This window comes from Alteraurantiacibacter buctensis (assembly GCF_009827655.1).
Taxonomy (GTDB): Bacteria; Pseudomonadota; Alphaproteobacteria; order Sphingomonadales; family Sphingomonadaceae; genus Alteraurantiacibacter; species Alteraurantiacibacter buctensis.
Genome location: NZ_WTYV01000004.1, coordinates 114,227 through 169,809, shown reverse-complemented (window position 1 = coordinate 169,809; position 55,583 = coordinate 114,227). Strand labels below are relative to the sequence as shown.

General features: G+C 66.0%; 53 protein-coding genes (2 of these 53 running past the window's edge). 30 read left to right on the top strand and 23 right to left on the bottom strand.

The window, feature by feature from the left end:
• Positions 1-697, bottom strand: partial view of a TraB/GumN family protein gene (locus GRI99_RS11310; RefSeq protein ID WP_160772145.1) — the 5' portion only. The gene continues 227 nt to the left of window position 1, outside the view; only the first 697 of its 924 coding nucleotides appear in the window; it begins with the start codon at positions 695-697; the stop codon falls past the left edge of the window.
• 128 nt (positions 698-825) lie between these two features.
• On the opposite strand from GRI99_RS11310, the gene GRI99_RS11305 reads away from it, so the two are divergent.
• From GRI99_RS11305 to ppdK, 3 genes are all read left to right on the top strand, one after another.
• Positions 826-1,725: a glycine--tRNA ligase subunit alpha gene (locus GRI99_RS11305; RefSeq protein WP_160772144.1), complete on the top strand. Its 900-nt coding sequence runs from the start codon at positions 826-828 to the stop codon at positions 1,723-1,725.
• Positions 1,722-3,818, top strand: a complete 2,097-nt coding sequence (glyS, locus tag GRI99_RS11300; RefSeq protein ID WP_160772143.1) for a glycine--tRNA ligase subunit beta — start codon at positions 1,722-1,724, stop codon at positions 3,816-3,818. The genes GRI99_RS11305 and glyS overlap by 4 nt, the downstream gene beginning before the upstream one ends.
• 142 nt (positions 3,819-3,960) lie before the next feature.
• On the top strand, positions 3,961-6,624 hold the full coding sequence (ppdK, locus tag GRI99_RS11295) for a pyruvate, phosphate dikinase (protein WP_160772142.1): 2,664 nt from the start codon (positions 3,961-3,963) through the stop codon (positions 6,622-6,624).
• A gap of 151 nt (positions 6,625-6,775) precedes the next feature.
• On the opposite strand, the gene GRI99_RS11290 is transcribed toward ppdK, so the two are convergent.
• Positions 6,776-7,519 carry a methyltransferase domain-containing protein gene (locus GRI99_RS11290; protein ID WP_202393057.1) on the bottom strand — a complete coding sequence of 248 codons (744 nt, stop codon included), beginning with the start codon at positions 7,517-7,519 and terminating at the stop codon, positions 6,776-6,778.
• 74 nt (positions 7,520-7,593) lie between these two features.
• Here GRI99_RS11290 and GRI99_RS11285 point away from each other — a divergent pair, with 74 nt between their 5' ends.
• From GRI99_RS11285 to GRI99_RS11275, 3 genes are all read left to right on the top strand, one after another.
• On the top strand, positions 7,594-8,328 hold the full coding sequence (locus tag GRI99_RS11285; RefSeq protein WP_160772302.1) for a ComF family protein: 735 nt from the start codon (positions 7,594-7,596) through the stop codon (positions 8,326-8,328).
• Between the two features lie 339 nt (positions 8,329-8,667).
• Entirely contained in the window at positions 8,668-9,039 is a 372-nt protein-coding gene (gene hisI, locus GRI99_RS11280) for a phosphoribosyl-AMP cyclohydrolase (protein ID WP_160772141.1), read from the top strand.
• 11 nt (positions 9,040-9,050) lie between these two features.
• Positions 9,051-10,835: an acyl-CoA dehydrogenase C-terminal domain-containing protein gene (locus tag GRI99_RS11275; protein WP_160772140.1), complete on the top strand. Its 1,785-nt coding sequence runs from the start codon at positions 9,051-9,053 to the stop codon at positions 10,833-10,835.
• Here GRI99_RS11275 and GRI99_RS11270 read toward each other — a convergent pair.
• From GRI99_RS11270 to tyrS, 5 genes are all read right to left on the bottom strand, one after another.
• Positions 10,832-11,527 (bottom strand): dienelactone hydrolase family protein, encoded by a 696-nt coding sequence (locus GRI99_RS11270; RefSeq protein WP_337192911.1) that lies wholly within the window; start codon positions 11,525-11,527, stop codon positions 10,832-10,834. The genes GRI99_RS11275 and GRI99_RS11270 overlap by 4 nt on opposite strands.
• 2 nt (positions 11,528-11,529) lie before the next feature.
• Positions 11,530-12,450: a cysteine synthase A gene (gene cysK, locus GRI99_RS11265; protein ID WP_160772138.1), complete on the bottom strand. Its 921-nt coding sequence runs from the start codon at positions 12,448-12,450 to the stop codon at positions 11,530-11,532.
• A complete protein-coding gene (locus GRI99_RS11260) occupies positions 12,447-13,730 on the bottom strand; it encodes an MFS transporter (RefSeq protein ID WP_160772137.1) in 1,284 nt (427 codons plus the stop codon). Before GRI99_RS11260 ends, cysK begins: the two co-directional genes overlap by 4 nt.
• 79 nt (positions 13,731-13,809) lie before the next feature.
• A complete protein-coding gene (locus GRI99_RS11255) occupies positions 13,810-14,148 on the bottom strand; it encodes a PilZ domain-containing protein (RefSeq protein ID WP_160772136.1) in 339 nt (112 codons plus the stop codon).
• Positions 14,149-14,257: 109 nt separating this feature from the next.
• Positions 14,258-15,490: a tyrosine--tRNA ligase gene (gene tyrS / locus GRI99_RS11250; RefSeq protein ID WP_160772135.1), complete on the bottom strand. Its 1,233-nt coding sequence runs from the start codon at positions 15,488-15,490 to the stop codon at positions 14,258-14,260.
• A gap of 46 nt (positions 15,491-15,536) precedes the next feature.
• Here tyrS and GRI99_RS11245 point away from each other — a divergent pair, with 46 nt between their 5' ends.
• On the top strand, positions 15,537-16,079 hold the full coding sequence (locus GRI99_RS11245; protein ID WP_160772134.1) for a DOMON domain-containing protein: 543 nt from the start codon (positions 15,537-15,539) through the stop codon (positions 16,077-16,079).
• A complete protein-coding gene (locus GRI99_RS11240) occupies positions 16,076-17,275 on the top strand; it encodes an exo-beta-N-acetylmuramidase NamZ family protein (protein ID WP_160772133.1) in 1,200 nt (399 codons plus the stop codon). Before GRI99_RS11245 ends, GRI99_RS11240 begins: the two co-directional genes overlap by 4 nt.
• Here GRI99_RS11240 and GRI99_RS11235 read toward each other — a convergent pair.
• On the bottom strand, positions 17,267-18,544 hold the full coding sequence (locus GRI99_RS11235; protein ID WP_160772132.1) for an MFS transporter: 1,278 nt from the start codon (positions 18,542-18,544) through the stop codon (positions 17,267-17,269). The genes GRI99_RS11240 and GRI99_RS11235 overlap by 9 nt on opposite strands.
• A 113-nt stretch (positions 18,545-18,657) precedes the next feature.
• Here GRI99_RS11235 and GRI99_RS11230 point away from each other — a divergent pair, with 113 nt between their 5' ends.
• A complete protein-coding gene (locus GRI99_RS11230; RefSeq protein WP_160772131.1) occupies positions 18,658-19,383 on the top strand; it encodes a glutathione S-transferase family protein in 726 nt (241 codons plus the stop codon).
• On the opposite strand, the gene GRI99_RS11225 is transcribed toward GRI99_RS11230, so the two are convergent.
• The 3 genes from GRI99_RS11225 to GRI99_RS11215 all read right to left on the bottom strand — a co-directional run bounded on the left by GRI99_RS11225 (position 19,380) and on the right by GRI99_RS11215 (position 23,874).
• Complete coding sequence (locus tag GRI99_RS11225) at positions 19,380-20,642, bottom strand: serine hydrolase (RefSeq protein WP_160772130.1); 1,263 nt, start codon at positions 20,640-20,642, stop codon at positions 19,380-19,382. The two genes, GRI99_RS11230 and GRI99_RS11225, sit on opposite strands and share 4 nt — an antisense overlap.
• Positions 20,639-22,642: a DNA topoisomerase IV subunit B gene (gene parE, locus GRI99_RS11220; RefSeq protein ID WP_160772129.1), complete on the bottom strand. Its 2,004-nt coding sequence runs from the start codon at positions 22,640-22,642 to the stop codon at positions 20,639-20,641. Before parE ends, GRI99_RS11225 begins: the two co-directional genes overlap by 4 nt.
• Positions 22,643-22,713: 71 nt before the next feature.
• Positions 22,714-23,874 (bottom strand): penicillin-binding protein activator, encoded by a 1,161-nt coding sequence (locus GRI99_RS11215; protein WP_160772128.1) that lies wholly within the window; start codon positions 23,872-23,874, stop codon positions 22,714-22,716.
• A 27-nt stretch (positions 23,875-23,901) separates the two neighbouring features.
• On the opposite strand from GRI99_RS11215, the gene rsmI reads away from it, so the two are divergent.
• Genes rsmI through gshB form a run of 3 tightly spaced genes read left to right on the top strand, consistent with a single transcriptional unit; the run spans position 23,902 to position 26,073 of the window.
• A complete protein-coding gene (gene rsmI / locus GRI99_RS11210) occupies positions 23,902-24,762 on the top strand; it encodes a 16S rRNA (cytidine(1402)-2'-O)-methyltransferase (protein ID WP_160772127.1) in 861 nt (286 codons plus the stop codon).
• The gene (locus GRI99_RS11205; RefSeq protein WP_160772126.1) at positions 24,759-25,109 is read left to right on the top strand and encodes a YraN family protein; all 351 of its coding nucleotides are present in this window, start codon (positions 24,759-24,761) and stop codon (positions 25,107-25,109) included. The genes rsmI and GRI99_RS11205 overlap by 4 nt, the downstream gene beginning before the upstream one ends.
• A 10-nt stretch (positions 25,110-25,119) precedes the next feature.
• A complete protein-coding gene (gshB, locus tag GRI99_RS11200; protein WP_160772125.1) occupies positions 25,120-26,073 on the top strand; it encodes a glutathione synthase in 954 nt (317 codons plus the stop codon).
• A gap of 54 nt (positions 26,074-26,127) precedes the next feature.
• Here gshB and GRI99_RS11195 read toward each other — a convergent pair whose 3' ends face one another.
• Positions 26,128-26,958, bottom strand: coding sequence for a hypothetical protein (locus GRI99_RS11195; RefSeq protein ID WP_160772124.1), 831 nt, complete (start codon positions 26,956-26,958; stop codon positions 26,128-26,130).
• On the bottom strand, positions 26,955-27,797 hold the full coding sequence (locus GRI99_RS11190) for a hypothetical protein (RefSeq protein ID WP_160772123.1): 843 nt from the start codon (positions 27,795-27,797) through the stop codon (positions 26,955-26,957). Before GRI99_RS11190 ends, GRI99_RS11195 begins: the two co-directional genes overlap by 4 nt.
• Before the next feature lie 134 nt (positions 27,798-27,931).
• Between GRI99_RS11190 and GRI99_RS11185 the strand changes: the two genes are divergently transcribed.
• Positions 27,932-28,555 (top strand): DedA family protein, encoded by a 624-nt coding sequence (locus GRI99_RS11185; protein ID WP_160772122.1) that lies wholly within the window; start codon positions 27,932-27,934, stop codon positions 28,553-28,555.
• On the opposite strand, the gene GRI99_RS11180 is transcribed toward GRI99_RS11185, so the two are convergent.
• Positions 28,552-29,448 carry a tyrosine recombinase XerC gene (locus tag GRI99_RS11180; RefSeq protein WP_160772121.1) on the bottom strand — a complete coding sequence of 299 codons (897 nt, stop codon included), beginning with the start codon at positions 29,446-29,448 and terminating at the stop codon, positions 28,552-28,554. The two genes, GRI99_RS11185 and GRI99_RS11180, sit on opposite strands and share 4 nt — an antisense overlap.
• Complete coding sequence (gene hemW / locus GRI99_RS11175) at positions 29,445-30,611, bottom strand: radical SAM family heme chaperone HemW (RefSeq protein ID WP_160772120.1); 1,167 nt, start codon at positions 30,609-30,611, stop codon at positions 29,445-29,447. The genes GRI99_RS11180 and hemW overlap by 4 nt, the downstream gene beginning before the upstream one ends.
• Before the next feature lie 44 nt (positions 30,612-30,655).
• Between hemW and GRI99_RS11170 the strand changes: the two genes are divergently transcribed.
• Positions 30,656-31,171: a CAP domain-containing protein gene (locus GRI99_RS11170; RefSeq protein ID WP_160772119.1), complete on the top strand. Its 516-nt coding sequence runs from the start codon at positions 30,656-30,658 to the stop codon at positions 31,169-31,171.
• A 2-nt stretch (positions 31,172-31,173) separates the two neighbouring features.
• On the opposite strand, the gene rdgB is transcribed toward GRI99_RS11170, so the two are convergent.
• Together rdgB and rph are read right to left on the bottom strand one after the other, a co-directional pair.
• Positions 31,174-31,800, bottom strand: coding sequence for an RdgB/HAM1 family non-canonical purine NTP pyrophosphatase (gene rdgB / locus GRI99_RS11165; RefSeq protein ID WP_160772118.1), 627 nt, complete (start codon positions 31,798-31,800; stop codon positions 31,174-31,176).
• Positions 31,797-32,510 (bottom strand): ribonuclease PH, encoded by a 714-nt coding sequence (gene rph / locus GRI99_RS11160; protein WP_160772117.1) that lies wholly within the window; start codon positions 32,508-32,510, stop codon positions 31,797-31,799. The genes rdgB and rph overlap by 4 nt, the downstream gene beginning before the upstream one ends.
• 64 nt (positions 32,511-32,574) lie before the next feature.
• On the opposite strand from rph, the gene hrcA reads away from it, so the two are divergent.
• Both hrcA and GRI99_RS11150 read left to right on the top strand, forming a co-directional pair.
• A complete protein-coding gene (hrcA, locus tag GRI99_RS11155; protein ID WP_160772116.1) occupies positions 32,575-33,630 on the top strand; it encodes a heat-inducible transcriptional repressor HrcA in 1,056 nt (351 codons plus the stop codon).
• Between the two features lie 3 nt (positions 33,631-33,633).
• Complete coding sequence (locus GRI99_RS11150; RefSeq protein WP_160772115.1) at positions 33,634-34,191, top strand: nucleotide exchange factor GrpE; 558 nt, start codon at positions 33,634-33,636, stop codon at positions 34,189-34,191.
• A gap of 46 nt (positions 34,192-34,237) precedes the next feature.
• Here the strand turns inward: GRI99_RS11150 and GRI99_RS11145 are convergent, their stop codons facing one another.
• From GRI99_RS11145 to GRI99_RS11130, 4 genes are all read right to left on the bottom strand, one after another.
• Positions 34,238-34,705 carry a peptidase S1 gene (locus GRI99_RS11145; protein WP_160772114.1) on the bottom strand — a complete coding sequence of 156 codons (468 nt, stop codon included), beginning with the start codon at positions 34,703-34,705 and terminating at the stop codon, positions 34,238-34,240.
• 99 nt (positions 34,706-34,804) lie between these two features.
• Positions 34,805-35,479 carry a cysteine hydrolase family protein gene (locus GRI99_RS11140; RefSeq protein WP_160772113.1) on the bottom strand — a complete coding sequence of 225 codons (675 nt, stop codon included), beginning with the start codon at positions 35,477-35,479 and terminating at the stop codon, positions 34,805-34,807.
• A gap of 5 nt (positions 35,480-35,484) precedes the next feature.
• A complete protein-coding gene (locus tag GRI99_RS11135; protein WP_237438303.1) occupies positions 35,485-35,907 on the bottom strand; it encodes a vgr related protein in 423 nt (140 codons plus the stop codon).
• Positions 35,908-35,993: 86 nt separating this feature from the next.
• Positions 35,994-36,479: a copper chaperone PCu(A)C gene (locus GRI99_RS11130; RefSeq protein ID WP_160772112.1), complete on the bottom strand. Its 486-nt coding sequence runs from the start codon at positions 36,477-36,479 to the stop codon at positions 35,994-35,996.
• A gap of 201 nt (positions 36,480-36,680) precedes the next feature.
• On the opposite strand from GRI99_RS11130, the gene dnaK reads away from it, so the two are divergent.
• Complete coding sequence (gene dnaK, locus GRI99_RS11125; protein WP_160772111.1) at positions 36,681-38,606, top strand: molecular chaperone DnaK; 1,926 nt, start codon at positions 36,681-36,683, stop codon at positions 38,604-38,606.
• Between the two features lie 72 nt (positions 38,607-38,678).
• A complete protein-coding gene (gene dnaJ, locus GRI99_RS11120) occupies positions 38,679-39,806 on the top strand; it encodes a molecular chaperone DnaJ (RefSeq protein WP_160772110.1) in 1,128 nt (375 codons plus the stop codon).
• On the opposite strand, the gene GRI99_RS11115 is transcribed toward dnaJ, so the two are convergent.
• On the bottom strand, positions 39,803-42,124 hold the full coding sequence (locus GRI99_RS11115) for a patatin-like protein (RefSeq protein ID WP_160772109.1): 2,322 nt from the start codon (positions 42,122-42,124) through the stop codon (positions 39,803-39,805). The genes dnaJ and GRI99_RS11115 overlap by 4 nt on opposite strands.
• An 87-nt stretch (positions 42,125-42,211) precedes the next feature.
• Here GRI99_RS11115 and radA point away from each other — a divergent pair, with 87 nt between their 5' ends.
• The 9 genes from radA to GRI99_RS11070 all read left to right on the top strand — a co-directional run bounded on the left by radA (position 42,212) and on the right by GRI99_RS11070 (position 53,292).
• Positions 42,212-43,591 (top strand): DNA repair protein RadA, encoded by a 1,380-nt coding sequence (gene radA, locus GRI99_RS11110; protein WP_160772108.1) that lies wholly within the window; start codon positions 42,212-42,214, stop codon positions 43,589-43,591.
• Between the two features lie 11 nt (positions 43,592-43,602).
• Complete coding sequence (locus tag GRI99_RS11105) at positions 43,603-44,136, top strand: CvpA family protein (RefSeq protein ID WP_160772107.1); 534 nt, start codon at positions 43,603-43,605, stop codon at positions 44,134-44,136.
• Between the two features lies 1 nt (position 44,137).
• A complete protein-coding gene (locus GRI99_RS11100; RefSeq protein WP_337192909.1) occupies positions 44,138-44,569 on the top strand; it encodes an iron-sulfur cluster assembly scaffold protein in 432 nt (143 codons plus the stop codon).
• Between the two features lie 38 nt (positions 44,570-44,607).
• Complete coding sequence (locus GRI99_RS11095; protein ID WP_237438302.1) at positions 44,608-46,227, top strand: MFS transporter; 1,620 nt, start codon at positions 44,608-44,610, stop codon at positions 46,225-46,227.
• Entirely contained in the window at positions 46,202-47,263 is a 1,062-nt protein-coding gene (alr, locus tag GRI99_RS11090) for an alanine racemase (RefSeq protein WP_337192908.1), read from the top strand. Before GRI99_RS11095 ends, alr begins: the two co-directional genes overlap by 26 nt.
• Before the next feature lie 111 nt (positions 47,264-47,374).
• On the top strand, positions 47,375-47,923 hold the full coding sequence (phaR, locus tag GRI99_RS11085) for a polyhydroxyalkanoate synthesis repressor PhaR (protein WP_160772105.1): 549 nt from the start codon (positions 47,375-47,377) through the stop codon (positions 47,921-47,923).
• A 105-nt stretch (positions 47,924-48,028) separates the two neighbouring features.
• Entirely contained in the window at positions 48,029-49,579 is a 1,551-nt protein-coding gene (proS, locus tag GRI99_RS11080) for a proline--tRNA ligase (RefSeq protein ID WP_160772104.1), read from the top strand.
• A gap of 31 nt (positions 49,580-49,610) precedes the next feature.
• On the top strand, positions 49,611-50,960 hold the full coding sequence (locus tag GRI99_RS11075; protein WP_160772103.1) for a M28 family peptidase: 1,350 nt from the start codon (positions 49,611-49,613) through the stop codon (positions 50,958-50,960).
• A 37-nt stretch (positions 50,961-50,997) separates the two neighbouring features.
• A complete protein-coding gene (locus GRI99_RS11070) occupies positions 50,998-53,292 on the top strand; it encodes a ribonuclease R family protein (protein ID WP_160772102.1) in 2,295 nt (764 codons plus the stop codon).
• A 4-nt stretch (positions 53,293-53,296) separates the two neighbouring features.
• On the opposite strand, the gene GRI99_RS11065 is transcribed toward GRI99_RS11070, so the two are convergent.
• Positions 53,297-53,749, bottom strand: coding sequence for a universal stress protein (locus tag GRI99_RS11065; protein ID WP_160772101.1), 453 nt, complete (start codon positions 53,747-53,749; stop codon positions 53,297-53,299).
• A 126-nt stretch (positions 53,750-53,875) separates the two neighbouring features.
• Between GRI99_RS11065 and GRI99_RS11060 the strand changes: the two genes are divergently transcribed.
• The 3 genes in view from GRI99_RS11060 to lpdA are tightly spaced (at most 44 nt apart) and all read left to right on the top strand, a layout consistent with a single transcriptional unit that may run on beyond the window.
• Positions 53,876-55,153: a pyruvate dehydrogenase complex dihydrolipoamide acetyltransferase gene (locus tag GRI99_RS11060; RefSeq protein ID WP_160772100.1), complete on the top strand. Its 1,278-nt coding sequence runs from the start codon at positions 53,876-53,878 to the stop codon at positions 55,151-55,153.
• A gap of 44 nt (positions 55,154-55,197) precedes the next feature.
• Positions 55,198-55,545, top strand: a complete 348-nt coding sequence (locus GRI99_RS11055; RefSeq protein ID WP_160772298.1) for an acyl-CoA thioesterase — start codon at positions 55,198-55,200, stop codon at positions 55,543-55,545.
• Positions 55,542-55,583, top strand: partial view of a dihydrolipoyl dehydrogenase gene (gene lpdA / locus GRI99_RS11050; protein WP_160772099.1) — the start only. It continues 1,371 nt past the right edge of the window; the window shows 42 of its 1,413 coding nt (coding positions 1-42); its start codon is at positions 55,542-55,544; the stop codon falls past the right edge of the window. The genes GRI99_RS11055 and lpdA overlap by 4 nt, the downstream gene beginning before the upstream one ends.

Here is a 55,583-nt window from a genome sequence, read left to right as displayed (position 1 = left end):
CGCCCGCGCGCCACTGGCTGACCATCGTTTCCACCGTGGTCAGCACGTCTGCCACGCCCTCGGCCGCCTCGTCCACGTAATTGAGCTGGTGCTCCAGCTCCATCCCGTCGAACATCTGCACCTGCTGCTCGATCGTTTCCAGTGCGTCATGGCGTTTGCCGGCGGCGCGCTCGGCCAGGGCGTTCTCCACGCCGGTGGCCGGATCGAACCCGGCGTTCTGCAACGGTCCCAGCGACAGGACGATGGCGGCATACCACGGCTCGTACCGGTCCAGCGCGTTCGGCGGCAAGCCGATGCTGGTCAGCGCGGTTTCGAACTCCACGCGGTTTTGCGGGGTCATCAACTCGCGCAGGTTCTGCCCTTCCGGCAGCGGCGCGGCAGCGATGATCGAGCCGGAGATCGCCTCCGGATTGTCCATGTTCAGCTCGGTCACCAGTTCGTCGGCCGACGACAGCGCACCGGCGATGCGGGTATCAAACCACTCCACGCCTTCGGGCAGCACGTGGACCGTGCCGAACAGGTAGATAGTGGTGTCCTCGTCCCGCACCACCCACAGTGCAGGGCCGGGCACGGCATCGGCGGGGCGCTGTTCGGTTGTTGCCCCGGCATCGGCCGGCGTGGCGCACGATCCCAGCAGCGGCAGCAGGCATGCGCCCGCCAGTGCCAAAGCGGCCTTGCGCACCATGGAAATCGGCATTGCCCCTGTTACTCCGAAGGACGGTTTTCGCCTGCGATCCATAGGGCAGCGCGCGGGCAAGTCCAGTCCTGCCCGTTGCGCCCTCGCCATTGACCCGCAAACCGCCTTCCGCCATTGCGCCTCCGCATATGACGAGACAGCCTGACAAGAGCTTTCAGGACATGATCCTTGCGCTCCACGATTTCTGGAGCGCGCAGGGCTGCCTGATCCTGCAACCCTATGACATGCGCATGGGCGCAGGCACCTTCCACACGGCCACCACGCTGCGCGCCCTGGGGCCGGAGCCGTGGAACGCCGCTTTCGTGCAGCCGTGCCGCCGGCCCACCGATGGCCGCTATGGCGAGAACCCCAACCGGCTGCAGCACTATTACCAGTACCAGGTGATCCTGAAGCCGAGCCCGCCGGACATCCAGGACCTCTACCTGAAAAGCCTTGAGGTGATCGGCGTCGATCCGTTGAAGCACGATATCCGCTTTGTGGAGGATGACTGGGAGAGCCCCACGTTGGGTGCCTGGGGCCTGGGCTGGGAAGTGTGGTGCGATGGCATGGAGGTGACGCAGTTCACTTATTTCCAGCAGATGGGCGGGTTCGATTGCAAGCCGGTGGCGGGCGAGCTGACCTATGGCCTGGAGCGCCTGGCGATGTACATCCAGGGCGTCGACAACGTGTACGACCTGGACTTCAACGGGCGCGGCGTTTGCTATGGTGACGTGTTCCTGGAGAACGAGCGGCAGATGTCGAAGTGGAACTTCGAGGTGGCCGATACCGATGCGCTGTTCGACCTGTTCGCCAAGGCCGAGGCCGAATGCCGCCGGTCGCTGGAAGCTGGCGTGCCGATCGCGGCCTACGAGCAGGCGGTTGAAGCCAGCCACGTGTTCAACCTGCTGCAGGCGCGCGGCGTGATCAGCGTGCAGGAACGCGCCAGTTACATGGCGCGCGTGCGTGACCTGGCCCGGTCGAGCTGCGAGAAATATGCCGAGAAGATGACGCCCGAATGGCAGGCCAGGTATCCGGAGTGGACGCTGTGACCGACTTCCTGCTCGAACTGCGCAGCGAGGAAATCCCCGCCCGCATGCAAAGGGGCGCGCGCGAGGAGCTGGACAAGCTGTTCCGCGCCCAGATGGCTGCCGCAGGCGTGTCGCCCGGTGCCATCACCGTATGGTCCACCCCGCGCCGCCTGGTACTGATCGCGCGTGACCTGCCGGACACCACGGCGGCGGTGAGCGAGGAGTTCAAGGGCCCGCGCACTTCCGCTCCGGAGCAGGCGCTAGAGGGCTTCCTGCGCAAGACGGGCCTGACCAGGGACCAGTTGCAGGACCGTGACGGCGTGTGGTTCGCCGTGATCGACAAGCCGGGTCGCGCGGTGAAGGACGTGCTGGCCGAGGCAATCCCCTCAATCATCCGCCAGTTCAGTTGGCCCAAGTCGCAGCGCTGGGGGGCGGCTTCGCTGTCTACCGAATGCTTGCGCTGGGTGCGCCCGCTGTCGGGCATAGTCGCCATCCTGGGCGAGGAACTGGTGGAATGCGCGGTGGACGGCATTGCCAGCGGCTATGCCACCCACGGCCATCGCTTCCATTGCCCGGGTGAGATCACCATCGGCTCGGCTGCCGATTACCAGGAGAAGCTGCGCGCCTGCCATGTGATCGTGGACCACGAGGAACGGCAGGACACGATCCGCCGCGAGGCTGCCGCCGTGGCCGCCGCCGCCGGGCTGACGCTGGTGGCGGACGAGGGGCTGGTGGTGGAGAACGCCGGCCTGACCGAATGGCCCGTGCCGCTGCTGGGCCGGTTCGACGAGGCCTTCCTGGACGTGCCGCCCGAGGTGATCCAGTTGACGGCGCGGGTGAACCAGAAGTACTTCGTGTGCACCGGGGCGGACGGGAAGCTGGCCAACGCCTTCGTCTGCACCGCCAACATCACCGCCGATGATCCCGCCGTTGTCGTGGACGGCAACCGCAAGGTCCTGGCCGCGCGCCTGTCCGATGCGCGGTTCTTCTGGGAGCAGGACCAGAAGGTCTCGCTTGAAGACCACGCCAGGAAGCTGGCGCGGATCACCTTCCACGAGAAGCTGGGTACCGTGGCCGACAAGGTGGAGCGGGTGGCGAAGCTCGCCCGCTGGCTGGCCGAGGAAGGCATTGTCCCCGGAGCCAACCCCGACCTGGCCGAACAGGCCGCGCGCCTGTGCAAGGCCGACCTCGTCACCGAAATGGTCGGCGAATTCCCTGAATTGCAAGGTCTGATGGGTGGCTACTACGCCCGCGCTGCTGGTTTACCCGATGCCGTGGCCGATGCCGTGCGCGATCACTACAAGCCGGTCGGGCAGGGTGACGAGGTGCCGACTGCGCCGGTGACGGTGGCGGTGAGCCTGGCGGACAAGCTGGATACCCTGCGCAGCTTCTTCGGAATCGAGGAGAAGCCCACCGGCTCGAAGGATCCCTTTGCCTTGCGCCGTGCGGCCCTTGGCATCATCCGCGTCATTCAGGACAATGGCTTGCGCTTCGGCGTAGCCGAGGGTGACCTGCTCGACTTCTTCGCCGACCGCCTCAAGGTCCAGCAGCGCGAGGCCGGCGTCAGGCACGATATCATCGATGCGGTGTTTGCTCTTGGCGGGGAGGACGATCTGGTCCGCCTGCTGGCAAGGGTGAACGCAGTGCAAAGCTATATCGAGACGGCTGAAGGGGCCAACCTGCTGGCGGGCTACAAGCGCGCCGCCAATATCCTGAAGAAGGAGGACTGGCAGGGCATCGAGGGCCAGATCGCCCAGACGGGCGAGGAAGACCCGCTGGCGATGGTGGACGATCCGCTGGTCGCCAGTGCCGTTGCCGCCAAGATGGCAATGCGCCACGCGCCCGGTCTGCCCTACGATCCGGAACCGGCGGAGGCCGCCCTGATCGCCGCGCTGGACGAGGCCGAGCCGAAGGCCACCGCTGCCATTGCCGCAGAGGACTTCGCGGGCGCCATGGCCGCGCTCGCCACCCTGCGCGGGCCGATCGATGCCTTCTTCGAAAGCGTCACGGTCAACGATGCGGACCCGGCCAAACGCGGCCAGCGCCTCGCGCTGCTTGCAAGGTTCCGTGCTGCAGTGCACAACGTGGCGGATTTCTCGCGTATCGAGGGCTGAAGCGAACCTTCGCGGGTGTAACAATTGCCTTATGGCACGGTCACGCCTGTAACATTCGACTTTGTGTCCGCCACGTTGCAGGGGGATCGCGGACCGGCGCGGGGGAGAAACGCGCCGGCCACGAATGTGCGGAGCTTAGGTAATGACACAATCGGTTTACACCTTCGGCGGGGGTGCCCTGCACGATGATGCGCGGGCGAAGGACAAGACAATCGTCGGCGGCAAGGGCGCCAACCTGGCCGAGATGGCGGGCATCGGCCTGCCGGTGCCGCCGGGTTTCACCATCACCACCGAGGAATGCGTTTCCTACCTCCAGCAGGGCAACGATTTCTCAGCCGCGCTGCGCGCCGAAGTGGCCGAGGCGCTGACCCATATCGAGCGCGCCGTGGGCAAGAGCTTTGGCGATGCCGCCGATCCGCTGCTGGTTTCGGTCCGCTCCGGCGCGCGGGTTTCCATGCCCGGCATGATGGATACCGTCCTCAACCTGGGCCTCAACGATGCCACCGTGCAGGGCCTGGCCAGCGTCAGCGGTGACGAACGCTTTGCCTGGGACAGCTACCGCCGCTTCATCCAGATGTATTCCGATGTGGTGCTGGGCCTCGATCACGGCCTGTTCGAGGAAGCACTGGAGATCGCCAAGGAAGATCGGGGCTACATGTCGGACACCGAAATGCTGGCTGAGGACTGGCAGGAGCTGGTGGCCGAATACAAGCGCCTGGCCGAGGCCGAACTGGGCCACCCGTTCCCGCAGGACGTGACCGAGCAGTTGTGGGGCGCGATCCGCGCCGTGTTCGATAGCTGGGATTCTGACCGCGCCAAGGTCTACCGTCGCCTCAACGACATTCCGGGTGACTGGGGCACGGCGGTCAACGTGCAGGCCATGGTGTTCGGCAACATGGGCGATACCAGCGCCACCGGCGTGGCCTTCACCCGCGATCCCGCCACGGGCGAGCGCGCCTATTACGGCGAATGGCTGGTCAATGCCCAGGGTGAGGACGTCGTGGCTGGCATCCGCACCCCGCAATACCTGACGAAGCAGGCTCGCGAGGCTGCGGGCGCCAGCGCCCCCAGCATGGAAGAGGCCATGCCCGAAGCCTATGGCGAACTGGCCCGCGTGTTCGACCTGCTGGAGCGGCATTACCGCGACATGCAGGACATCGAATTTACCGTGGAACGCGGCAAGCTGTGGATGCTGCAGACCCGCAGCGGCAAGCGCACCGCCAAGGCCGCGCTGCGCATGGCGGTGGAAATGGTGGGCGAGGGGCTGATCGACGAGGTGACCGCGATCAAGCGCGTCGATCCGATGGCGCTGGACCAGTTGCTGCACCCCATGCTCGATCCCGATGCCCCGCGCGATGTGCTGGCGACCGCGCTGCCCGCCAGCCCCGGCGCGGCCAGCGGCAGGATCGCGCTGGACAGCGACCTGGCGGAAAAGTGGGCCAACGATGGCGACAAGGTGATCCTGGTCCGGGTGGAAACTTCGCCGGAGGACATCCACGGCATGCACGCGGCGCAGGGCATCCTGACCGCGCGCGGCGGGATGACCAGCCACGCCGCCGTGGTGGCGCGCGGCATGGGCCGCCCCTGCGTGTCCGGTGCCTCCGCCGTTTCCATCGACATGGCCGCGCGCACCCTGAAGATCGGCAGCCGGGCGCTGGCCGAGGGCGACTTGCTGACGCTGGATGGCACCACCGGGCAGGTGATGGCGGGCCTTGTGCCCACGATCGAGCCAGAACTGGCGGGCGACTTCGGCACCCTGATGGAGTGGGCCGACAAGCACCGCCGCATGAAGGTGCGCACCAATGCGGAAACGCCGGAAGACTGCCGCATGGCGCTGGCCTTCGGCGCGGAAGGCATCGGCCTGTGCCGCACCGAGCACATGTTCTTCGATGCCGCGCGCATCCTGGCCGTGCGCGAGATGATCCTGGCCGATGAGGAGGCCGGTCGCCGTGCGGCGCTGGCCAAGCTGCTGCCCGAACAGCGGGGCGACTTCGTGGCGATCTTCAGCGCCATGGCCGGCCTGCCCTGCACCATCCGCCTGCTCGATCCGCCACTGCACGAGTTCCTGCCGCAGCGGGACGACGAGTTTGCCGAGCTGGCCGAAGCCGTGGGCGTGAGCGTGGAGCACCTGAAGCGGCGCGCGGGCGAACTGCACGAATTCAACCCCATGCTGGGCCATCGCGGCTGCCGCCTGGGCATCACCTTCCCGGAAATCTACGAGATGCAGGCGCGGGCCATCTTCGAGGCCGCCTGCCAGGTTTCCGCCACCGGGGGCGATCCCGTGGTGCCAGAGATCATGATCCCGCTGGTGGCCACCCGCAGGGAGCTGGAAATCCTGCGCGCGCTGGTGGACCGCGTTGCGGCAGAAGTGTTTGCCGAGCAGGGCCGCACGCTGGAATACATGGTGGGCACCATGATCGAACTGCCGCGCGCTGCGCTGATGGCGGGAGAGATTGCGCAGGAAGCGCGCTTCTTCAGCTTTGGCACCAACGACCTGACGCAGACCACGCTGGGCGTTTCGCGTGACGATGCGGGTCGCTTCCTGGCGCCTTACGTGGAGCAGGGCATCTTCCCGCGCGATCCTTTCGTCAGCATCGATGTGGACGGGGTGGGCCAGTTGGTGCGCCTGGCGGCAGAACGCGGGCGAGCCACGCGCGGGGACCTGAAGCTGGGCATCTGCGGCGAACACGGCGGCGATCCGGCCTCCATCCGCTTCTGCGAGGAGGTGGGACTCGATTACGTCAGCGCCTCACCATACCGCGTGCCGATTGCCCGGCTTGCCGCAGCGCAGGCGGCGTTGGGCTAGGGGGCTGTCCTACACGGCAGGGGGTGTGCCAGTGCTGCGGCACATGGCCCCCCTTCCGCCCAGCGTCTCCACCCGGCAATTGCCCGCCCTTGGCGGCATCGTGACGATTGGCCCCTGGACACTGTTCCAGGTGTTCCAGGTTAGTTGGATTTCAGGCCCAGGCGGTCAGCGTCAGCAGCTCGAACGTCTCGGTCACCCGACCCTGCGAATCGGCGCGATTGGCAAAGGCGGCGCGGGCGCGATCGAGGGCGCCGCGGGTCAGCGGCGGCGGGGCATCGGCCAGTACGCCGGTGAGGCCTTGCGTGCGCAGGTCGGTCAATAGCCGGTCAAGCGAACGGTAGCTGACCGGCAGGCTATGCGAATCCACCACCTGGCGCTGGAACCCGGCGCGGGCCAGCAGGCCGCTGGCGATCTGGTTGTCGATCTGCGGATGCACGCGGGCGGCGGGCCGGTCGCCATCGGCCTGTTGCAGCACTGCGCGCAAGGTGGCCAGTGTGCCCGCGCCGGTGATGCAGGCGATCAGCAGGCCACCGGGAGTGAGTGCGCGGCGCAGGTGGATCAGGGCACCGGGCAGGTCGTTCACCGTATCCAGCGCCAGCAGACTGACGATCAACGGCCACTGCGGCGGGGGAAGGGGGCGCTCCTCGTCGACCTCCAGCTTGGTGACCGGGTGGCCCCGCCGCTCAAGCTGCTCCGCCAACACGCCCGCCGCATCCCCCAGCAGCAGGGTGGGGCAAGGATCGAGCCGCATGAAGTCGAGCCTGTCGAGCACCTCGTCGGCCAGGTGGGCGCGCAGGAACTGGTCCTCCGGCGCGGCGCAGGCGGCCAGCGCGGCGTGGCGCCGGGCGCGGGCGGCACGGCGGGACTGGCTGAAGATGCGGGGAACGCTGGCCATCGCCCGCCCATGCCGCGAGAGCGGGCGGCGCGCAACAGCGCTTGCCTCGGTCGGTTGGAAGCGGCAGCGTGGCGCTGATGCTGAAACAGGCCCTCAGCCCGGTGATCGACCTGGTCTACCCGCCGCGCTGTCCGGCCTGCGGGACGGCGATCGCCGCTCACGGGGCACTGTGCCAGGACTGCTGGTCGGGCCTGGTGATCCCGGGCGAACCGGCCTGCGCCGCCTGCCAGCGGCCGTTCGGACATGACGAGATGCCCGACGGTTCGGTCTGCGCCCCGTGCCTCGCCAGCCCGCCGCTGCACGACGGGGTGAGTGCTGCCACGCTCTACACCGATGAGGCGAGGAAGCTGGTGCTGGCCTTCAAGCACGGCCACCGCATTGCCCTGTCCGGTCTGCTGGCCCGGCAGATGCTGGCCCGGTTGCCGCTGCTGGAGGGGCAATGGCTGGTGGTGCCGGTGCCATTGCATCGCTGGCGGCTGTGGCGGCGCGGCTTCAACCAGAGCGCGCTGCTGGCGGGCGAGATCGCTCGGGCAATGGGGCACGAATTGCTGGTGGATGGCCTGGTGCGGGTTAAGGCCACGCCGTCGCTGGGCGAACTGGGGCGCAAGCAGCGGGCCGAAGTGCTGAAAGGGGCCATCGCGGTGAACCCGAAGCGGGCCGCGAAGGTGAAGGGGGCGCAGGTGCTGCTGGTGGATGACGTGATGACCAGCGGGGCGACCACCACAGCCTGTCTCAAGGTGCTGCGCAAGGCTGGTGCCGCGAAAGTGCGGATCGCCTGTTTCAGCCGAGTGCTGGATGAAGCGCTGTGAAGGCGCGACCAAAGCAAAACGCCCGGGGCGTTTCCACCCCGGGCGTTCGCGTGACGATCTCGCTGGAGCAGCGGCGTTCTAACCCCCCGTTAAAAGCGCGCTCCAAACCCTCATGAATGGCCTGCTTGTGCAGGTCCCTTCCTCCCCATCCTTGGCCATTGGCTAGCCGCAAAAGGCAGACGGCCCGTCCAGCCGCAGGCCTTCATCCCCGATAAATGCCCCATCGCAAACAGCGCACGTTCCGCCGCGCCGATTTTGCTGAATCCCTGTGGTCATCCTGCAACAAGCCGCTATGGAACCGGCGCATTAACCGCGACGAAGCGAGGGAGCCGCACCGCCATGTCCGCCGCCAGCACCGAGGCCGAGGCCGGCTTCGCCTTTGCCCCCAAATACGACTCGGCCGGGCTGATCGGCGCCATCGTGCAGGATGCGGTCTCGGGCGAAGTGCTGATGTTCGCCTTCATGGATGCCGAAGCACTGGCCGCCACGCGTGAAACCCGGCTGGCCCACTTCCACTCACGCAGCCGCGGGCGGCTTTGGCAGAAGGGCGAGACCAGCGGCAACGCGCTGCACGTTCACCAGATCCTGGTCGATTGCGACCAGGACGCGCTGGTGCTGAAGGTGCGCCCGACGGGGCCCGCCTGCCACACCGGCGAATTCTCGTGTTTCTACCGCGAACTGGGGCCGGACGGCCTCTCGCGCCTCGACTGAAAGAGCAAGCCATGGCCGATTACGCCCCTCCCGCCGCTGACGTGATCTTCGTGCTGCGCGATGTCCTGCGCGTACATGAGATGGACGATCCCGCTGCCTACGCAATGGTCGATGAGAGCCTGATCGAAGCCGTTGCCCACGAAGCCGGCCGCTTCTGCCGCGAGGTGATTGCCCCGCTCAACACTGTATCCGACCGGCAGGGCTGCACCCGCCACGCCGATGGCAGCGTGACAACGCCCGATGGCTTCCGCGAGGCCTATGCCCAGTGGGTGGAAAGCGGCTGGGGCACGCTGGCCCAGCCCGAGGTCTTTGGCGGGCAGGGGATGCCCCACGCGCTGTTCAGCGTGATCGAGGAGTATCTCAACTCCTCCTGCCCCGGCTTCACCATGTATGCCGGCATCCTCAGTGGCGCGGTGGCCACGGTGGAAGCGGCCGGGTCGGACGAACTCAAGGCCACTTACCTGCCCAAGATGGTCAGCGGCGAATGGCTGGCGACCATGGCCCTGACCGAGGGCCACGCCGGCACCGACCTGGGCCTGATGAAGACCAGCGCCGTGCCTGCCGGCAACGGCACCTACGCCATCAGCGGCGAAAAGATCTTCATCTCCGGCGGTGACCATGACCTGACCGACAACATTGTCCACCTGGTGCTGGCCCGCCTTCCTGACGCGCCAGTGGGCACGCGGGGCATTTCGCTGTTCCTGGTCCCGAAGTTCATTCCCGAGACGGGCGAGCGCAACACGGTCAGCGTGGGTTCGATCGAGCACAAGATGGGCCTCAACGGCAGCGCCACCTGCGTGCTCAACTTCGACCGCGCCACCGGTTGGCTGCTGGGCGAGCCACACCAGGGCCTGGCCGCCATGTTCATCATGATGAATGCCGCCCGCCTTGGCGTGGGCGTGCAGGGGCTGGCCCATGCCGAGCATTCCTACCAGAAAGCCGCCGCCTATGCGCTGGACCGCAGGCAGGGGCGCGGCGCGGGCCAGCGGGCGGACAAGGCCACCGCCGCCGATCCGCTGATCGTCCACCCCGATGTGCGGCGCATGCTGATGGACGCGCGCGCCTTTGCAGAAGGGTTCCGCGCGCTGGTGCTGTGGACGGCGGTACAGATCGACAAGTCGCACCACGCCAGTGATCCGATGGTGCGCAAGCAGTCCGATGCGCTGATCTCGTTCCTTACTCCTGTCATCAAGGCCTTCGGCACGGACAGGGGCTTCGAGGTAGCTGTGAACATGCAGCAGGTGTTCGGCGGGCACGGCTACGTCAAGGAATGGGGCATGGAGCAGATCGTGCGCGATGCCCGCATCGCGATGATCTACGAAGGCGCGAACGGCGTGCAGGCGCTGGACCTTGCGGGCCGCAAGACCGCGCGTGATGGCGGGGCGGTGGCGAACGCGCTGCTGCACCAGATCGCGGCTGATTGCCAGGCAGCACCGGCAGAGCTCGCCTTTATCGCCGATCCGCTGGAAAAGGCCGTCCACCATGGCGAGGCGGCGGTGAAGATGCTGCTGGAACAGGCCGCTGTCGATCCGGAGGATATGCTGGGCGGGGCCTATGCCTGGATGCAGCTGGTCGGCACCCTGGCGCTTGGCTGGATGTGGCTGCGGCTGGCCAGCGTGGCCCACGCGCAACTGGCCGCAGGCGAAGGGGACAAGCCTTTCCTTGAGGCCAAGCTCAGCACTGCGCGCTTCTATGCGGAGCAGCAATTGCCGCTGTGCACCACGCTGCGCCAGCGCGTGAAGGTGGGGGCCGGGGCCATGATGGCGCTGAGCCCGGAGCAGTTCCTGCGGACCTAAGCGCCCAGCACCTCGTCAAACAGCGCGTACATTGCCGCCCAGCTCTGCCGGTCGGCACTGGCGTTATAGCCGGTGGCAGGGTTGGGGTTGGGCGCCGGGTTGGTGAAGCCGTGCTTCACACCAGCGTAGGAGTGGAAATGCCAGTCAGCTCCTGCGGCGTCCATCTCCTCCCAGAACGCCATCACCTGGCTGCGGGGCACCATCGGGTCGGCATCGCCGTGGCAGACCAGGATTCGCGCGCTGATCGCGTCTGAACCGGCGGGCGCATCGGTATCCAGCAGGCCGTGGAAGCTGACAACGGCGAACAACGGCGCACCATCGCGCGCCAGTTCCAGCACCGCCTGCCCGCCCATGCAGAACCCGATCGCGCCGATGGGGAGGCCGGCAGCTTCCGGACGGGTGGCCAGCGCCTTCAAACTGGCACGCAAACGGCGGCGGTAGGTTTCGGGCGTGGCGCGGATGCCCATCGCCATATCCCGCGCCTCGTCGAAACTCGCGGGCACTGCGCCGTAAAAATCCGCCACCAGCGCCAGGTAGCCGTTTGCCGCCAGGTCCGCCGCCTTGTCGCTGACCGACTGGGTAGGGTTCATGATCGTGGGGAAGACCACCACGGCCGCGCGCGGAGTGCTGTCGGGCACATGCAGCGTGCCCGTCAGCGCCACCTCGCCGTCGGCATAGGAAACCTCGATCATGCTCATTCGGTCGGCAGGAATTCGGGCACCGAGAGATAGCGTTCACCCGTATCGTAGTTGAAGCCCAGCACGCGGGTGCCGGCGGGCAGCTCGGCCAGCTTGGCGTCAATCGCCGCCAGGGTTGCGCCAGAGCTGATACCTACCAGCAGGCCTTCTTCGCGGGCACAACGGCGGGCCATTTCCTTGGCCTTTTCGGCATCGACCTGGATTGCCCCGTCGATCACGCGCGTGTGCAGGTTGCCCGGGATGAAGCCCGCGCCAATGCCCTGGATCGGGTGCGGGCCTGGCTGGCCGCCGGAGATGACGGGGGAGAGTGCGGGCTCCACCGCATAGGCCTTCAGGTTCGGCCAGTGCTGCTTGAGCACCTCGGCGCAACCGGTCAGGTGGCCACCGGTACCCACGCCGGTGATCAGCAGGGCTGGCGGCGCATCGGCGAAATCGGCCAGGATTTCCTGCGCCGTGGTGCGCGCGTGGATCGCTACGTTCGCGGCGTTCTCGAACTGCTGCGGCATCCACGCGCCGGGCGTGGCGGCGACGATCTCCGCCGCGCGTTCCAGCGCCCCCTTCATGCCCTTCTCGCGCGGGGTCAGGTCAAAGCTGGCACCATAGGCCAGCATCAGGCGGCGGCGCTCGATGCTCATGCTCTCGGGCATGACCAGCACCAGCTTGTAGCCCTTCACCGCCGCAACCATGGCCAGGCCAATGCCGGTGTTGCCACTGGTCGGCTCAACAATGGTGCCGCCCGGTTGCAGGTCGCCCGAAGCCTCGGCCGCCTCGACCATGGCAAGGGCGATACGATCCTTGATCGATCCACCCGGGTTGGCCCGCTCGCTCTTCACCCACACTTCGTGGTTCGGGAACAGCTTGCCCAGGCGGATATGCGGGGTGTTGCCGATGGACTGCAGGACGTTGTCATACTTCATGGCGCGGGTTCCTTTGCATCCTGGTATTGCACGGCGAAAGTCCTGGCCCGGCGCAGTTCCGGGAATATCAGGGCCCACAGGGCTGTCACGAATATCGCACCCACACCGCCGAATACAACCGCCCCCGTTGCGCCGATGACCGCGGCGACGAGGCCGGACTGAAGCTCGCCCAGTTCATTGCTGGCGGAAATGGCGAGGCCACTGATGGCCGACACGCGGCCGCGGGTGTTGTCCGGAGTATAGAGCTGCACCAGCGAGCTGCGGATGAAGACCGAGATCATGTCCGCCGCGCCCAGCACCGCCAAGCACAGCAGGCTGAGGGCAAAGCTGCGCGAGAGGCCGAAGGCGATCGTGGCCACGCCGAAAGCCACCACGGCCCACAGCATCTTCACGCCCACGTTGTTTTCCAGCGGTCGCCACGAGAGGAAGGCCGCAGTCAGCGCAGCGCCGATGGCAGGTGCGCCGCGCATCACGCCCAGGCCCGCCGCGCCCACGTGCAGCACGTCGCGCGCGAATACCGGCAGCATGGCCGTGGCCCCGCCCAGCAGCACGGCGAACAGGTCGAGCGTAATGCAGCCGAGCAGGAATCGGTTGCCTCTGACGAAGCGAAAGCCTTCCACCACCTGGCGGAAAGGGTGGGCCGGGCCACCATCGTGCCTGGCCTTGACCGGCCTGATGGTGATGATCAGCGTTGCGGCCGCCAGCAGCATTCCGGCAGCGATGAAATAGGGCATCGATTCGTGGATGCCAAAGATCAACCCACTGATGGCGGGTCCGGCCACGGTGCCAATCTGCCAGGCCATCGAAGACAGCGCGATGGCCCGCGGCAGAAGCGGGGCGGGCACGATATTAGGAGCAATGGCGGACAAGGCGGGCCCGTTGAATACCCGCGCCGCGCCGTGCATCGCGGCCAGGGTGAACAGCAGGGGCAGGGTCAGCGCGTCGGACCAGGTGGCAAAGCCGATCACCAGCGCGATCAGGCAGTCGACCAGGTTGGCGCAGACCACAACGTAGCGCCGGTCGAACCGGTCAGCCGCCACACCGGCCAGCGGGGTAAGGACGGCGAGCGGCACGAACTGGGCGGCACCCAGCAGTCCCAGCATGAAAGCCGCCCGACCCGGATCCATGCCATAGTCGCTACGTGCCAGGTCATAAGTCTGGTACCCGATCAGCACCACCATCGAGAGGGTGGAGAAGACCGACAGGAACCGCGCGACCCACAGCCGCCGGAACTCGGGCAGATGCAGCGGCGATGAGGGTAGCGAAGGTTCGGCAGTCACCGGCGCGGAATGACAGTGCGCCGTTCGCAGGGCAACAAAATCCCGCTATGGGCGGTGATAGCTGGCTTGGACCTGGCGCTCAGCCGCGGCGGCGCAGGGCCGGGTTGGGCTGCAGCTCGCGGATCACGGCCATGAAATCGTCCATGCGGATGATCCGCTCGAACTGGAAGCCGGCGCGATCCTCGGTCTTCCAGATGCAGTAGGCCTCGATCCGACCCACGGTAGGCAGGCGGATGATCAGCCGGTCACCGCGCGCCACCGCCGGCTCGTTATCGACCATGAATCCGTGGGCCGAAAGGTTGCAGATGTGCAGCTTCATGTCGCCGGACTGGCGATGTTCGGCGATCACATTGTGGCTCACCGGGTGACGCGTCGAACGACGCATGTCCGTGACGGAAAGCTGGGCGCCGTGGGCCATGTTCTGCGGTCCTTCTGCACGTGCGGAACGGTTGAAGGCCGGTATTGGCAGCAAAAGCTGGATAAAGGGTAAACCCTGAGGGCTTCCGCAACGCGAAGGTGTGAAGAAATCAGACTCCGCGCAGCACCGCGTGACGCTTCTTGCCAAGGCTCAGTTTGCGGTCCGCGCCCGGCTCCACGGTGATCACCTGGCTGGGATCGGAAACGGCCACGTCATCCAGCTTCACCGCGCCTTCGCCAACCTTGCGCCGCGCCTCGCCATTGGAGGCGGCAAAGCCCAGCGCGGCCAGGGCCGCAAACACGGCAATGCCATCGCGGCCCACTTCCAGCACCGGCAGGTCGGCCCCCAGGCCGCCCCCGGCGAAGGTGGCGGCAGCGGTCTGCTCGGCGGTGCGGGCGGCTTCCTCACCGCGCACCAGGCGGGTTACCTCGTTGGCGAGGACCACCTTGGCGGCGTTGATTTCGCTGCCTTCAAGCCCTTCCAGGCGGGTGATCTCGTCCAAGGGCAGGTCGGTGAACAGCTTGAGGAACTTGCCCACGTCCCGGTCATCGACATTGCGCCAGTACTGCCAGAAATCGTAGCTGGGGAGTTGCTCCTCGTTCAGCCACACGGCACCGGCCGCAGTCTTGCCCATCTTGGCCCCGTCCGCCGTGGTCAGCAGGGGGGTGGTGAGGCCGAACACCTCCACCCCGTCCATCCGCCGCGTCAGCTCCACGCCGTTGACGATGTTGCCCCACTGGTCGCTGCCTCCCATCTGCAGGCGCACGCCCATGTCATGGCTCAGGTGGCGGAAGTCGTACCCCTGGAGGATCATGTAGTTGAACTCCAGGAAGGTCATCGGCTGCTCGCGATCAAGCCGCAGCTTCACCGAATCGAAGGTGAGCATCCGGTTGATCGTGAAGTGCGTGCCAACGGTCTGCAGCAGCTCGATGTAGCCCAGCTTGCCCAGCCAGTCGTGGTTGTTGACCATCACCGCATCGGTCGGGCCATCGCCGAACACCAGCAGCTTCTCGAACACCTTGCGGATGCCGGCGATATTGTCCTCGATCGCCTGGTCGGTCAGCATCTTGCGGCTTTCGTCGCGCCCCGTGGGGTCACCGATGCGGGTGGTGCCGCCGCCCATCACCACCACCGGCTTGTGGCCGGTCTGCTGCAGGCGGCGAAGCATCATGATCTGTACCAGCGATCCCACATGCAGGCTTGGCGCAGTGGCATCGAACCCGATATAGCCCGGCACCACCTGCTTGCCGGCCAGCGCATCAAGCGCCTCGGCATCGGTCACCTGGTGGACATAGCCCCGCTCGCTGAGCAGGTTGAGTAGATCGGACTGGAAAGTGCTCATGGTTCTCTCTTGCGTTCGCGGCGGCGGTTAGCACGTGGAGAGGCACATGCAAACGCATCTGCTGGTGCCGCATCCGGCAAATCCGCCGCTGGCTGTAATCGCGGTAGAGGCGCGCTTTGGCGTGGTAGGGCCCTGGCTGCAACTGCGCTGGCGGGTCGAAGGGGCGGGCAAGGTGATGCTGCCCCCGTTCACCGGGCGTCGCCGTGCCGACAACCTGTGGCGTACCACCTGCTGCGAGCTGTTCATGCACACCAAGGGCGCGGCTGGTTATACCGAGTTCAACTTCAGCCCGTCGGAAAGCTGGGCGGCTTATGCCTTTCGCGGGTGGCGCGAGAGCGCGGGCAACCATCCTGTAAGCCATGATCCGGCCATCACCCCGCGCCCGGGACGCAACCTGCTGATCGTCGATGTCGCCCTGCCGCTGGCCGACCTGCCCCCGCTGCCCGCCGCGCTATCGCTGAACATGGTGATCGAGGAAGCCGGCAGCACCCTGTCCTATTGGGCAATGGCACATGGCGATCCGGACAAGCCGGATTTCCATCATCCGGCTTGCTTTGCCGCGCACCTTGCGCCACCCGAAACGCCATGAATTTCGGTATCGACCGCCTGCTGGCGGACCCCGCACTCCTGGCCCGCCTGACAGGGCGCCGCGTGGCGCTGGTGGCCCATCCGGCTTCAGTCACGGCAGACCTGGTCCATTCGCTCGACGCGCTGATTGCCGCCGGTGTCAAGGTGACCAGTGCCTTCGGCCCGCAGCACGGCCTGAAGGGCGACAAGCAGGACAACATGGTCGAGACGGCGGACGAGGTGGATCCCGTCTACGGCATTCCCGTGTTCAGCCTCTATGGCGAGGTGCGCCGGCCAAGCCCGCAAATGATCGAAAGTGCCGACGTGTTCCTGTTCGACCTGCAGGACCTGGGCTGCCGTATCTATACCTTCGTCACCACGCTGCTCTACCTGCTGGAGGAGGCGGCGCGCCACGGCAAGGAAGTGTGGGTGCTGGACCGGCCCAACCCCGCCGGTCGCCCGGTTGAAGGCACCATTTTGCTCCCGGGGCAGGAGAGCTTTGTCGGCGCTGGCCCCATGCCGATGCGCCACGGGCTGACGATGGGCGAGATGGGGTACTGGTTCATCCGCCAGTTCGGGCTCAGCCTGCCTTATCATGTGGTGACGATGGAGGGCTGGCAGCCCGATGCAGCGCCCGGGTATGGCTGGCCGGAAAGCCGCATCTGGATCAATCCCAGCCCCAATGCCGCCACCCTCAACATGGCCCGCGCCTATGCCGGAACGGTGATGATCGAGGGCGCGACCTTGAGCGAGGGGCGGGGCACCACCCGCGCGCTGGAAGTGCTGTTCGGTGCGCCGGATGTGTATGCGAAGGCCGTGCTGGCCGAAATGCACCGGCTGGCGCCTTACTGGCTGGCCGGCTGCGCGCTGCGCGAATGCTGGTTCACGCCCACCTTCCACAAGCACGCAGGGGAACTGTGCAGCGGGCTGATGGTCCATGCCGAGGGCAAGTTCTACGACCACCATGCGTTCCGGCCCTGGCGCTTGCAGGCGCTGGCCTTCAAGGCGATCCGGAACCTGCAGCCGGATTACCCGATCTGGCGCGATTTTCCCTACGAGTACGAGTTTGACCGCCTGGCTATCGACGTGATCAACGGCGGCCCGGCCTTGCGCGAATGGGTGGACGATGAGGCCGCCACTCCGGCCGATCTGGATGCTCTAGCAGCGCGGGACGAGGCAGCCTGGATCGCCGAGACGCGCGACCTCCTGCTATACTGACCGCAATTTGCGTGGAGCACTCTCGCGCAGCATAAGAGTGGCAACCAGCGCCAGCACCAGCCCGGCGACGGGAACCCAGGCTACCATCATCTGGCTGCCGGTGACCGCGATCAGCCAAGTCACGATCAATTGCGTCGTAGCGCCGAACAGGCTGACGGGAATCGAGAAGATCAGCGCGAACCCTCGCGATCGCCGCGCCTTGGGCAGGCTTTCGATGATGGCTGTGTTGGCCGGGCTTGGAAAAGCGCCGATTGCTGCCGAAAGCAGCACCGAGCCGACCATGAATGACACTAGCGCAGGCTCACCCACCATCCACGCGAAGGACAACGGGATCAGCACGATCTGCGCCACGATGATCGCCAGTAGCGCCGGCTTGCGGCCCACCTGGTCACTGATCCACCCACTTGCCAGGCATGTGGCGAGGGCCGCCGCATTGCCTGCCAGTTGACCCGCCAGCGCCGTGCTGGGAGACAGGCTGAGGCTCGCCTGGCCGAAGGTGGCGAGATAGGTGCCGACATAGGCGCAGATCGTGCCAGCGGCCATCAGCACCGGCCCGATCACGTAGATGCGGCACACTCCTGGTTCCAGTAGCGGCAGTGCAGCATCCGGCTCGCTCACACGGTCGTGCGTTTCGGGAAGGCGGCGGCGCATCCACAGGGCGAAGGGCACGATTGCCACCCCCAGCAGCATGGCGATGCGCCAGCCATATTCGGCAAAGGCGGCCTCGGTGAGCAGCAGGCTGAGCAGCAGGCCCACCAGCGACCCGGCGGTCACCGCGATCAACTGGCTGACGCGCTGCATCCCCACCACTACGCCGCGGCGCGCATCGCTGGCGTTCTCCAGCAGATAGGCGGTGGCCGGGCCAACCTCTCCACCCACGGCAAAGCCCTGTGCCAGTCTCGCCAGCACCACGATCACCGGCGCGGCGATGCCGATGGCTGCGTAGGAGGGGGTCAGGGCGATCACCCCGATGGCCAGGCCCATAAGCACCATCGAGAATACCAGCGCCGGCTTGCGCCCGTGCCGGTCGGCATAGCCGCCGATCATCCAGGCCCCCAGCGGGCGGGTAACAAACCCGGCACCGAAGGCAGCCAGCGATGCCATCAGGCTGGCCAGCGGGTCGCCAGACGGGAAGAAGGCAGCGCCGATCTGGATGGCAAAGAAGCTGAAGACCATGAAGTCATAGAATTCCAGCGCGTTGCCGATCGTGGCCGCAGCGATGGCGCGGCGGGCCTGGCCGCGATCGGGCACTGTGTCTGCCTGACCCATTCCTTGATCCTCTTCAAAGCGCGCTGTGGCGCGTTCAGTCATGCTCGGCAAGCAAAGACACTTGCCAAGCCGCGCCAGATTGCCAAGGTTCGGGCCAAGGGAGAGAAACACACATGCTCAAGTTCTACAGCTTCGGCCCCGGGGCCAATTCCTTGAAGCCCATGCTGGCGCTGTACGAGAAGCAGCTGGCGTTCGAGCACAAGCTGCTCAACCCGCGTACGTTCGAGCACCATTCCGAATGGTACAAGGCCATCAACCCGCGCGGCCAGGTGCCCGCGCTGGATGATGACGGTCGCATCGTCACCGAAAGCACAGTGATCTGCGAATACCTCGAAGATGCCCACCCCACCGCCGTGAAACTGCGCCCCGACGATCACTTCGACCGCGCGCAGATGCGGATCTGGACCAAGTGGGTGGACGAATATTTCTGCTGGTGCGTCTCCACGATCGGCTGGCACCGCCATGTCAGCAAAATGGTGGAGCACCTGTCCGATGCCGAGTTCGAGGAAGTGGTCGCCCGTATCCCGGTGGCAGAACAGCAGGTCAAATGGCGCCGCGCCCGCGAAGGTTTTCCGCAGGATCTTCTGGACGAGGAAATGCGCAAGATCGGCTCTTCAGTCCGCAAGCTGGATGACCACCTGGCCGACAACGAATGGCTGGCAGGCGGCATGTACACCCTCGCGGACATCTGCAATTTCTCAATCGCCAACGGGATGGAGCGCGGCTTTGCCGAGTTTGTGAACCGGGAGGACACGCCGCACCTGTTGCGGTGGATCGAGCAGATCAACGCGCGCGCCAACGTGCAGCGGGTGTTCGCCAACGTGCCGCGCGAGTTCTAGGGCGCGTTTTCTGCCAGAACCTGCTGCGCGAGGGCGATCAGGCGGGCCTCGGACACGTTGGCAGCCGGGTCGTTCCAGGTCATCGCCAACACCCACGGTGCGCCCGCCGGATCGCGCAATAGCCAGGCGAAATTGAGGACCCCGGGTTCGGAGCCGCCCTTGTATCCGGCAGAAGTCCATGAGCCGAACTGCGCACGGTCCATGCCCGGGTTCACCGCCAGGATCGCAGCGGCAACCGGATCATCGGCCATGCGACGGTAGATTGCAGCCAGATCGCGCCCGGAAGCGAACCATTCAACGCCGATGTGATGCGGCCCGTCTGCAAACACTGCCTGCATCTGGTCCATGTCCAGCTCGCGCCCAGCCAGTCCGGCCAGGATCGCACGGCGCGTGGCCATATCGCCGCCGGCATAGCGGACAAGCTGCTCCTCAGGCCCCAGCTTAAGCAGGAATAGTTCGCGTGTGGTCATCATGGGCAAAGTCGCCTCGGGCTGCGCGTGGCCCGATGCGCCGACTTCCGCCTCCACCGCCGCGCGGCCCAGAACATGCATCAGCTGGTCGGTGGCGGTGTTGTCGCTGATCGCCACCATCATCGTGGCCAGCGTTTGCAAGGTAACAGGCGTGCCTTGCGGCCAGTCCTGCATCTGCCCGCTGGGAAAACTCCTCTCGGTCAGCGGCACCACATCGTCCCATCGCCGCTCACCGCGCGCCACGGCCTGTGCCAGCGCAGACAGCACATAAAGCTTGAAGGTGGAGCCGATGGCCATTTGCCGGTCGGCATTGTGTTCGATCAGGGTGTGCGAACCGTCGAGGCGCGCGAGATAGATCGACGACGTCCCCGGCAAGTCACGGACCAGGTCCAGCGCGGTCTGGCCTTCCACCGCCACCGGCCGGATCGCATTCAGCCGCAGCCCAGCCACCCGCCACGGTGCGGCGCCTTCAAGCTGGATCGGCCCGCCGGCAATGGCATCCCGGAACCGCAAGCCGATCGTGCCCGCACCGGGGGCCTCGCCAGCATCAATCTGCGCCAGCCCCTCGAACGGCCCCAACTGGTCGCGCAACTGCCCGGTCAGTGCCTCAAACTGGCCCTGCGGGACGGCGTTGACGAAGACCGGGGCAAAAACGTCGGCATAGGGCTTCTCGCCCCGGATCACCGCCGCCACATCCTCGGCCCGCTGCCGCAGCACTTCTGCGTCCTGAGCCCGCGCCGCCAGCGGCATGGCCAGCAGTGCAAGGAAGGCGAGCAGCAGGCGGATCATGCGTCGATCATCTCGCGGTCCACTTCGCCCGCGCGGTTCTGGATGAAGTTAAAGCGCTGCGAAGGGTCGCGGCCCATCAACTGGTCCACCAGTTCCTTTACCGCAAAGCGCTGTTCGTGCTCGGTGGGCAGGGTAATGCGGATCAGGTTGCGGCTGGCCGGGCTCATGGTGGTTTCGCGCAATTGCTGCGGGTTCATCTCGCCCAGGCCCTTGAACCGGCTGACTTCAACCTTCTTGCCCTTGAACACGGTGGCTTCCAGCTCCGCCCGGTGCGCCTCGTCCTTGGCATAGCGGCTCTCCTTGCCAGCAGTCAGGCGGTAGAGCGGCGGTTGCGCCAGATAGAGGTGCCCGTTGCGGACGATTTCGGGCATTTCCTGGAAGAAGAACGTCATCAGCAGGGTGGCGATATGCGCGCCGTCCACGTCGGCATCGGTCATGATAACCACGCGGTCATAGCGCAATTGCGCCGGATCACAGTCCTTGCGGGTGCCGCAGCCCAGCGCCAGCGACAGGTCGGCAATCTCGCTGTTGGCGCGGATCTTGTCGGCCGTGGCGCTGGCGACGTTGAGGATCTTGCCGCGGATGGGCAGGATCGCCTGGGTCTTGCGGTCGCGCGCCTGCTTGGCGCTGCCGCCGGCGCTGTCACCTTCCACGATGAACAGCTCGGTCTCGCCATCGGTTTCGCCGCTGCAATCGGTCAGCTTGCCGGGCAGGCGCAGCTTCTTGGCGTTGGTGGCCGTCTTGCGCTTGATCTCGCGTTCCGCCTTGCGCTTCAGGCGCTCGTCCATCCGCTCCATAACGGAGCCGAGCAGGGCACGACCGCGCTCCATGTTATCGGCCAGGAAATGGTCGAAGTGGTCGCGCACCGCTCGTTCCACCAGCGTGGCCGCTTCGGGGCTGGTCAGACGGTCCTTGGTCTGGCTTTGGAATTGGGGGTCGCGGATGAAGACACTCAGCATGATCTCGCTGCCGCCCATCACGTCGTCTGCGGTGATGTCCTTGGCCTTCTTCTGGCCCACCAGCTCGCCAAAACCGCGCAACGATCGGGTGAGGGCGGTGCGCAGGCCCTGCTCGTGCGTGCCACCATCGGGCGTGGGCACGGTGTTGCAGTACCAACTGGTCGAGCCATCGGACCACAGGGGCCAGGCCACCGCCCATTCCACGCGGCCCTGCGTCTCACCGACTTCGTTGGCGGGAAAATCCTGGCGGCCCGTGAACGGCTCCGCCGTCACGCACTCGCGGGTGCCGATCTGCTCACGCAAATGATCGGCCAGACCGCCGGGGAACTGGAACACCGCCTCCTCGGGAACGTCATCGGTTGCCAGTGAAGGCGCGCACTTCCAGCGAATTTCCACCCCTGCAAAGAGGTAGGCCTTGGAGCGGACCAGTTTGAACAGCCGCTTGGCGCTGAACTTGCGATCCCCGAAAATCTCAGTGTCGGGAATGAAGGTGACGCTGGTGCCGCGCCGGTTTGGCGTGGCACCGATGCGCTGCAACGGCCCCTGCGGCGTGCCGCGCGAAAATTCCTGCGCGTAGACTTCCTTGTTGCGGGCAACTTCCACCCGCACGTGGCTGGACAGCGCGTTCACCACCGAAACCCCCACGCCGTGCAGGCCGCCACTGGTGGCATAGGCCTTGCCGGAGAACTTGCCGCCAGAGTGCAGCGTGGTGAGGATTACCTCCAGCGTACTTTTACCGGGGAACTTCGGGTGCTCGTCCACCGGCATACCGCGACCGTTGTCGGTGATGGTCAGCTTCCCCGCGCTGCCCGGGGCTTCCTCCAGCAGAACCTCGATGCGGTTGGCGTGGCCAGCTACGGCCTCGTCCATCGAGTTGTCGAGCACTTCGGCCGCAAGGTGATGCAGCGCGCGGTCATCGGTGCCGCCGATATACATGCCGGGGCGACGGCGGACGGGCTCAAGCCCTTCCAGCACCTCGATCGCGGAGGAATCGTAGTCGCCGCCACCCTTGGGCAGGCTGTCGAACAGGTCGTCACTCATGCGCGGGACCATAGCGCGGCGGAATCCGGCGCTTCAAGCGCCGCGCGGCCGTTATCTACCGCAGCGACCCCTCAGTTGCCGAACTGGCGCGGGGCTGGGTCGACGATGCTGATGGTGCCGTTGCCCACTTCGCGCACCTCGAAGGCCCGCTCGCCCACGCCGGTGCTGGCGAAGCGGAAGGCCCCGTCCACACCCAGGAAGCCGCCGGCATCCAGCATCCGCCCGCCGGGGAACGCAGTACCGGGTCGCCACTCGCGTGCCACGCGCAGGGTCAGCAACACGGCGTCATAACCCAGCGAGGCGATACGCGGCGGGGCATTACCGAAGCGCGCTTCATAGCTGGTGGCAAACTGGCGATAACGGCCATCGGACACGGTGGAGAACCACGCGCCGCGCATCGCGCTGGCCTGAGTCAGGCTGGCCTCGCCCGCCCACAGTTCCGGCCCGATCAGCGAGGGCAGGGTCTCTCCCGGCTCCTTGAGCTGGCTGGCCGCCATGGCCGCCAGGCGCGCGCCATCGGCGATCAGCACGGTATCGAACCCGCCGCGCGTATCGAGCCGGGTCGCGGCGCTGATGATCGAGGTATTGCCGCGGTTGTAGGTTTCGCTGGCCACAACGGTGGCGTTGTGGCGCCCGGCCGCAGCGCGCAGGGCACTGAGCGCGCGCTCGCCATATTCGCCTTCCGGCACCAACGCAGCGAAGCGGCGGGCACCCTGGGCGGTGGCAAAGGCCACGGTCCGCTCGATCGACTGCTCGGGAATGGCACCCATCACGAACACGTCGGGCTGTGCCACGCCGGCATCGTTGGAGAATGTGATCAACGGCACATTGGCGGGCCGGGCCTGGCTGATGATCGCTGCCACATCATCGCGGACCAGCGGGCCCAGGATCAGCTTGTTGCCATCAGCCACGGCGCGGGTTGCCGCGCGGGCAGCCCCGGCAGCGGTATCATAGGTGGTGATGCGAAGGTTATCCGCATTGGTATCCAGCAAAGCCATCGTGGTGGCATTGGCGATCGCCTGGCCGACCTCGGCGTTCGAGCCGCTGAGCGGCACCAGCAGGGCCACGCGATGGCGTCCCTCGTCCTGCGGCAGGCCACTGACGGGCGCGGTCGGCGTGGCGACGGGGGTAGGCGCAGTGGAAGGCCCGCCGGCATCCGGCACCACCCGGCAGGCAGCGAGCGCCAGGGTGAACAGGGCCAGGGCCATCGCCCGCCGCAAATTGCCGAACATGCTTGCTGCCTCCACTCGATCTGGTTCATGACGGTTGGCGTGACAAGTGCGCCTCAACCCGAACCCCTCACTCCCGGCCTCTATATCGTGGCCACCCCGATTGGCAATCTCGGCGATATCACCTTGCGGGCAAAGGACATCCTGGCGCGCTGCGCGGTAATTGCGTGCGAGGACACCCGCGTGACCGGCAAGCTGATGCAGTTGCTGGGCCTCTCCAACCGGCTGCTGCGGCACGATGATCACGCCAGCGATGCCGACCGGGCGCGGCTGATCGAGCACATGCGGAGCCAGCCAGTCGCGCTGGTGAGCGATGCGGGGATGCCACTGGTCTCCGATCCCGGATATCGCCTGGTGCGTGATGCGCTGGCTGCGGGCGTGCCCGTGACGGTAGCTCCGGGGGCCAATGCCCCGCTGACCGCGCTGGCCCTGTCCGGCCTGCCGAGCGACCGATTCCTGTTCGCCGGCTTCCTGCCCCCGAAGGATGCCGCCCGCCTTGCCACGCTGGCGGAGCTGGCCACGGTGCGCGCCACGCTGGTGTTCTTCGAAACCGCCCCGCGCCTGACCAAATCGCTGGCCGCCATCGGCGAGGCATTGCCGGGCCGCGAAGTGGCGGTGGCGCGCGAACTGACCAAGCTGCACGAGGAGTGCCGCACCGGATCGGCGGCAGACCTGATCGCCCATTACACCGCGCATCCGCCCAGGGGCGAGATCGTGCTGCTGGTCGGCCCGCCGTGCGAGGCGGATGCCGGTGCGCATGACGTGGATGCCCTGCTGCTTGCCGCGCTCGACAGTGAAAAGCCGTCGCAGGCGGCGGCCCAAGTGGCTAAAGTCACTGGCCTTGACCGGCGCGAGCTCTATGCCCGGGCGCTGGAGCTGCGCCAGTCTTGAAGCGCCAGCAGGCCGAAACCCGCGGTCGCCAGGGCGAGGCGCGCGCTGCAGCCTGGCTGCGGCTGAAGGGCTGGGCGATCCTTGATGCCCGGGTGAAGACCCCGGTGGGCGAGATCGACCTGGTGGCCCGGCGCGGCAACCTGGTGGCCTTCGTCGAGGTGAAATGGCGTAACCGAGCAGAAGACCTCGATACCGCGATCGACGCTTATCGCCTGCGCCGCGTGGCCGCCGCCGCCGAAGTGGTGGCCCACAAGTATGCCCGGAACGGCGAGGACCTGCGGATCGACGTGATCCTGCTTGCGCCGCGCGCGTTCCCCCGCCACATCACCAACGCCTGGCAGCCATAGGGGTTTACGAATGGGTTTGCGCGTCGCCATCCAGATGGACCCGCTGGAATCGATCAACATTGCCGGGGATTCCAGCTTTGCCCTGATGTTGGCCGCGCAGGCGCGCGGGCATGAGGTGTGGCATTACGATGTGACCACGCTGACTTATGACTGCGGACGCCTCACAGCCTGGGCCGCGCCCGTCAGCGTGCAGCGGGTGGTGGGTGACCACTTCACCATGGGCGAGCGACGGCGGGTGGATCTTGCCGCCGATATCGACGTGATCCTGATGCGACAGGACCCGCCGTTCCACCTGGGCTATATCAGCGCCGCGCTGCTGCTGGACCGGCTGAAAGGCACCACGCTGGTGGCCAACGATCCGCGCGAAGTGATCAACGCCCCGGAAAAGATGTACGTGCTGGACTATGCCCGGTTCATGCCGCCCACGCTGGTGACGCGCCATCTGGACGATGTGCGCGCCTTCCACGAACAGCACGGCGCGGTGGTGGTGAAGCCGCTGCACGGCAATGGTGGGAAGGCGATCTTCAAGGTGGATGCCGATGGCACCAACCTTTCCGCCCTGTTCGAGGTGTTCAACCAGACCTGGCCCGAGGCGCACATGGTGCAGCCCTTCATTCCGGAAGTCTCGCTGGGCGACAAGCGCATCGTGCTGGTTGACGGCGAATTTGCCGGGGCGATCAACCGCCGTCCGGGCGAGGGCGAATTCCGCAGCAACCTGGCGCGTGGCGGCTATGCCGAGGCTGCGGGCCTCAGCCCGCAGGAAGAGGAAATCTGCGCCGCCATGGGGCCTGACCTTAAGGCGCGCGGGCTGGTGTTCGTGGGCATCGACGTGATCGGGGGGAAATGGCTGACCGAGATCAACGTCACCAGCCCCACAGGCATCGTGGCCATCGACGCCTTCAACGGCACCGATACGGCTGCGCTGATCTGGGACGCGCTCGAGCGCCGTCACGCAGCGATGTAGGTTCAACTCAAAGTCACTTGAGGTATTGGGGATAAAACGTAGTCCAGCGGCCGATCAGCGTCCGCGACCGCCTGGAATGGTCGGCTCCAACGGATCATCGGTGTGGCAGGGCGCAGGGGTCCACTGCGACAGATCGGTTTCCCGCCGGAATGTGGTTGAAACCACGAAGGGGCGGGCAAAGTAGACCGGGTCTTCCACCTGCGTGGTCAGCACCAGCAGGTCTCCGCCATCGGGCATGGGCAGCAGGTTGAACTGTTCGGTAATCACGGCATCGGCGCTGTAGGGAACGCCATTACGCCGCAGATAGCCGCCGGTGGTGTTGGTGGTGACGGCACGCAGCGCCCCGCCGGAAGTTTCGCGAGCGCCAAAACCCAGGCCGCGCGCTTGCGGATAGGCGTGCCACTGGGCGAGGGTGCGCCCCTGCAGGGTGGGCGCTCCTGCGGCCCGCTCGGGTCGGGCCAAGGCTGGCAAATCGGGGCCGGGTGCGGCGGTCACGAAGTGGAAACTGCGAACCTGCTCCCCTTCGTCGGTCTGCAGCCGCAGCGTGTTGCCGTCAGCCCAGTCGAACCGCACCCGCACCGGCAGGCGCAGCAAGCCGCCCGGGCCATAGGCGTGGCACTCGCGGCCTGCAGCGCGATCTGCGGCCAGGTCCCATTCCAGCGTCCGGGCAACCCCTGCTGGAGTCAGCGGCACGGCGATCCAGTCACCCACCGGCGGGGTGATCATGCGCCAGCGCCAGTCTTCGGTTATCAGCGGCACCCATTGCCCGGTGATGTCGAACGGCGCACTTGCCCGGGCGTCGGATATAGGGGTCGGAGTGGCAGGTTGGGCTGACAGCGGGGCGGGTAGCAGCGCTAGTAACAGCGCACATGCGAGGCGCTTCATTCCCCGGCCTCCCGATTGCGCGCTGCCACATCGCGGCGCAGGATCTCGCGATACTGCGGGTACATCGTGGCCGCGCCGCCCATGCTGGCGGCCCGCGGGATGCCGCGTTCGTCAGCCTCCTCGTGAAGCTGCGGGTTACCGTCGACGTAATGGGGAATCTCACCCATTGGCCGCTCGATTTCCACATCGATCGAGCAGGGGTAGATCTCGGTCTGGTAGCCGGGATCCAGCCGGAAGTTGCGGCTCTTCACGAAGGGTTCGGTCAGGTAAACCGGATCCTGCGTTATGCTGACCCAGGTCAGCACATCGCCCATACGGATGAAATACTCGGTCAGTACGGCCAGGTCGCTGCGCGGCACGCCATTGCGGCGCACATAGCCCGGCTTCAGGTGGGTGGTGGTGACCACCAGCGTATCGCCTTCCCAGCGCCCGGTGGAAAAGCCCTCCCACGTGTGCAGCGCATTGGCTGGCGGAGGGGCGCGCCCGTCCATCCAGATGGTGCGGACCGGGTTATTCCAGTTCATCATGGTGTGATAGGCGACCGTCTGCTGCGTCAGCGGATTGATGTCACGCCAGATGCGCACCGGGGAGAAGGTGGGACCGTAGTCCGCCGGGTGGGGGATGCACTGGTGCTCCGGCACGGTCCACAGCGATGCGCTCCAGTGTGCGGCGCGATAGCGGGCGGCATCGTTGATCGGCAATCCGTCATATTCGCCGATGGCAGGATCGGGCCCGTCCTCGTGCGGCAGCCAGTTCCACTCCCCGTCAAGGTTGGCCTGCGCCCGTGCGCCCATCGGCACCAGTATCAGGGCCAGAACGGCCACCTTGACCCACTTCATCTGTCACCTCTTGCCGGATATTGCCTGCCATCCGGCAGACGGGCGGGCGGACCATTTTCCTCACCAGCCGCCATCCGCGCACGGACAAGCGAATGGGGCTTGAACTTTTTCGTCGGATGGGCGTTTTCAGGCGAATGGATCAATTCATCATCCGCGCAATCGAGCAGGGCGGCTATTTCGGCATTTTCCTGCTGATGGCGCTGGAAAACGTCATTCCCCCCATTCCGTCGGAGGTAATCATGGGCATCGGCGGCCTGTTGGTAGGCCGCGGCGTCATGGAATTCTGGCCGTTACTGCTGATCGGCACGCTGGGCACCACGCTGGGCAACTGGTTCTGGTTCTGGCTGGGCGACAGCTATGGCTACCGCCGGTTGCAACCGGTCGTGGACCGGTGGGGCCGCTGGCTGACGGTGGACTGGGAAGACATCGTGCGCGCGCAACTGTTCTTCACCCGCCACGGCCATTGGGTGATCTTCTTCCTGCGCTTTTCGCCCTTTCTGCGGACGATCATCTCGCTGCCCGCCGGCCTGGCGCATATGCCCAAGATGAAGTTCTTCATCTTCACCTTTGCCGGATCGCTGATCTGGAACGCCCTGCTCATCAAGGGTGGGGAGTGGCTGGGCAGCTATCTGGCGGAATCGCAGGAAATGCTGGCCTGGATCATCATCGGCCTGACGGGAGTGGCCGTGCTGGGCTATATCTATCGCGTGGTCACATGGGTTCCGCGCGCAGGGCGCGACCAGCAGGCGGATGACTAGTCCCGGTCGCGCGGATGGGCGTGACGGTAAGTGTCCAGCAGCGTTGCCGCATCCACCCGGGTATAGATCTGCGTGGAGCCAAGACTGGTATGGCCAAGCAGTTCCTGCAGGCTCCGCAGGTCCGCCCCGGCGCCCAGCAGGTGGGTAGCGAATGAGTGGCGCAAGGCATGGGGCGTGGCCGTTTCCGGCAGGCCCAGGACGCGGCGGGCCTGGGCCACCGCCTTCTGCACCATGCCTTGTGACAGCGCACCACCCTTGGCCCCGCGAAATAGCGGCTCATCGCGGCCAAGCGGCCAGGGGCACTGGCGCGCATAGTCTGCCACAGCAGCACGCACCACGGGGATCAGCGGAACTATCCGCTGCTTGCCACCCTTGCCGGTCACCAGCAGCGTCTCGCCCAGCGGCAGGTGCGCGCCGGTGAGCGACAGCGCCTCGGCAATGCGCAGTCCCGCCCCATACATCAGCAGCAGCACGGCACGGTCGCGCGCACCGATCCAGCCGTTCGCAGCATTGTTCTCCACCAACTCGGCAAGATTGCTGGCATCGTCGGGGGTAATGGGGCGGGGCAGGCCCTTCTTCACCCGCGGCCCGCGCATCCGCGGCGGGGTGGCATCGGCCAGGCCTGCCTGTTGGCGGGCGAAGGCAAGGAAGCCCTTCAACGCCGACAGTTCGCGCGCGGCGGAGACGTTGCCGATCCCGCCGGCGCGGCGGGCGGCCAGTTGCAGGCGCAGGTCACCGGCTTCCATCTGCGCCACTTCGGCCCAGCTTGTCGCCCCCGTGCGCGCGAGCAGCCGCTCGGCCGTGGCGAGATAGGCCCGCACCGTGTGCGGTGACCGGCGGCGCGAATGCAGCAGGTGATCGTGCCAGGCTTGCAGGAGATCGGCCTTGTTCATGCGGACACCAGACCGTCAGCCACCAGGCGGGGCAGAATGGCATCCAGCAGCGGCATGCCCTGCAGGGTAATGGCGATGCGGTGCCCGCTGGTGCGGAGCAAACCCAGCTTATCCAGCGCCTCCACCTCCGGCCAATCGACCAGGTCTTCCACGGCAACCCCGGTGCGCGCGGAGATTACGGCAAGGTCCACCCCTTCTCGCAGGCGCAGGCCCATCAGCAGGGCTTCAGCCGCCTGTTCGGGCCGGGGAATGGCCACCTCGCTCTGGCAGCCGGACCCACGCGCCTCTACTGCGGCCAGCCAGTTCTCGGGCTTCCTGTGCCGCTGCGTGGCCCACTTTTCGCCACTCGGGCCACTGCGCCGGCCATGCGCGCCGGGGCCAATGCCCAGGTAGTCGTGATAGCGCCAGTAGCCGAGGTTATGACGGCTCTCTTCCCCCAAGCGCGCATGGTTGCTGATCTCGTAGGCGGGAAGGCCGGCGGCGGCGGTCAACTCCTGGGTCAGAACGAACAGATCAGCAGCGGCATCATCTTCCAGGGGTAAGAAATCGCCTTGCCGCACCATCGTCGCAAAGCGTGTGCCGGGCTCGATGGTCAACTGGTAGAGCGAGAGATGCCCGGTGCCCAAATCGAGGGCGCGGGTCAGGTCCGCCTGCCACTGGTCCGGCGTCTGCCCGGGCAGGGCATAGATCAGGTCGAATGAGACGCGCCTGAAGTGTTTCTGCGCCACTTCGAGCGCATTCAGCCCCTCCTGCGCATCGTGCAAACGGCCCAGAAAACGCAGAGTATCATCATGCAGCGATTGCAGGCCCAGCGAGGCGCGGTTGACGCCGACAGAGGCCAGCGCGGCATAGTTTCCCGCCTCTACGGAACTGGGATTGCCCTCCAGCGTGATTTCGATCCCCTGGGCAAAACCCCATAGCCGCTCTGCCTCGTCCAGCAGGGAGGCGACCAGGGCCGGGGGCATCAGCGAAGGCGTACCGCCGCCGAAGAAAATCGAATCCAGCCTCTCGCCGCCGGCCATCTCCGCCTCGGCCCGCATGTCGGCCAGCAGCGCAGCCTGCCAGCGAGCATGGTCCACGCTATCGCGCACGTGCGAATTGAAATCGCAATAGGGGCACTTCTGCAGGCAGAACGGCCAATGGATATAGAGTGCGCGGGCCATCAGGCTTTCAGCCGCGCTTAAGGTCTCTTTGTCAAGGAAAGGCAATGCCCCTTGTCCGCCTGCTAGTCCTTGTCGTTGCCCTTGCCGCCGTGCCGGCTGCTGCCCAGCGCTGGCGAGAGGAGCATACACGCACCTTCAGCGAAAGGCTGCTCGATGCCCACAATGCCGAGCGCACACGTCTGGGTCTGCCGCTGCTGCGCTGGAGCGACCGACTGGCGGGGCAGGCACAGGCCTGGGCCGATCACCAAGCCTATCACGGTCTCTACGAACACGCGGAGGAACGCCACGGCGCGGGCGAGAACCTGTGGATGGGTTGGACCGGCACGGCAACACCGGAACAGATGATCCAGGCATTTATCGACGAACGCGCCTATTTCCGCCCCGGCCGGTTTCCAGATGTCTCAACAACCGGAGACTGGCACCATGTGGGCCATTACACCCAGCTTATCTGGCCTGATACCGAGGAACTGGGCTGCGCGATGGCGCAGGGGCGGGGCAGCGAATACCTGGTTTGTCGCTATTATCCCGCCGGCAACGTGATGACCAAGCGGGTGCCGTAAGCTCAGCGGCCGAACTGATCGGCGACCAGCCTTGCAAAGGCATCGGCCCGGTGGCTGCGGGCGTGCTTTTCGGCCGGATCCATTTCGGCGAAAGTGCGGTTCTCACCATCCAGCACGAAGACGGGATCATAGCCGAAGCCCATGGTGCCACGTGGCGGCCAGGTGAGGGTGCCATCCACCCGCCCTTCGTAAACTGCCGTCTCGCCATCCGGCCAGGCGAGGGCGAGCACGCACGAGAACCACGCATGGCGCGGGGCATCCGGCCCCAGGGCCTGCAACTGGCCTTCCACCTTGCCCATGGCCATGTGCCAGTCGCGGCCCGGTTCGCCCTCAAACCACTGCCGCTCGGCCCAGTCGGCAGTGTAGACGCCGGGCCGCCCGTCCAGCGCGGCGACCGACAGACCGCTGTCATCGGCCAGCGCGCAAAGGCCGCTCGCCTCCGCCGCCGCGCGCGCCTTGATCAGCGCGTTGGCGACAAAGGTCGTGCCGGTCTCCGCCGGTTCGGGCAGGCCCAGCGCCCCGGCGGAGATGCAGTCGATGCCGTAGGGCGCCAGCAGCGTACCGATTTCCTTAAGCTTGCCGGCGTTGTGCGTGGCAATCACCAGCTTGCCGCCAAGCTTGCGGGTCATCGCGTGGCGCGCTCCTGTGCGGCGAAGATGTTGTTGCAGCCGATCCGCGCCAGGCGCAGCAGGCGAAGCAGGCCTTCCTCGTCGTAGGTCGCGCCCTCGGCAGTGGCTTGCACCTCGGCAATCTGGCCGCCTTCGATCAGCACGAAGTTGGCGTCGGCATCAGCGCTGGAGTCTTCGTCATAGTCTAGGTCCAGCACCGGGTTGCCCTGGTAGATGCCGCAGGAAATGGCGGCGATCTTGGCGGTCAGAGGATCGTCCTTGATCGCGCCCGAGGCCATCAGCTTGTCCACGGCAAGACGCAGCGCCACCCATGCACCCGAAATCGAGGCGGTGCGGGTGCCGCCATCGGCCTGTAACACGTCGCAATCGAGGACGATCTGCCGTTCGCCCAGCTTCTGCAAGTCGGTCACGGCGCGCAGCGAGCGACCAATCAGCCGCTGTATTTCCTGTGTCCTCCCGCTCTGCTTGCCCTTGGCCGCCTCGCGGCTGCCGCGGGTGTGCGTGGCGCGGGGCAGCATCGAATATTCGCCCGTGACCCAGCCCGAACCTTTGCCGCGCAGGAACGGCGGCACCTTTTCCTCCACGCTGGCGGTGCACAGCACGCGGGTCTCCCCAAAGCTGATCAGGCACGAGCCTTCGGCATGCTTGGTGAAACCGGTTTCGATAGTGATGGCGCGCATTTCATCTGCGGCGCGACCGGAAGGACGCATGGACTTCTCCAATAGGGACTCGGGGATTGCTTGCTTGCCCCTAGCGCTTAGATAAGGCCCTGTCATGGTCTCACCCCCGATCACAGAACTGACGCTGCGGGCGCGCGAGATTTTCCGCCGGGTGGTGGAGGATTATCTCGACAGCGGGCAACCGGTTGGATCGAAGACGCTGGCGGGCAGGGCGGACCTGAACCTTTCGCCCGCATCGATCCGCAGCGTGCTGGCCGATCTGGAACGTCTTGGCCTGCTGGCCGCCCCCCATACCAGCGCCGGGAGGATGCCGACCGAGACGGGCCTGAGGCTGTTTGTGGACGGCATGATGCAGGTGGCCGAACCCAGCGCGCAGGAACGCGCCGTGATCGAGGCGCAACTGGCCGCACCCGGCCCGATCGAGCAGGCGCTGGAGGCCACAAGTTCGATTCTCTCCGACTTGTCCGGCGCGGCCGGCATGGTCATGGTGCCACACCGCGAGGTTCGGGTGGTGCAGCTCAACATCGTGCCGCTGGATCCCACCCGCGCCCTGGTGGTGCTGGTGGACGATGCGGGGCACGTGGAGAATCGCCTGCTCGACCTGCCGCCGGGCACCGGACCGGCGGCCTTGCAACAGGCCAGTAATTACATGAATGCCCGCCTGGCCGGGCGGACCCTGCGCGAGGCGGTGGCAGCCATCGAGGCGGAGATTCGCGCCGGGGCGACCGCGCTGGACGAAGCAAGCCGCGACCTGGTGGAACGCGGTCTCGTGACCTGGAGCGAGGACGCGGCGCGCCGCCGCGTGCTGATCGTTCGCGGGCAGGCCAACCTGCTGGATGAGAGCGCCCTGTCCGACATCGAACGGGTGCGATCGCTGCTGGATGACCTGGAAAACAAGCAGTCCATCGCCGACCTGCTGGACAGCGCGCGCGAGGCAAATGCAACGCGCATCTTTATCGGCGCGGAAAACCGCCTATTTGCGCTCTCCGGATCCTCGGTGATCGCTGCCCCCTATCGCGACCGCGAAGGGCGGGTGGTGGGTGTGCTGGGGGTAATCGGGCCGACTCGCCTGAACTATGCACGGGTCGTGCCGATGGTCGATTTTACCGCCCGCTCTCTGGAGCGGTCATTGGGCAAGAGAATTGGTTGAATTATGAACGAAGACGGCAAGGGTCAGGATCAGGAAGTCGAGAAGGAACTGGAAGGCGTGCCCGAACAGTTCCTTGATCGCGGTGACGAGGCCGAGCGGATATCCGCGATGGAGGCCGAACTGGAGGAACTGAAACAGCAGGTGCTTTATGCCCGGGCGGAAACGCAGAACGTGCGCCGGCGGCTGGAAAAGGACATTGCCGATGCACGCGCCTATGCCGCTACCGGCTTTGCCCGCGACGTGCTGAGCGTGTCGGACAACCTGGCCCGTGCGCTTGAAGCCGTCCCGGCGGAACTGCGGGCGCACAACCAGATGGAAGGGCTGGTGGCCGGCATCGAGGCGACCCAGCGCGAACTGGAAAAGGTCTTTGGCCAGCACGGCATCAGCCGCATTGCCGCCGTGGGCCTGCCGCTCGATCCGCACCAGCACCAGGCGATGATCGAAGTGCCTTCGACCGAGCACGAACCCGGCATCGTGGTAAGCGAGATGCAGAGCGGCTACATGATCAAGGACCGCCTGCTGCGCCCGGCGCTGGTGGCCGTGGCGAAGAAGCCGGACTGACGGTCAGTTCCCGCTGGTCCGGCCCCCGCGTCGGATCGGCGGCGGATCAGTCGCCCGCCAGTTCCGAGATATACAGCGTGGCCGGGCGTAAATCGCTGCCCGAATAAGTACCCACCCAGATGTCGTACTGGCCGCTCTGCGGCTTAAGGAAGGTCACCTGCGGGTTGAGGCCGCCGTTGCTGTCGTCGTCGCAGTACCACTGGCCGTCGGGCGCGTTCACCACCAGCGTGGTGTCGCTGTCGGAGTTGGCGTAGATGTAGAGCGGCAGGCTGCCGCTGTCGTAGTTCAGGCGCACGTCAGGTGCATTGGCCACGAAGCCGCGGCAAGGCGAGCCGATGTTGCTGGCATCGATGCTGCCACCCGACGAAAGCGATACGCTGTAAGGATCGTTCGGAAAGCCCGCGCTCAGGTTGACCGTATCGTAGGTCGGGCGGGCGGACGTGTCCTGCGCCGCAGCTTGAGTGGTCAGCGCCAGGGAACAGGCGGCAAGGAGCAAGGAAGGAACCAGCTTCATCGGTCTATCTCCAGGTGGGGAAACCGCCCCTGCGGTTCCGGTTGTTGTCATCGCCAGGCTGTGCATAACCGTCGATGAACGGAATACACACAAATACTGTCATGCCTGCCAGAGTGCAGCAATTTCCTTGGCCGAAAGCAAATCGGCAAAGACGAACGCAAGGATGTGCAGCGTGGCCCCATGCTCCTCGTCGGTCAGGGCAGCATTGGCATCGGCCGCCATGATGACCCTGTAACCCGCCTGCATGGCATCGCGCGCCGTGCTTTCGCAGCAGCAATTGGTCAGGGTGCCACTGATGATCAGGGTGTTGATCCCGCGATCCCGCAGCACGTCAGGCAGGGTGCTAGTACCGGGGAAGAAGCCGCTGAAGCGGTGCTTGTCGACCACCAGGTCATCCGGCCGCACATCCAGGCCGGCCCACAGGTCGTGCATGGGATGACCGGGAGTGAAAGCCTCCCGGTGCCCCGCAGCGGCAGGGCCCATGCGTTCCCAGAACACTGTCCACTGGTTCTCCCAGTCGGGCGGGGTCGTATAACGCAGGAAAATGTTCGTTCCCCCGGCCTCGCGCACTGCGCGGCTGACCAGGTTCACCTCGTCCACGATGTGCCGTGCCATCGGCACTTCCACCGGCGCGCCTACCTGCATGAAACCATTCTGCAGGTCGACGATCACATGGGCGGTGCGCGCCGGATCGGGGACCGCGAACACGTTGCCCACGCCGCGCATGGCGGCCAGGCGATCGAGGATAGCGTGATGGTCAACGGCGTGGGGCATCCGGATCAATCCCTGAAGGGCGCGAACGGCAGGACCAGCTTGTACTGCTCCAGTGGCGGAGCGCCCGGCACCGGCCGCCCTTCGCGCAAGGTAAAGGCGTGCTGCACGATCATAGCCTGCTGTTCTATGCCATATTGCTTCAGCGTCCAGCCCGGCTTGAGGCTGTAGTCATAGCGGCTGGAAAACGGCCGATGCAGCGGCAGGAACCAGCGCCCGCGCGTCTGGGTCTGCCAGACGTGGGTCATCTCGTGGATGAACAGTGCCTGGGCGTGCGGTGTGCCAAATGCGAAGTCGTCACAATACACGCCGCTCTGCGGATGGAAGTGCAGGTGGCCCAGCGGAGCCATGGTCACCTTGCGCGGCTGCAGCGGAAACCACTTGCGGCGGCGGATGGTGACCAGGCCATAGTCGATCGCGTCACCAAACATGCTGCGGGCCAGCGCAACCTCTCCGGGGGAGAGGGGGCGCGTTCCGCCAACGGGGCAAGGGGCGGGGTCTGCCGGGGCCAGACCCGTCAGCCCTCGTCACCAGGCGCCAGCACCCGCGCCGGGAAGCTGACCTTGTCGCCGCGCACGAAGGTGAGGGTAACCTCCACCTCGCCGCCAGGCTGCAGGGCGGGATCCACGTTCATGGCCATCACGTGCTTGCCGCCCGGGGCGAAGGCCAGAGTCTCGCCGGCCTCCACGGCAACCTGCGTCAGTTCCTGCATGTCCACCTGGCCGCTCCACTCGCTTGTCTCGTGCAGCATGGCGCTCTCCGCACCTTCGACATGGACCGAGCGGATCATCTGCATTTCCGCCCCATCGTTGGTGATGGTGAAATAGACTGCGGCCGGGTTGCCGCTGACGGCCGGAAGGTTCATCCGCCCGTCGGCTACCGAAATGCCCTCGGGTGCCTCCGGCGCAGTCTCGACCGGCGCCTCCGGTTCGCTGCTGCAGCCTGCGGTGACCAGCAGCAGCGCCGCCGGTGCCAGCGCGCCCACCCAGGTTGTCTTAGCCATGTGCATCCCCTTCGATATTGCCTTGGCCCGGTTGTAGGTTGCCCCGGTGTCCGTGCCAAGTGGGCAGGTCTCTTGTCGCGGCCAAAACGCCACCTATATCGCGCCTCGAACACAAGTTCTGATCGAGCCGCCAACACGGTCTTGCTGCACAGTCGGGGGACTGGAAGCGCGGCGTCAACATTTGGAAAGAGTGGGGATTAAATGAGCAAAGTTATCGGTATCGACCTTGGCACCACCAACAGCTGCGTGGCCGTGATGGACGGCGGCAAGCCCAAGGTTATCGAGAATTCGGAAGGCGCGCGCACCACGCCCTCCATCGTGGCCTTCACCAAGGATGGCGAGCGCCTGATCGGCCAGCCCGCCAAGCGCCAGGCCGTGACCAACCCGGACAACACCCTGTTCGCCATCAAGCGCCTGATCGGCCGCCGGTTCGACGATCCCATGACCAAGAAGGACATGGAGCTGGTCCCGTATTCGATCACCAAGGGCAAGAACGGCGACGCATGGGTCAAGGCCGGTGGCGAGGACTACAGCCCTTCGCAGGTGTCCGCCTTCATCCTGCAGAAGATGAAGGAAACGGCCGAGAGCTATCTGGGCGAAACCGTCACGCAGGCCGTGATCACCGTGCCTGCCTACTTCAACGACGCGCAGCGCCAGGCGACCAAGGACGCCGGCCAGATTGCGGGCCTTGAAGTGCTGCGCATCATCAACGAGCCGACTGCGGCAGCGCTCGCCTATGGTATGGACAAGGACGATGGCAAGACCATCGCCGTCTATGACCTTGGCGGCGGCACCTTCGACGTCTCGATCCTGGAGATCGGTGACGGCGTGTTCGAGGTGAAGAGCACCAACGGCGACACCTTCCTGGGCGGCGAGGACTTCGACGGCGCAATCGTCGAATACCTGGCGGACGAGTTCAAGAAGAAGGAAAACATGGACTTGAAGGCCGACAAGCTGGCCCTTCAGCGCCTGAAGGAAGCCGCGGAAAAGGCCAAGATCGAGCTGTCGTCCAGCGCGCAGACCGAGATCAACCTGCCCTTCATTACCGCCCGCATGGAAGGCGGCAGCACCACCCCGCTGCACCTGGTGGAGACGCTCACTCGATCGAAGCTCGAGCAGCTGGTGGCCGACCTCATCAAGCGCACGCTGGAGCCGTGCAAGAAGGCTCTGGCCGATGCCGGCATCGACAAGTCGGGCGTTGACGAGGTCGTTCTCGTCGGCGGCATGACCCGCATGCCCAAGGTCCGCGAAGTGGTGGAGGAGTTCTTCGGCAAGAAGCCCCACACCGGCGTGAATCCGGACGAAGTCGTGGCCATGGGCGCGGCCATCCAGGCCGGCGTGCTGCAGGGCGATGTGAAGGACGTGCTGCTGCTCGACGTGACTCCGCTATCGCTGGGCATCGAAACGCTGGGCGGCGTGTTCACCCGGATGATCGACCGCAACACCACGATCCCGACCAAGAAGACGCAGACCTACTCGACCGCCGAGGACAACCAGCAGGCTGTGACGATCCGCGTGTTTCAGGGCGAGCGCGAGATGGCGGCGGACAACAAGCTGCTGGGTCAGTTCGACCTGGTCGGCATCCCGCCGGCGCCGCGCGGCATCCCGCAGATCGAGGTGACCTTCGACATCGACGCCAACGGCATCGTGAACGTCAGCGCCAAGGACAAGGGCACCGGCAAGGAGCACCAGATCCGCATCCAGGCATCGGGTGGCCTCAGCGACGCCGACATCGACCAGATGGTGCGCGATGCCGAGAAGTTTGCCGAGGAGGACAAGAAGCGCCGGGCGGCTGCGGAAGCGCGCAACCAGGCGGATTCGATGGTCCACGCCACGCAGAAGCAGCTCGATGAAAACGGCGACAAGGTCGATGCCGACACCAAGGCCGCGGTAGAAGCCGCGATTGCCGAGGTGAAGACGGCGCTGGAAGGCGATGACGTGGACGCGATCAATGCCAAGGCCACCGCGCTGACCGAAGCGGCGATGAAGATGGGCCAGCAGATCTACGAAAAGGATCAGGCTGCTGCCCAGGGCGGTTCGGCCGACGCCGGTTCGTCGTCTTCTGCCAAGGACGATGACGTGGTGGACGCCGAGTTCTCCGAAGTCGACGAAGACAACAAGGCCTGATCAGCCTGATGGAAAGCCAGCCCGCCACCGGTGCAATCGTGCCGGTGGCGGCAGGTTTTTGAGGGGTCCCGCATGTCGACCGACATCGATTTCTACCAATTGCTGGAGGTGGAACGCACCGCCGACGGCGACACCATAAAGCGCGCCTATCGCAAGCTGGCTATGAAGTGGCACCCGGACCGCAATCCGGGCGATGCCGAGGCAGAAGCCCGCTTCAAGGCGATCAGTGTGGCGTATGATTGCCTGAAGGATCCGCAGAAGCGCGCGGCCTATGACCGCTATGGCCATGCCGCCTTCACCCAAGGCGGCGGAGGACCCGGCGCGGGCGGTTTTGCCGGCGGCGCGGACTTCGGCGATATCGGTGATATCTTCGAGACAATCTTTGGCAGCGCCTTTGGCGGCGGCGGGCGTGCCCGGCCGCGCCGCGGTGCTGACCTGCGCTATGACCTGGAGATCGGGCTTGAAGATGCCTTCCATGGCAAGCAGGCCGAGATCGAGGTGGAAGTGGCCACCGCCTGCACCACCTGCTCTGGCAGCGGGGCAACCCCCGGCACCGGCCGTCGTGCCTGCGGCACCTGCCACGGGCACGGCAAGGTCCGCGCGCAGCAGGGCCTGTTCGTGATCGAACGGCCCTGTCCGCAATGCCACGGCCGGGGCGAGATGCTGGAAAAGCCCTGCCGCGATTGCGGCGGTGAAGGGCGAAGCGACACCATCCAGAAACTGCAGGTGGATATTCCCCCAGGCGTGGATAACGGCACCCGTATCCGACTGGCCGGCAAGGGCGAAGCAGGGCCGATGGGCGCTCCGGCGGGCGATCTCTACATCTTCATTCAGGTGCGCCGTCACGCGGTGTTCGAGCGGGAAGGCACGGCCCTGTTCACCCGGATGCCGATCAGTTTCACCACCGCAGCACTGGGTGGCAGCGTGGAAATTCCGGGTCTGGATGGCGAAACGCACAGGATCGACATTTCCGCCGGCATCCAGAGCGGCAAGCAGTTGCGCAAGCGCGGGGCCGGCATGCCGGTCCTTCAGGGACGCGGGCGGGGCGATCTGGTGGTGGAGGTGCAGGTGGAAACGCCCACCCGCCTCACCGCCCGCCAGAAGGAATTGCTGTGCGAGTTCCGCGAGACGGAAACGGGCGAGGAATGCCCGGAAAGCCGCGGCTTCTTCGACCGGTTGAAGGACGCCTTTTCAGGTTAGCCCAGGCGCGCAGCCACCTCGCGCCTGAGGCCGGGAATCAGCGCCGGGTCGGCCCGCAGGCGCGGCTGTTCCTCGTCAAGGATGGCCATGAACAGGCGACGCTTGATTGCCCGGATCGCATCTGGCGCCAATGGCGCAATGGTGGCGGAAAGGAGCAGGTCAACCATCCTTTCCGCGCCGTGCAGGCGGCCCCACAGGTAATCGTTCTCGCGATAGGCGCGGCTGAAGAAGGCGCCGAAGTTGTAGAACTCGATGCCGCGCAAGGTGGCCGCACAACCGCCCCCACGGATTGATGCGGCATCCTCTGGCGAAATGCGGTCAACCTTTACCGGGTCGAACTCGGTCAGCCCTTCGTTACGCAGCAGGGGCAGGGTGGCAACATCGTAGAAGGCAAAGCCAAGGTAGGCCATCAGCACCTTGCGCCGCAGCGGGCGGGGCATGGCCTCCAGCCCGGCGGCCAGCATCGCCTCGGCCTGCTCATCCAGCGCTTCCAGTTGGCGCAGGCGGGCGATTTCCGCCAGCACCGGGCCGGGATCGATAAGCACCCGCTCGGCCACATGCGAAAACTGCGGCCCCAGCGCATCGCTACCCTCCCGGGCGAAATAGAGCGCCAGCATGCAATAGATCACCTCGCGTGCGGCATCGCGGTCGGCATCGGTGACTTCCGGATCGTCATCCCATTCACGCGTCAGGCGGCGGGCGATCAGGCGCAGGCGGCGGATGCGATAGCCGATGTCGTGCGCGCGGAAAAAGGCGATGGCCTCTTCGCTGGCGCCGCCCTTGCTACCGCCCAATGCGCCGAGGCCTGCCGCATCGAGATAGCTGGTGAGCAAATCCGCCAGTGATCCCCCTTCTGCGTGCAACCCGGGAACGTGGGCCTCGATCAACTTTGCCAGCCGGTCGACGATGCCGGCGAACTTGGCCTGGGCATAGGAGTGGAAGGCATAACCCGCCTGCTCCGCCGCCGCCTGCTGGGCCTTGGCCCGCCAGGCAGACAGCCGCGCCGACGTCGGCCGATCGAGGAAGAAGGTGCCGCCAAACAGCTTCTCAACCGTCCGTTCCACATCAGGGCGCAAGGTTTCCACCATGCGTTGCAAGCGGGCTGCCTCGCGCGATTGCGCGCCAATCGCTTCCAGGTTGTCACGGATCGGCTGTTCGCGCGGGATCGAGGAAATCGAGCCGAAGATCGCGCGAAAGAAGCCGACATCTCCCTGCGGGGCCAGTGCCCGGGTGGCTGCATCGGGCGTAGGGTCGATGTAGACGAAGCGCCGGTCCACCTCGCGCTGGGCAGGCCGGTCCTGCAGCGCACTCATGGCCTCAGAGAACGGCGCGTTGACCAGCACCGATCCGTCGATCAGCGAGACCGCTTCGCACTCTGCCGCGCTCTGGCGCGCTGGCATCACGCGGGCGAGGAAAGCCTCGCGCCCCGGCCAGGCAAAGCCCCGGTCTGCCGCCAGCCGGTCGATCTCTCCCAGACGCAGCGGCGGAAAGGCGCCGGGGAAGCTGGCGGTGGAGCGCGCCGCCAGTAGCAATTCGGGCAGCGGGGCCAGCGCATGGCCGGCCTGCTGCGGCACCCGGCTGCGAAAGCCGATGGTCAGCCGGTGCTCGCTCTCTTCCACCACGGGCGGGCTGTTGAGTTGGAGCCGCTGGCGATAGCCGTGGAAATCGGTGGCAGTGACAGACAGATCAACCGGGTGGCCTGGCGGCAACAGGGGCTCGCCCGGCGGACCTGCGGCCATCGCCTGCAGCGCATCGGCCAGCAGGGCAGAGAAGCCATAGCCGGAAAAGGGCGGCTCGAACCACCGGCTGCGCACGAACTGCGCCAGTTTGCCGCGCACTTCCTGCCGCATTTCCGGGGCGACGCTTTCCGACACCACGTTGCCGGGACGGGACAGGAGCAGTTGCACCACTGGCGGCGCCCAGAACTTGACAGTGCGGGTCCAGACATCTGCTGCCGGATCGAGCAGCCGGTCGACATCGGCCGTTTCCAGCCACAGGTCGGTCAGCGGATCAAGCGACTGGCCGGAATTCACAGCCTGGGCCAGGAACACCGCGTTTATGCCGCCCGCGCTGGCGCCGGTCAGGATATCGGGCAGGACCCGCAGAGCCAGGCCCTGCTCTCGTGCGATGGTATCCAGCATTTCGGCGTAAATCGCCGCGCTGCCTTTTTCCCCTGCAATTCCAGAAATTTCCCGCGCATGAAAGGCCCGGCTGGCGCGGGCGAGGTGCCAGATTTCCTTGGTGACGCCATGCATGTACACAGCCAGGCTGACGCCGCCGTAACAGATCAGGGCAATGCGGAGTTCCTTCTGGCGCATGGTTACACCTTGTGCAGGTGGAAAGCGCGCTTGGCAATCGCACATGCCCATTGCGTTCCACCTATGTTCTGATTAGGCAATGCCACTATGGCCAAGCCCAAACGCCGATATGTCTGCACCGAATGCGGCAGCGTTACCCACCGCTGGCAGGGCCAGTGCGCCGATTGCGGGGCGTGGAACACCCTTACCGAGGAAGCGCCGGAGTCGGTTTTCACCGCCAAGCATGATCTTTCTGCCGGGGGCCGGGTGATCGCTTTCGAGGCGCTGGACACCCCCACCAGGCCGCTTGTCCGCCAGAGCAGTGGTATTGCCGAGCTGGACCGGGCGCTGGGCGGCGGTATCGTGCCGGGCAGCGCCATCCTGATGGGTGGAGAGCCGGGCATCGGCAAATCGACCCTGCTGCTGCAGGCTGCAGCCAGCGTGGCCCGCGGAGGCGGCCTTGCCGTCTACATCAGCGGTGAAGAGGCCGCCGGCCAGGTGCGGCTGCGCGCCACACGGCTGGGCCTGGCCGATGCGCCGCTGAAGCTCGCCAGTGCCACATCGGTGCGCGATATCCTTACCACGCTGGCCGATGGCCCGCCGCCCGCGCTGGTGGTGATCGATTCGATCCAGACGATGCATTCCGACATGATCGAGGGTGCGCCGGGCACTGTCAGCCAGGTCCGCGCCAGCGCCTTTGAACTGATCCGCTACGCCAAGGAAAACAACGTCGCCCTGGTGCTGGTGGGCCATGTCACCAAGGATGGCTCCATCGCCGGGCCACGCGTGCTGGAGCACATGGTGGACGTGGTGATGAGCTTCGAGGGCGAGCGCAGCCATCAGTACCGCATCCTGCGCGCGCTGAAGAACCGTTTCGGCGCGGTGGACGAGATCGGCGTCTTCGCCATGGAAGGGCAGGGGCTGGTCGAGGTTGGCAACCCTTCCATGCTGTTCCTCACCGGGCGGGACGAGCCGGTGGCGGGCAGCGCCGTGTTCCCGGCACTGGAAGGCACCCGGCCCGTGCTGGTGGAAATCCAGGCGCTGATCGTGCGGCTGCAATCGGGCGCCACCCCGCGCCGCGCGGTAGTGGGCTGGGACAGCGGCCGCATGGCCATGCTGCTGGCCGTGCTTGAGGCCCGCTACGGGCTCAACTTCTCCTCGGCAGAGGTCTATCTCAACGTGGCCGGCGGCTATCGTCTGGCTGACCCGGCGGCAGATCTAGCAGTCGCTGCCGCGCTGGTTTCGGCGCTGGCGGACAAGCCGTTGCCGATGCGTTCGGTATGGTTCGGCGAGGTCTCTCTATCGGGCGAGATCCGCCCGGTGGCCCACGGCAACCTGCGCCTCAAGGAAGCGGCCAAGCTGGGCTTCGACCAGGCCACCGGCCCACGCAGCGAGGCGAGCGGGGAAGGCCCGGCCAAAGGAGGCATGCGCTATGCCGGGCTGCCCGGGCTCGCCGCGCTCGTTGACCGGGTGATGGCATCGGCATAGGCTGGCGGGCGATGACCGTGTTCGATTTCCTGGTCCTGCTGATCGTGGGCGTAACCGCCGCTGGCGGCTTCATGCGCGGTTTCGTGCAGGAGATGCTGTCGCTCGCTGCCTGGGTAGTGGCCGTACTGGCGCTGCGGTTCCTGCACACGGACATGACGGCAGCCATCCACGCCTTTACCGGCGGCCCGATCAGCGCTGCCCTGCTGGCTTTTGCCCTGCTGCTGCTGATCCCCTACCTGGCCATGCGCGCGATCGCTGCCAGGGCGGGCAAGAGCGCGCGGGGTTCCGCGCTTGGCCCGATCGACCGGGTGCTGGGCTTCGGCTTCGGCGCGGTGAAGGGCGTGATTGTGGTGGTGATGGCTTTTTCGCTGCTGGTGCTGGGATACGATGCGGTCTGGGGCCCCAGCGGGCGGCCACTGTGGATCAGCACGGCCCGCACCTATCCGTTCGTCAACGCCAGTTCCGAAGCCATGGTGCAACTGATCGAGCAGCGGCGCGCCTATGCCCACAGCGAAGCTGAGCAATCGGTAGAAGGGCACAACTGAGGTGTCCGCCGAACGCCTCTACACGCCCGAAATGCTGGCCCTGACGCTGGAGCTGGCGCAGTGGCCGGCAATGGAAAACCTGCCGCTGCATGGCGATGCGCGGGCTCCTACTTGCGGCAGCACCCTGGCGGTGGACCTGGCGCTGGACGAGGCGGGCCGGATCGACACGATGGGCCTGCGGGTGCGGGCCTGCGCCGTGGGCCAGGCCAGCGCCACGCTGTTCGCCCGGCATGCCAAGGGCTGCGACCTTGCCGCCCTGCAGGCCATGCATGACCGGATCGAGGGCTGGCTGGATGGCGAGGCGCCCTTGCCCGACTGGCCGGGCCTGGCCATGCTTGAGCCGGCGCGTCACTATCCCGCTCGGCACGGCGCGATCATGCTGCCGTGGAAGGCCGCCATCGCGGCCCTTTCCAGCGCGCCCGCAGCCAGCTAGTCCCTGCGACGACGAGGTCAGGCGGGGGATCGAAGACAATGGCAACGCAGATGACCGAGGCACATGAGCCGTCGGCCAAAGAAATCCGCCTAGTCATCGCGGCGTCGTCCGCCGGCACCGTGTTCGAATGGTATGATTTCTTCATCTACGGCACCCTGGCCGCCTTTGTCAGCCAGGCCTTTTTCCCCGCAGACAATGCCACTTTCTCGCTGCTGCTGACCTGGGCGGGCTTCGCCATCGGCTTCGGTTTCCGCCCGCTGGGTGCGGTGCTGTTCGGTTATCTGGGAGACCGGCTGGGCCGCAAGTACACCTTCTTGGTCACGGTAACGCTGATGGGCATTGCCACGGCCGGGGTGGGCTTCGTGCCTTCGGTGGAGACGATCGGCTATGCCGCGCCGGTCCTGGTGATCCTGCTGCGCATAGCCCAGGGGCTGGCGCTGGGCGGCGAATACGGCGGCGCGGCGATCTATGTGGCGGAGCATGCCCCGGCGGGGAAGCGGGGTTTCTATACCAGCTTCATCCAGGCCAGTGTGGTGGGCGGATTCATTCTCAGCCTGCTTGTGGTGCTGGGCTGCCGCTTCCTGATTCCCGCCGATGCCTTTGCCGCCTGGGGCTGGCGCCTGCCATTCCTGATCTCCATCGTCCTGCTGGCGGTCAGCCTGTGGATGCGGCTGAAGCTGAACGAAAGCCCGGTGTTCCGCGCTATGAAGGAAGCGGGCGAGATGTCGCACAATCCCTTCGTGGAAAGCTTCACCTATCCCGGCAACAGGAAGCGCATTGTCGTCGCCCTGTTCGGTGTCGCCTGCGGGCTGACGATCGTGTTCTACACCGCGTTCTTCTCCACCCTTTCGTTCCTGAAGGGGCCGATGCGGGTGGAGGATACCGCGGCTGAGCTGATCGTGGGACTGGGCTCGCTGGCGGCAATCGGATTCATGATCTGGTTCGGCAGCCTGTCGGACCGGATCGGGCGTAAGAAGCCCATCATCTGGGGCTATGTGGCCAGCATCGTGCTGTTGTTCCCGTTATTCTGGGGGCTGGGCGAACTGGCGAACCCGGGGCTGGCGCAGACCACGCGTGAGGCGCCGATTACCGTCTCCGGCCCCGATTGCCGCTATGATCCCCTGGCCGATGCCCAGGCCAGCGAATGCGGCCAGTTGATGGGCCTGCTGACCGACCAGAGCTATCCCTATGACGTGGCCGCCGGGGACAGCCTGGCGGTCACCGTGGGATCGCTGGCCGTGCCGCTGGTGGACGAACCCGGCAACGCTGCCAACCGCGAAGCCCTGACAACCGCGCTGGTTGCCGCTGGCTACAGTGCCGAGAAACAAGTGCCTCCCGCAGCCAATATCGTTGGCATCCTGGTGCTGCTGGCCGTGTTCGGCGCACTCTCCGGAGCAACTTACGGCCCAGTGGCTGCGGTGCTGACCGAGATGTTCCCGGCCAAGGTGCGCTACTCGTCAATGTCTATCCCATACCATATCGGCACCGGCTACTTCGGCGGCTTCCTGCCGCTCATCGCCGGTTACATTGTCGCCAGCACAGGGGATATCTATTCCGGCCAGTGGTATGCCTTCATCTGTCTGGTGTTGGCGCTGGTGGTGGGCTGGTGGGGCCTGAAGGATGGCCCACCGCGTGACTTTGCCGATGACCATGCCTGACCTGCCGCCGCCGCCCGCCCTGCGGCTTTCTCTCGATACCGACGCGCTGGCGGCCAACTGGCGCGCGCTTGATGCCATGTCCGGCGCGGCGCAGGCAGGAGCGGCGGTAAAGGCCGACGCCTATGGCCTCGGCGTTGGCCGGGCCGTGCCGGTATTGCGGGATGCCGGGTGCCGCCGCTTCTTCGTGGCCCACTGGTGCGAGGTGGCCGCCGTTCTGGAGCACGTTCCGGCTGACCAGGTCTGTGTGCTGCACGGGGTCACCAATGCGGCAGAGGCGACCTACGCCCGAGCCACCGGTGTGAGCCCGGTTGTCAACACCCCCCTGCAGGCCGCCATCTGGCAGGAAGCCGGAGGTGGGCCGTGCCACCTGATGGTCGATACCGGCATTAATCGGCTGGGGGTGACGCCCGAACAACTTGGCGACCAGGCGGTAGCCGCCCTGCAAGTGGACATGCTGCTATCGCATCTGGCCAGCGCTGACGAGGACAGCCCGCTCAACGCGCAGCAATTGCAGCGTTTCCATGAGGTTACCCCGCTTGTCCGGCCACGCAGCGCCAGCCTGGCCAACAGCGCGGGGATCGCGCTGGGGAGCGGGTATCATTTCGACACGACGCGGCCGGGGATTGCCCTTTACGGGGGCATCGTGCGACCAGAACTGGCTGATAGCATCCGGCCGGTGGCTATTGTGCAGGCCATGGTGATCCAGCGGCGCAGCATTTCCGCAGGGGAGACCGTGGGCTACAACGCCACCTTTACCGCCAGCGAGAAGATCGAAGCAGCCACGATAGCCATCGGATATGCCGATGGTTTTCTGCGCGCACGCGGGCCCGGCAATGCGTTGCGCTGGCGCAGCCTGGACCTGCCGGTGATCGGCCGCGTCTCGATGGACATGGTGGTGGTCGACTGCTCAGCCTGCCCGGACCTGGGCGTGGGTGATTATATCGACATACCGATGGACCTGCCCCTCCAGGCCGCCCTGTCGGGCCTTTCGCAGTACGAGTTGCTCACGGTGCTCGGCAAGCGGCTGCGTGGTTAATTTCACGATACGTTGCGTTAGGGAATTCGTTCGCGCGCGATATGTTTCGTTTGGAAGTCTATGTTGCATCTGCTAATACAATGAGCAGTCGCAACAAGGGGCACCACGCTAATGGCCTCCACCAAGGATTCCGGGGCTGATCCGGTCATTATCAAGAAGTACGCCAACCGGCGGCTCTACAACACGCACTCGTCCAGTTACATCACACTGGATGATCTTGCGCGAATGACGCGTGACGGCGTGGATTTCCAGGTGCTCGATGCCAAGACCGGTGCCGATATCACTCACGCGATCCTGACCCAGATCATCATGGAGGAAGAGACCAACGGCGAGCAGATGCTGCCGGTCAGCTTCCTGCGCCAACTCATCGCCATGTACGGCAATTCCATGCAGGCGATGATGCCGCATTATCTCGAAGCCACGATGGACAACTTCCGCGCCAACCAGTCGCGCCTGCAGGATGCGTTCAAGTCCAGCATGGGCGCCGATGCCTTCACCAAGCTGGCGGAAACCAACGTGGCCATGTTCCAGGCCGCGGCCAGTGCCTTCATGCCCAAGGCGCCACCGCCTCCCGCCGGGAATGACGGGGCTGACGAACTGGCCGAACTGCGTGCCCAGATGAAGGCGATGCAGGCAAAGCTGGACAAGCTGGGCGGCTGATCCGCCGCCCGTTCTCGCCACCGGCGCTCCGTTTTAGTCTCGACTTCGCACAGGCCCCGCGTCATGGGGCCGTTTGCCGTTCCATTGCAGGATTTGTCACAGCCGATGTCCGCCATCCGCCACGCTCTCAATACCAGGCGCGCCGATGATTTCTCGGCCTGGTACCAGGAAGTCATTTCTGCCGCCGACATGGCTGAGGAATCGGGCGTTCGCGGCTGCATGGTTATCAAGCCGTGGGGCTACGGGATCTGGGAACGCATCCAGCGCCTGATGGACGATCGCATCAAGGCGGCAGGCGTGCAGAACTGCTATTTCCCGATCTTCATCCCCTTGAGCAACTTCACCCGCGAGGCAGAGCACGTGGAGGGCTTTGCCAAGGAAATGGCCGTGGTCACTCATCACCGGCTGATTGCCGATGGCAAGGGCGGGCTGGTGCCCGATCCTGCCGCCAAGCTGGAAGAGCCGCTGGTTGTTCGCCCCACCAGCGAGACGATCATCGGTGATGCCATGGCGCGCTGGGTACAGTCCTGGCGCGACCTGCCGCTGCTGACGAACCAGTGGGCCAACGTGGTCCGTTGGGAAATGCGCACCCGGATGTTCCTGCGCACCAGCGAATTCCTGTGGCAGGAAGGCCATACTGCCCACGCTGACCGCGCGGATGCGCTGAAGGAAACCCACCGCGCGCTGGAAATGTACCGCGCCTGTGCCGAGGATGACCTGGCCCTGCCGGTGATCGCCGGCGAAAAGCCCGAGAACGAGCGCTTCCCCGGCGCGGTGGAAACCTGGTCAATCGAAGCGATGATGCAGGACGGGAAGGCCCTTCAGGCCGGCACCAGCCATTACCTGGGCACCAACTTTGCCCACGCCGCCGGCATCCAGTATCAGGACAAGGAAGGCGGGCAGCAGTTCTGCCACACCACCAGCTGGGGCGTATCCACCCGGCTGATTGGCGGCATCATCATGACCCACGGCGATGATGATGGCCTGCGCGTGCCGCCCAAGATTGCCCCGCACCAGATTGTCATCATCCCCATGCTGCGCGAAGCGCCCGAGGATGAGGCGTTGATCGAATACTGCCAGGAAGTGGTCGACATGTTCGCCAGCATCCCGCTGACAGCCTTTGGCGAGCGGATCCGCATCCTGCTCGACAAGTCGCCTGGAAAGGCAGCAGCCAAGCGCTGGGACTGGGTGCGCAAGGGCGCGCCCATCATTGTCGAGGTCGGCCCGCGTGACATGGCGGAGGGCAAGCTGGCCATGCTGCGCCGCGATGCCCTGTGGAACGCTGACAACGGCAAGCCAGCCTTCCAGTTTCTCAGCCGCGAGGGTTTTTCCTCGCAAGCCCCTTCGCTGCTGGAGAAAATCCAGCAGTCGCTGTTCGTGGATGCACGCGACCGGCGCGATGCCCAGATCACCCGCGGCGTGACCAGCCTGGACGAAGTGGCCGCCCATTTCGCCGACAGCCAAAAGTATCCCGGGTGGGTGGAAGTCCAATGGTCCAAACCCACCGGCGAGGCGCTGGAAAAGGTTGTCGAGCAGTTGAAGGCGCTGAAGCTCACCGTCCGCAACGTGCCGCGTGACAGCGCCCCCGCCGATGGTACCTGCATCTTCACCGGCGCGCCGGCGGTGGAAAGGATACTGGTGGCGCGCGCCTATTGATCCGCAGCGGTCACGGGCGCAGGGTCTGACAATGACACTGCACCGTCTCGCTCTCGCCCCTTTGCTTCTCCTGGCTGCGCCCGCTGCCGCGCAGACCACGCCCGATGCCGACGTTTCGGTCGAACAGTTGCAAGCCGACGTAGAGCGGCTGGTCGCCTTCGGCACGCGGCACACCCTGTCATCGCAGGACGACCCGCAGCGCGGCATCGGCGCCGCGCTAGACTGGGGGGCGGCCCAGTTCGCCGCCATTTCCGCCGGGTGCGCTGGATGCCTTGAGGTGGTGCAACCCGAACTCATGGTCAGCGGTAACCGGATGCCCGCGGCGGTTCGCCTGCGCAATGTCGTGGCCATCCAGCGCGGCCTTGAGCGACCGGGCGAAGTGGTGATCGTGCAGGCCCACATCGATAGCCGGGTTTCCGACGTGATGGATGCCCGGTCAGATGCGCCCGGTGCCAACGACAATGCCAGCGGCAGCGCGCTGGTGCTTGAAGCGGCCCGCGTGCTCAGCCGCCAGCGCTATCCCGGCACCATCGTCTACGCGCTGCTTTCAGGTGAGGAGCAGGGCCTTTATGGCGGGGCGCTGCTGGCGGATTACGCGCTGGAACAGGGCTGGACGGTCAAGGCCGTGCTCAACAATGATATCGTTGGCGGGTCCTGCGGATCTGACGGATATTGCGATGACGCCCACGTGCGCGTGTTCTCGGAAGGCGAGCGGGCCGATGCGGACGATGCCACTCGCGCCCAGATGCGCAGCCGGGGCGGCGGCAATGACAGTCCTAGCCGCAACCTCTCGCGCTGGGTGGACGGGCTGGCCGCCCAGGTGGGCCTTGGCGTGGATGTGCGGCAGGTGTGGCGCAGTGACCGGATGGGGCGGGGCGGGGATCATATCCCCTTCCTGGAGCGAGGCCTGCCGGCCATCCGCTTCAGCGTGGCGGTGGAGGACTACAACCACCAGCACCAGGATCTGCGGAGCGAAAACGGCATCGATTACGGCGATACTGTAGACCGGATGGATTTCCCCTATCTCGCACGCGTGACACGTCTGAACGTGACGGCGTTGGACCGGCTGGCCCGCGCGCCGATGCCGCCGCAGGTGCGGATCGACGGCGTGGTGCGGCCAGATGTGCTGCTGGAATGGCTGCCAGTGGGGCGCGCGGTGCGGTACAACGTCTGGCGGCGGGCAACCGACACGCGCGACTGGGACCTGCGCCTGGTCCTTGATGCAGACGCTGCGGCGGAACTCAACAGCCTGACGCTGGCACCGGACCGGGGGGATGACTGGATCTTCGGCGTCAGCGCCGTGGCGGCTGACGGGAGCGAAAGCCCTGTGGCAAGCGCCGTGCCCGGCGGTGACTTCGCCCCACTCGTTCCGGCGCCATAACCTCGACAGCGGGTGGCCCGACGGGTAGGGCCCGATCATGGTCCGACGCACCCCTTTTGGCTTGCCTTCGCGCGAGCAGATCCTCGAGTTCATCCAGACTGCCGACGATACCGTGGGCAAGCGCGAGATCGCGCGCCATTTTGGCCTGAAGGGGCAAGAGAAGATCAGCCTCAAGGCCCTGCTGAAAGACATGGCCGAGGAAGGCCTGATCGACGGCAAGAAGACCGCCTTCCACCGCATGGGCGGTGTGCCCAGGGTCACCGTGTTGCGGGTGGTGGAGATCGACGAGGGCGAGCCTGTCGCCATCCCAGAAAGCTGGCAGCCGGATGATGCCGTGCCGCCCCCGCGCCTGCGGGTGATCGAGAAGAAAAAGCAGGCCGCGCTACGCGTGGGTGATCGCATCCTGGCCCGCACCGAGGAAGCCGGCAGGGGTTGGGTGGCGCATCCGATGAAGAAGCTGCCCAGCAACGAGGGTGCGGTGCTGGGCGTGATCGAACTGGACGGCAGCGGCAAGCCATGGCTGGCCCCGGTCGACAAGAAGGTGCGCAACTCCTCTCCCGTGTCCGACATGGGCCAGGCGGAAGAAGGCAACCTGGTGCTGGCCGAGCCGGCGGGGCGCGGCTTCCGGGCGGGCATGAAGGTGATCGAAGTGCTGGGAGACCCGCTGGCCCCGCGCAGCTTCAGCCTGATCGCCATCCACAAGTACGGCATCCCGCACACGTTCCCTGAAGCGGTGCTGAAAGAGGCCGAGGCGGCGGCGAAACTGCCCCTGAGCGAGGACAGCCGCGAGGACCTGACGCACCTGCCGATCGTCGCCATCGATCCCGCCGACGCGCGCGACCATGACGATGCCATCTGGGCCGAACCTGATGGAGAGGGCGGGTTTACCGCACTGGTCGCCATTGCCGACGTGTCATACTATGTCCGCCCCGGCGGCGTGCTGGATCGCGAAGCCCGGAAGCGCGGCAACTCGGTCTATTTCCCCGACCGCGTGGTCCCCATGCTGCCCGAAGTGCTCAGCGCCGATGTGTGCAGCCTGAAGGAAGGCGAGCCGCGCGCCGCGATGGCCTGCCACCTGGCTATTGATGCCGAAGGCAAGGTGACGGGCTGGCGCTTCACCCGCGCCATAGTCCGCATTGCGCACAATATTGCCTATGAGGATGCGCAGGCGGCCATCGATGCGGGCGATGCCCCGCAGCACCTCACCAACCTGTGGGACGCCTGGAAGCTGCTGGCCGGCGCCCGCGCGGCGCGCGACCCGCTGGAGCTGGACCTGCCGGAACGCCGCGTGCAACTGGACGAACAGGGCCGCATTACCGACATCGCCGTGCGCGAGCGGCTGGACGCCCACCGCGTGGTGGAAGACTTCATGATCGCGGCCAACGTGGCTGCGGCCAAGGCGCTTGAGGCGAAGACCAGCCCGGTAGTCTACCGCATCCACGAGCCGCCCACGCGCGAGAAGCTGATTGCCCTGCGCGACTATTTCGATTCGATCGGCAAGAACCTGTCACTGGGCCAGGTGATCACGCCCGGCCTGTTCAACCGCATGATCAAGGACATTGCCGACCCTTCGGAAAAGGCGCTGGTGATGGAGGCCGTGCTGCGCAGCCAGACGCAGGCCTATTATGGCCCTGCCAACGCCGGACACTTCGGGCTGGCGCTGGGGTCCTATGCCCACTTCACCAGCCCGATTCGCCGCTATGCCGACCTGTTGGTCCATCGCGCGCTGGTGGATTCCTACAGGCTCGAGCAGCCGAAACCCAAGGGTGAGAAGTTGCCGCCGGCCACCGGCCTGTCAGACCATGACCGGGAAGACCTGTCGCGCATTACCGATGCCATCAGCCTGACCGAGCGGCGCGCAATGGAAGCCGAGCGCGACACCATCGACCGCTATGTCGCCGCCTGGCTGGCGGGGCACGTGGGCCAGGTGTTCACCACCCGCATTACCGGTGTGCAGAAGTTCGGCTTCTTCGCCACGATCGTTGACCTTGGGGGTGACGGGCTGGTGCCTGTGTCTTCGCTGGGCCGCGAATACTTCCGCCATGACGAAGGTGCCCACGCCCTGATCGGGGAGGATACCGGCCAGACCTATACCGTGGGCCAGGTGCTGCAACTGAAGCTGGCCGAGGCGAACCCGCTGACCGGGGCGCTGAAGTTCGAACCGGTGGATGCCGATGGCCAGCCCATCGAACCGCGCGGCAGCCGGCCGGACATGCGGCGGGGCAATGGCGGCAAGCCGGCCCCTCGCAAGGACGGGAAAGGCAAGCACGTGGTGGGGCAGAGGGGCAGGCCGGGCAATATCCGCCATCAGGGACGCGGCAAGCGGAAGTAGCGCTTCAGCTCAACCGGTCGATTTCTTCTTCCGACATACTGCCCGGGACGATGAACAGCGGGCAGGGGAGGCTGCCGGCGCTGGCGGTAAAGTGCGTGACCAGCGGCCCGGGCCCGCCTTCTGCCGCGGCGCCCAGCACCAGGGCGGCAACTTCGGGATGTTCGCCCAGGTATTCGCTGATAACCGCCTTGCTGTCACCCATGCGGACGGAAATCTGCGGCATCTTGCCGCTTTCCACCATCAATTCGCCCGCCGCGCCCGTGGCCAGCATCTCGGCGCGCTCGCGCGCTTCTTCCTCGATGGTTTCCTGGATCGCCCCGAAGGCGCTGAACTGCTGCTTGGGCACCAGCGCCAGCAGGTGCACTACGCCCCCGGTCTTGGCGGCACGGCGCGAGGCGAAGCGCAGGGCTACGTGCGCCTCCTGCGTCTCGTCGACAATCACCAGATAGACGCGCATCGGCTCTGCTCCCCGGCAGGGAATTATCGTGGCTGCAGGGAAAACGCGAGAGGAACCTTGCGGGAGCGCGGCAAATTGGCCAGAGACGGGCCATTGCCGAAAGACCAGAGGGACCCGTTCCGGACCATGCCGATCGCCATCAAGATGCCCGCCCTGTCGCCGACCATGGAGGAAGGCACGCTCAGCAAGTGGCTGGTCAAGGAAGGTGACACCGTTCGCGCCGGTGACATCATGGCCGAGATCGAAACCGACAAGGCGACGATGGAATTCGAAGCGGTAGACGAAGGCACCATCGCGAAGATCGAGGTGGCCGAAGGCACCGAAGGCGTGAAGGTGGGCACCGTGATCGCGCTGCTGGCGGGCGAGGGCGAGGATGCTTCGGCCGCCGCTTCCGCCCCAACTGCCGCCGCGCCTGCGCCCGCTGCTGCACCGGCCAAGGCCGAAACTCCCGCCGCCGCACCGGCACCAGTTCCTGCTCCCGCAATGGCCAAGGCCGCCGCGGGTGACCGCGTGATCGCCTCGCCGCTGGCCAAGCGGATTGCCGAACAGAAGGGCGTGGACCTGGCGGGCGTTAAGGGTTCCGGCCCCAATGGCCGCATCGTCAAGGCTGACGTGGAGGGCGCGAAGCCGGGGGCCGCACCGGCTCCTGCGGCTTCTGTCGCTCAGGCTCCGGCCGCTGCACCCGCTGCCGCACCCGCCGCGCAGGACTTCGGCATCCCGCACGAGGTCGAGAAGCTGTCCGGCATGCGCAAGACTATCGCGCGCCGCCTGACCGAGAGCAAGCAGACCATTCCGCACATCTACCTGACGGTGGACATCAACCTCGACAAGTTGCTGAAGCTGCGCGGCGAGCTGAACGCGGCGCTGGAAAGCCAGGGCGTGAAGCTGTCGGTCAACGACCTGCTGATCAAGGCGCTGGCCAAGTCGCTGGTGGCAGTGCCGGTGTGCAACGTGCAGTTCGCCGGCGATACGCTGCTGAAGTTCAAGCGCGCCGATATCTCGGTGGCCGTCTCCATCCCCGGTGGCCTGATCACGCCGATCATCAAGGATGCCGGCAGCAAGGCCGTGTCCGCCATCTCCACCGAGATGAAGGACTTGGCCGCCCGCGCCAAGGAAGGCAAGCTGGCGCCGGAGGAATACCAGGGCGGCACCGCCAGCCTCAGCAACATGGGCATGTTCGGCATCAAGCAGTTCGAAGCCGTTATCAACCCGCCGCAAGCCATGATCATGGCCATCGGCGCGGGTGAGCAGCGCCCATATGTGGTCGACGGCGCGCTGCAGATCGCATCGGTGATGAGCGCCACCGGCAGCTTCGACCACCGTGCGATTGACGGCGCGGACGGCGCGCAATTGATGAAGGTGTTCAAGGAGCTGATCGAGAACCCGCTGGGGCTGCTGGCTTGAGCGAAGTGCTTCCCGGCCGCGATCCCGCAATCCGGGTCACGGCCATGCCGGCCGATACCAATGCCTATGGCGATATCTTCGGCGGCTGGCTGCTGAGCTGGATGGACAGCGCTGCGGGGCTTACAGCGGCGCGCTATGCCCACGGCCGCGCGGTAACCGTTGCGATGGACGGGATGCAGTTCCACGAACCGGTCAAGGTGGGTGACGAGGTTTCGGTCTATGCCCATATCGAGCGCGTGGGCCGCACCAGCATGACCATCGCCGTGGAAGCCTGGCGCCGCCCGCGCCATGTGGACACGGCCACCAAGGTAACGCAGGCGAAGTTCACCTTCGTGGCGATTGATGACAACGGCAAGCCAAGGCCCATCGAAGGGGCGCAGGAGCAGGCATGAGCACCCAATACGACGTTATCGTTCTCGGTTCCGGCCCC

Bases quoted from the DNA above. Each gene is read 5' to 3' on its own strand.
- GRI99_RS11225 (WP_160772130.1), bottom strand. From the start codon at position 20,642: ATGATCCGCCTGCTGCTCGCCTTCCTTGCACTGCTGGCCATGCCGCTG.
- dnaJ (WP_160772110.1), top strand. From the start codon at position 38,679: ATGTCGACCGACATCGATTTCTACCAATTGCTGGAGGTGGAACGCACC.
- parE (WP_160772129.1), bottom strand. From the start codon at position 22,642: ATGAGTGACGACCTGTTCGACAGCCTGCCCAAGGGTGGCGGCGACTAC.
- GRI99_RS11135 (WP_237438303.1), bottom strand. From the start codon at position 35,907: ATGTTTGGTGACGCGATCGACTATGGCCTGGTCACCATCCGCCGCCGC.
- rph (WP_160772117.1), bottom strand. From the start codon at position 32,510: ATGCGTCCTTCCGGTCGCGCCGCAGATGAAATGCGCGCCATCACTATC.
- GRI99_RS11305 (WP_160772144.1), top strand. From the start codon at position 826: ATGACGAGACAGCCTGACAAGAGCTTTCAGGACATGATCCTTGCGCTC.
- GRI99_RS11180 (WP_160772121.1), bottom strand. From the start codon at position 29,448: ATGAACAAGGCCGATCTCCTGCAAGCCTGGCACGATCACCTGCTGCAT.
- rsmI (WP_160772127.1), top strand. From the start codon at position 23,902: ATGACGGTTGGCGTGACAAGTGCGCCTCAACCCGAACCCCTCACTCCC.
- GRI99_RS11055 (WP_160772298.1), top strand. From the start codon at position 55,198: ATGCCGGCCGATACCAATGCCTATGGCGATATCTTCGGCGGCTGGCTG.
- radA (WP_160772108.1), top strand. From the start codon at position 42,212: ATGGCCAAGCCCAAACGCCGATATGTCTGCACCGAATGCGGCAGCGTT.
- phaR (WP_160772105.1), top strand. From the start codon at position 47,375: ATGGCCTCCACCAAGGATTCCGGGGCTGATCCGGTCATTATCAAGAAG.
- proS (WP_160772104.1), top strand. From the start codon at position 48,029: ATGTCCGCCATCCGCCACGCTCTCAATACCAGGCGCGCCGATGATTTC.
- rdgB (WP_160772118.1), bottom strand. From the start codon at position 31,800: ATGACCCGCAAGCTTGGCGGCAAGCTGGTGATTGCCACGCACAACGCC.
- tyrS (WP_160772135.1), bottom strand. From the start codon at position 15,490: ATGAGCACTTTCCAGTCCGATCTACTCAACCTGCTCAGCGAGCGGGGC.
- GRI99_RS11215 (WP_160772128.1), bottom strand. From the start codon at position 23,874: ATGTTCGGCAATTTGCGGCGGGCGATGGCCCTGGCCCTGTTCACCCTG.
- GRI99_RS11240 (WP_160772133.1), top strand. From the start codon at position 16,076: ATGAATTTCGGTATCGACCGCCTGCTGGCGGACCCCGCACTCCTGGCC.
- GRI99_RS11190 (WP_160772123.1), bottom strand. From the start codon at position 27,797: ATGAAGTGGGTCAAGGTGGCCGTTCTGGCCCTGATACTGGTGCCGATG.
- GRI99_RS11140 (WP_160772113.1), bottom strand. From the start codon at position 35,479: ATGCCCCACGCCGTTGACCATCACGCTATCCTCGATCGCCTGGCCGCC.
- GRI99_RS11130 (WP_160772112.1), bottom strand. From the start codon at position 36,479: ATGGCTAAGACAACCTGGGTGGGCGCGCTGGCACCGGCGGCGCTGCTG.
- GRI99_RS11185 (WP_160772122.1), top strand. From the start codon at position 27,932: ATGGATCAATTCATCATCCGCGCAATCGAGCAGGGCGGCTATTTCGGC.
- cysK (WP_160772138.1), bottom strand. From the start codon at position 12,450: ATGAAGTATGACAACGTCCTGCAGTCCATCGGCAACACCCCGCATATC.
- GRI99_RS11095 (WP_237438302.1), top strand. From the start codon at position 44,608: ATGGCAACGCAGATGACCGAGGCACATGAGCCGTCGGCCAAAGAAATC.
- gshB (WP_160772125.1), top strand. From the start codon at position 25,120: ATGGGTTTGCGCGTCGCCATCCAGATGGACCCGCTGGAATCGATCAAC.
- GRI99_RS11065 (WP_160772101.1), bottom strand. From the start codon at position 53,749: ATGCGCGTCTATCTGGTGATTGTCGACGAGACGCAGGAGGCGCACGTA.
- GRI99_RS11255 (WP_160772136.1), bottom strand. From the start codon at position 14,148: ATGGCCCACGGCGCCCAGCTTTCCGTCACGGACATGCGTCGTTCGACG.
- hisI (WP_160772141.1), top strand. From the start codon at position 8,668: ATGTCCGCCGCCAGCACCGAGGCCGAGGCCGGCTTCGCCTTTGCCCCC.
- GRI99_RS11170 (WP_160772119.1), top strand. From the start codon at position 30,656: ATGCCCCTTGTCCGCCTGCTAGTCCTTGTCGTTGCCCTTGCCGCCGTG.
- GRI99_RS11290 (WP_202393057.1), bottom strand. From the start codon at position 7,519: ATGGCCAGCGTTCCCCGCATCTTCAGCCAGTCCCGCCGTGCCGCCCGC.
- hemW (WP_160772120.1), bottom strand. From the start codon at position 30,611: ATGGCCCGCGCACTCTATATCCATTGGCCGTTCTGCCTGCAGAAGTGC.
- hrcA (WP_160772116.1), top strand. From the start codon at position 32,575: ATGGTCTCACCCCCGATCACAGAACTGACGCTGCGGGCGCGCGAGATT.
- GRI99_RS11060 (WP_160772100.1), top strand. From the start codon at position 53,876: ATGCCGATCGCCATCAAGATGCCCGCCCTGTCGCCGACCATGGAGGAA.
- GRI99_RS11145 (WP_160772114.1), bottom strand. From the start codon at position 34,705: ATGAAGCTGGTTCCTTCCTTGCTCCTTGCCGCCTGTTCCCTGGCGCTG.
- GRI99_RS11115 (WP_160772109.1), bottom strand. From the start codon at position 42,124: ATGCGCCAGAAGGAACTCCGCATTGCCCTGATCTGTTACGGCGGCGTC.
- ppdK (WP_160772142.1), top strand. From the start codon at position 3,961: ATGACACAATCGGTTTACACCTTCGGCGGGGGTGCCCTGCACGATGAT.
- GRI99_RS11105 (WP_160772107.1), top strand. From the start codon at position 43,603: ATGACCGTGTTCGATTTCCTGGTCCTGCTGATCGTGGGCGTAACCGCC.
- GRI99_RS11275 (WP_160772140.1), top strand. From the start codon at position 9,051: ATGGCCGATTACGCCCCTCCCGCCGCTGACGTGATCTTCGTGCTGCGC.
- GRI99_RS11230 (WP_160772131.1), top strand. From the start codon at position 18,658: ATGCTCAAGTTCTACAGCTTCGGCCCCGGGGCCAATTCCTTGAAGCCC.
- GRI99_RS11075 (WP_160772103.1), top strand. From the start codon at position 49,611: ATGACACTGCACCGTCTCGCTCTCGCCCCTTTGCTTCTCCTGGCTGCG.
- GRI99_RS11070 (WP_160772102.1), top strand. From the start codon at position 50,998: ATGGTCCGACGCACCCCTTTTGGCTTGCCTTCGCGCGAGCAGATCCTC.
- GRI99_RS11245 (WP_160772134.1), top strand. From the start codon at position 15,537: ATGCAAACGCATCTGCTGGTGCCGCATCCGGCAAATCCGCCGCTGGCT.
- GRI99_RS11270 (WP_337192911.1), bottom strand. From the start codon at position 11,527: ATGATCGAGGTTTCCTATGCCGACGGCGAGGTGGCGCTGACGGGCACG.
- GRI99_RS11150 (WP_160772115.1), top strand. From the start codon at position 33,634: ATGAACGAAGACGGCAAGGGTCAGGATCAGGAAGTCGAGAAGGAACTG.
- GRI99_RS11195 (WP_160772124.1), bottom strand. From the start codon at position 26,958: ATGAAGCGCCTCGCATGTGCGCTGTTACTAGCGCTGCTACCCGCCCCG.
- GRI99_RS11235 (WP_160772132.1), bottom strand. From the start codon at position 18,544: ATGGGTCAGGCAGACACAGTGCCCGATCGCGGCCAGGCCCGCCGCGCC.
- dnaK (WP_160772111.1), top strand. From the start codon at position 36,681: ATGAGCAAAGTTATCGGTATCGACCTTGGCACCACCAACAGCTGCGTG.